General features: G+C 64.3%; 57 protein-coding genes (2 of these 57 running past the window's edge). 22 read left to right on the top strand and 35 right to left on the bottom strand.

Annotated elements, in window-relative coordinates:
* Nucleotides 1–480 carry the 5' portion of an SURF1 family protein gene (locus ACFW0H_RS17805; RefSeq protein ID WP_422915190.1) on the bottom strand. Its footprint begins 246 nt before the window's first position, so the window shows 480 of its 726 coding nt (coding positions 1–480); its start codon is at nt 478–480; the stop codon falls past the left edge of the window.
* Nucleotides 481–549: 69 nt separating this feature from the next.
* Between ACFW0H_RS17805 and ACFW0H_RS17800 the strand changes: the two genes are divergently transcribed.
* Nucleotides 550–753, top strand: a complete 204-nt coding sequence (locus ACFW0H_RS17800; protein WP_069081401.1) for a twin transmembrane helix small protein — start codon at nt 550–552, stop codon at nt 751–753.
* Between the two features lie 30 nt (nt 754–783).
* Here the strand turns inward: ACFW0H_RS17800 and ACFW0H_RS17795 are convergent, their stop codons facing one another.
* The 4 genes from ACFW0H_RS17795 to coxB are packed head-to-tail and all read right to left on the bottom strand — an operon-like array spanning nt 784 to nt 4,996.
* On the bottom strand, nt 784–1,671 hold the full coding sequence (locus ACFW0H_RS17795) for a cytochrome c oxidase subunit 3 (protein WP_422915189.1): 888 nt from the start codon (nt 1,669–1,671) through the stop codon (nt 784–786).
* Between the two features lie 25 nt (nt 1,672–1,696).
* Nucleotides 1,697–2,248 carry a cytochrome c oxidase assembly protein gene (locus ACFW0H_RS17790; RefSeq protein ID WP_422915188.1) on the bottom strand — a complete coding sequence of 184 codons (552 nt, stop codon included), beginning with the start codon at nt 2,246–2,248 and terminating at the stop codon, nt 1,697–1,699.
* 1 nt (nt 2,249) lies between these two features.
* Complete coding sequence (gene ctaD, locus ACFW0H_RS17785; protein WP_422915187.1) at nt 2,250–3,839, bottom strand: cytochrome c oxidase subunit I; 1,590 nt, start codon at nt 3,837–3,839, stop codon at nt 2,250–2,252.
* Nucleotides 3,840–3,868: 29 nt separating this feature from the next.
* Entirely contained in the window at nt 3,869–4,996 is a 1,128-nt protein-coding gene (coxB, locus tag ACFW0H_RS17780) for a cytochrome c oxidase subunit II (RefSeq protein WP_422915186.1), read from the bottom strand.
* Nucleotides 4,997–5,382: 386 nt separating this feature from the next.
* Between coxB and ACFW0H_RS17775 the strand changes: the two genes are divergently transcribed.
* Nucleotides 5,383–6,042 carry a hypothetical protein gene (locus ACFW0H_RS17775; protein WP_422915185.1) on the top strand — a complete coding sequence of 220 codons (660 nt, stop codon included), beginning with the start codon at nt 5,383–5,385 and terminating at the stop codon, nt 6,040–6,042.
* Nucleotides 6,043–6,195: 153 nt separating this feature from the next.
* Here the strand turns inward: ACFW0H_RS17775 and ACFW0H_RS17770 are convergent, their stop codons facing one another.
* From ACFW0H_RS17770 to ACFW0H_RS17745, 6 genes are all read right to left on the bottom strand, one after another.
* A complete protein-coding gene (locus tag ACFW0H_RS17770; protein ID WP_422915184.1) occupies nt 6,196–6,903 on the bottom strand; it encodes a carbonic anhydrase in 708 nt (235 codons plus the stop codon).
* 110 nt (nt 6,904–7,013) lie between these two features.
* Nucleotides 7,014–8,072: a PA0069 family radical SAM protein gene (locus ACFW0H_RS17765; RefSeq protein ID WP_422915183.1), complete on the bottom strand. Its 1,059-nt coding sequence runs from the start codon at nt 8,070–8,072 to the stop codon at nt 7,014–7,016.
* A gap of 239 nt (nt 8,073–8,311) precedes the next feature.
* Nucleotides 8,312–9,088 carry a DUF1835 domain-containing protein gene (locus tag ACFW0H_RS17760; RefSeq protein WP_422915182.1) on the bottom strand — a complete coding sequence of 259 codons (777 nt, stop codon included), beginning with the start codon at nt 9,086–9,088 and terminating at the stop codon, nt 8,312–8,314.
* A gap of 21 nt (nt 9,089–9,109) precedes the next feature.
* Nucleotides 9,110–9,376, bottom strand: coding sequence for a YheV family putative zinc ribbon protein (locus ACFW0H_RS17755; RefSeq protein WP_422915181.1), 267 nt, complete (start codon nt 9,374–9,376; stop codon nt 9,110–9,112).
* On the bottom strand, nt 9,373–11,421 hold the full coding sequence (prlC, locus tag ACFW0H_RS17750) for an oligopeptidase A (protein ID WP_422915180.1): 2,049 nt from the start codon (nt 11,419–11,421) through the stop codon (nt 9,373–9,375). Before prlC ends, ACFW0H_RS17755 begins: the two co-directional genes overlap by 4 nt.
* A 77-nt stretch (nt 11,422–11,498) precedes the next feature.
* Nucleotides 11,499–11,693 (bottom strand): hypothetical protein, encoded by a 195-nt coding sequence (locus ACFW0H_RS17745; protein ID WP_422915179.1) that lies wholly within the window; start codon nt 11,691–11,693, stop codon nt 11,499–11,501.
* 160 nt (nt 11,694–11,853) lie between these two features.
* On the opposite strand from ACFW0H_RS17745, the gene ACFW0H_RS17740 reads away from it, so the two are divergent.
* Together ACFW0H_RS17740 and ACFW0H_RS17735 are read left to right on the top strand one after the other, a co-directional pair.
* A complete protein-coding gene (locus ACFW0H_RS17740; RefSeq protein WP_422915178.1) occupies nt 11,854–12,408 on the top strand; it encodes a gamma carbonic anhydrase family protein in 555 nt (184 codons plus the stop codon).
* A 5-nt stretch (nt 12,409–12,413) separates the two neighbouring features.
* A complete protein-coding gene (locus tag ACFW0H_RS17735) occupies nt 12,414–13,058 on the top strand; it encodes an HAD family hydrolase (protein WP_422915248.1) in 645 nt (214 codons plus the stop codon).
* A 142-nt stretch (nt 13,059–13,200) separates the two neighbouring features.
* Here the strand turns inward: ACFW0H_RS17735 and ACFW0H_RS17730 are convergent, their stop codons facing one another.
* Together ACFW0H_RS17730 and ACFW0H_RS17725 are read right to left on the bottom strand one after the other, a co-directional pair.
* Entirely contained in the window at nt 13,201–13,434 is a 234-nt protein-coding gene (locus ACFW0H_RS17730; protein WP_422915177.1) for a DUF1161 domain-containing protein, read from the bottom strand.
* Between the two features lie 58 nt (nt 13,435–13,492).
* Complete coding sequence (locus ACFW0H_RS17725) at nt 13,493–14,569, bottom strand: aminopeptidase (protein WP_422915176.1); 1,077 nt, start codon at nt 14,567–14,569, stop codon at nt 13,493–13,495.
* 52 nt (nt 14,570–14,621) lie between these two features.
* Between ACFW0H_RS17725 and ACFW0H_RS17720 the strand changes: the two genes are divergently transcribed.
* Both ACFW0H_RS17720 and ACFW0H_RS17715 read left to right on the top strand, forming a co-directional pair.
* A complete protein-coding gene (locus ACFW0H_RS17720) occupies nt 14,622–15,035 on the top strand; it encodes a PA0061/PA0062 family lipoprotein (protein ID WP_422915175.1) in 414 nt (137 codons plus the stop codon).
* Between the two features lie 53 nt (nt 15,036–15,088).
* A complete protein-coding gene (locus ACFW0H_RS17715) occupies nt 15,089–15,514 on the top strand; it encodes a PA0061/PA0062 family lipoprotein (protein WP_422915174.1) in 426 nt (141 codons plus the stop codon).
* Between the two features lie 21 nt (nt 15,515–15,535).
* On the opposite strand, the gene ACFW0H_RS17710 is transcribed toward ACFW0H_RS17715, so the two are convergent.
* The 4 genes from ACFW0H_RS17710 to ACFW0H_RS17695 all read right to left on the bottom strand — a co-directional run bounded on the left by ACFW0H_RS17710 (nt 15,536) and on the right by ACFW0H_RS17695 (nt 18,251).
* Nucleotides 15,536–16,534 (bottom strand): LLM class flavin-dependent oxidoreductase, encoded by a 999-nt coding sequence (locus tag ACFW0H_RS17710; RefSeq protein ID WP_422915173.1) that lies wholly within the window; start codon nt 16,532–16,534, stop codon nt 15,536–15,538.
* A gap of 171 nt (nt 16,535–16,705) precedes the next feature.
* The gene (locus tag ACFW0H_RS17705; protein WP_422915172.1) at nt 16,706–16,930 is read right to left on the bottom strand and encodes a DUF1161 domain-containing protein; all 225 of its coding nucleotides are present in this window, start codon (nt 16,928–16,930) and stop codon (nt 16,706–16,708) included.
* A gap of 156 nt (nt 16,931–17,086) precedes the next feature.
* Nucleotides 17,087–17,302 (bottom strand): dodecin, encoded by a 216-nt coding sequence (locus tag ACFW0H_RS17700; protein ID WP_422915171.1) that lies wholly within the window; start codon nt 17,300–17,302, stop codon nt 17,087–17,089.
* A gap of 58 nt (nt 17,303–17,360) precedes the next feature.
* Nucleotides 17,361–18,251 carry a LysR family transcriptional regulator gene (locus ACFW0H_RS17695; RefSeq protein ID WP_422915170.1) on the bottom strand — a complete coding sequence of 297 codons (891 nt, stop codon included), beginning with the start codon at nt 18,249–18,251 and terminating at the stop codon, nt 17,361–17,363.
* Nucleotides 18,252–18,358: 107 nt separating this feature from the next.
* On the opposite strand from ACFW0H_RS17695, the gene trpB reads away from it, so the two are divergent.
* Together trpB and trpA are read left to right on the top strand one after the other, a co-directional pair.
* Nucleotides 18,359–19,567 carry a tryptophan synthase subunit beta gene (gene trpB / locus ACFW0H_RS17690; RefSeq protein WP_422915169.1) on the top strand — a complete coding sequence of 403 codons (1,209 nt, stop codon included), beginning with the start codon at nt 18,359–18,361 and terminating at the stop codon, nt 19,565–19,567.
* Entirely contained in the window at nt 19,564–20,373 is an 810-nt protein-coding gene (gene trpA, locus ACFW0H_RS17685) for a tryptophan synthase subunit alpha (protein ID WP_422915168.1), read from the top strand. Before trpB ends, trpA begins: the two co-directional genes overlap by 4 nt.
* Nucleotides 20,374–20,451: 78 nt before the next feature.
* Here trpA and ACFW0H_RS17680 read toward each other — a convergent pair whose 3' ends face one another.
* Nucleotides 20,452–20,820 (bottom strand): DOPA 4,5-dioxygenase family protein, encoded by a 369-nt coding sequence (locus ACFW0H_RS17680; RefSeq protein ID WP_422915167.1) that lies wholly within the window; start codon nt 20,818–20,820, stop codon nt 20,452–20,454.
* On the bottom strand, nt 20,817–21,770 hold the full coding sequence (locus ACFW0H_RS17675; protein ID WP_422915166.1) for a choline sulfate utilization transcriptional regulator: 954 nt from the start codon (nt 21,768–21,770) through the stop codon (nt 20,817–20,819). The genes ACFW0H_RS17680 and ACFW0H_RS17675 overlap by 4 nt, the downstream gene beginning before the upstream one ends.
* Nucleotides 21,771–21,881: 111 nt before the next feature.
* Here ACFW0H_RS17675 and betC point away from each other — a divergent pair, with 111 nt between their 5' ends.
* From betC to ACFW0H_RS17660, 3 genes are all read left to right on the top strand, one after another.
* Nucleotides 21,882–23,387 (top strand): choline-sulfatase, encoded by a 1,506-nt coding sequence (gene betC / locus ACFW0H_RS17670; protein WP_422915165.1) that lies wholly within the window; start codon nt 21,882–21,884, stop codon nt 23,385–23,387.
* Between the two features lie 24 nt (nt 23,388–23,411).
* Nucleotides 23,412–24,338: a choline ABC transporter substrate-binding protein gene (gene choX / locus ACFW0H_RS17665; RefSeq protein ID WP_422915164.1), complete on the top strand. Its 927-nt coding sequence runs from the start codon at nt 23,412–23,414 to the stop codon at nt 24,336–24,338.
* A gap of 137 nt (nt 24,339–24,475) precedes the next feature.
* A complete protein-coding gene (locus tag ACFW0H_RS17660; protein ID WP_422915163.1) occupies nt 24,476–26,035 on the top strand; it encodes a SulP family inorganic anion transporter in 1,560 nt (519 codons plus the stop codon).
* 41 nt (nt 26,036–26,076) lie between these two features.
* Here the strand turns inward: ACFW0H_RS17660 and aroE are convergent, their stop codons facing one another.
* Both aroE and hemF read right to left on the bottom strand, forming a co-directional pair.
* The gene (gene aroE / locus ACFW0H_RS17655; RefSeq protein WP_422915162.1) at nt 26,077–26,901 is read right to left on the bottom strand and encodes a shikimate dehydrogenase; all 825 of its coding nucleotides are present in this window, start codon (nt 26,899–26,901) and stop codon (nt 26,077–26,079) included.
* Nucleotides 26,901–27,821, bottom strand: a complete 921-nt coding sequence (gene hemF, locus ACFW0H_RS17650; RefSeq protein WP_422915161.1) for an oxygen-dependent coproporphyrinogen oxidase — start codon at nt 27,819–27,821, stop codon at nt 26,901–26,903. Before hemF ends, aroE begins: the two co-directional genes overlap by 1 nt.
* A 136-nt stretch (nt 27,822–27,957) precedes the next feature.
* Here hemF and ACFW0H_RS17645 point away from each other — a divergent pair, with 136 nt between their 5' ends.
* A complete protein-coding gene (locus tag ACFW0H_RS17645; protein ID WP_422915160.1) occupies nt 27,958–28,935 on the top strand; it encodes an NADPH:quinone reductase in 978 nt (325 codons plus the stop codon).
* Here the strand turns inward: ACFW0H_RS17645 and ACFW0H_RS17640 are convergent.
* The 3 genes from ACFW0H_RS17640 to ACFW0H_RS17630 form a co-directional block, all read right to left on the bottom strand.
* Nucleotides 28,925–29,479 carry an L-threonylcarbamoyladenylate synthase gene (locus tag ACFW0H_RS17640; RefSeq protein ID WP_422915159.1) on the bottom strand — a complete coding sequence of 185 codons (555 nt, stop codon included), beginning with the start codon at nt 29,477–29,479 and terminating at the stop codon, nt 28,925–28,927. The genes ACFW0H_RS17645 and ACFW0H_RS17640 overlap by 11 nt on opposite strands.
* A 41-nt stretch (nt 29,480–29,520) precedes the next feature.
* The gene (dprA, locus tag ACFW0H_RS17635) at nt 29,521–30,615 is read right to left on the bottom strand and encodes a DNA-processing protein DprA (protein WP_422915158.1); all 1,095 of its coding nucleotides are present in this window, start codon (nt 30,613–30,615) and stop codon (nt 29,521–29,523) included.
* 84 nt (nt 30,616–30,699) lie between these two features.
* The gene (locus ACFW0H_RS17630) at nt 30,700–31,725 is read right to left on the bottom strand and encodes a LysM peptidoglycan-binding domain-containing protein (RefSeq protein WP_422915157.1); all 1,026 of its coding nucleotides are present in this window, start codon (nt 31,723–31,725) and stop codon (nt 30,700–30,702) included.
* A gap of 141 nt (nt 31,726–31,866) precedes the next feature.
* Here ACFW0H_RS17630 and def point away from each other — a divergent pair, with 141 nt between their 5' ends.
* The 6 genes from def (at nt 31,867) to ACFW0H_RS17600 (ending at nt 38,072) form a co-directional block, all read left to right on the top strand.
* Nucleotides 31,867–32,373 (top strand): peptide deformylase, encoded by a 507-nt coding sequence (gene def, locus ACFW0H_RS17625; RefSeq protein ID WP_422915156.1) that lies wholly within the window; start codon nt 31,867–31,869, stop codon nt 32,371–32,373.
* Between the two features lie 54 nt (nt 32,374–32,427).
* On the top strand, nt 32,428–33,372 hold the full coding sequence (fmt, locus tag ACFW0H_RS17620) for a methionyl-tRNA formyltransferase (protein ID WP_422915155.1): 945 nt from the start codon (nt 32,428–32,430) through the stop codon (nt 33,370–33,372).
* A complete protein-coding gene (gene rsmB / locus ACFW0H_RS17615; RefSeq protein ID WP_422915154.1) occupies nt 33,369–34,682 on the top strand; it encodes a 16S rRNA (cytosine(967)-C(5))-methyltransferase RsmB in 1,314 nt (437 codons plus the stop codon). Before fmt ends, rsmB begins: the two co-directional genes overlap by 4 nt.
* Before the next feature lie 11 nt (nt 34,683–34,693).
* Complete coding sequence (gene trkA, locus ACFW0H_RS17610; protein WP_422915153.1) at nt 34,694–36,067, top strand: Trk system potassium transporter TrkA; 1,374 nt, start codon at nt 34,694–34,696, stop codon at nt 36,065–36,067.
* A gap of 130 nt (nt 36,068–36,197) precedes the next feature.
* A complete protein-coding gene (locus ACFW0H_RS17605) occupies nt 36,198–37,712 on the top strand; it encodes a TrkH family potassium uptake protein (protein WP_422915152.1) in 1,515 nt (504 codons plus the stop codon).
* A 36-nt stretch (nt 37,713–37,748) separates the two neighbouring features.
* The gene (locus ACFW0H_RS17600; RefSeq protein WP_422915151.1) at nt 37,749–38,072 is read left to right on the top strand and encodes a tetratricopeptide repeat protein; all 324 of its coding nucleotides are present in this window, start codon (nt 37,749–37,751) and stop codon (nt 38,070–38,072) included.
* Between the two features lie 64 nt (nt 38,073–38,136).
* Here ACFW0H_RS17600 and ACFW0H_RS17595 read toward each other — a convergent pair whose 3' ends face one another.
* The 3 genes from ACFW0H_RS17595 to ACFW0H_RS17585 all read right to left on the bottom strand — a co-directional run bounded on the left by ACFW0H_RS17595 (nt 38,137) and on the right by ACFW0H_RS17585 (nt 40,012).
* Nucleotides 38,137–38,400, bottom strand: coding sequence for a PilZ domain-containing protein (locus ACFW0H_RS17595; protein ID WP_422915150.1), 264 nt, complete (start codon nt 38,398–38,400; stop codon nt 38,137–38,139).
* Between the two features lie 112 nt (nt 38,401–38,512).
* Nucleotides 38,513–39,400, bottom strand: coding sequence for a lysophospholipid acyltransferase (locus tag ACFW0H_RS17590; protein ID WP_422915149.1), 888 nt, complete (start codon nt 39,398–39,400; stop codon nt 38,513–38,515).
* A 60-nt stretch (nt 39,401–39,460) separates the two neighbouring features.
* Complete coding sequence (locus ACFW0H_RS17585) at nt 39,461–40,012, bottom strand: DNA-3-methyladenine glycosylase I (RefSeq protein ID WP_422915148.1); 552 nt, start codon at nt 40,010–40,012, stop codon at nt 39,461–39,463.
* An 81-nt stretch (nt 40,013–40,093) separates the two neighbouring features.
* On the opposite strand from ACFW0H_RS17585, the gene glyQ reads away from it, so the two are divergent.
* From glyQ to ACFW0H_RS17565, 4 genes are all read left to right on the top strand, one after another.
* Nucleotides 40,094–41,041 carry a glycine--tRNA ligase subunit alpha gene (gene glyQ / locus ACFW0H_RS17580; protein ID WP_422915147.1) on the top strand — a complete coding sequence of 316 codons (948 nt, stop codon included), beginning with the start codon at nt 40,094–40,096 and terminating at the stop codon, nt 41,039–41,041.
* Nucleotides 41,038–43,083 carry a glycine--tRNA ligase subunit beta gene (gene glyS, locus ACFW0H_RS17575; protein WP_422915146.1) on the top strand — a complete coding sequence of 682 codons (2,046 nt, stop codon included), beginning with the start codon at nt 41,038–41,040 and terminating at the stop codon, nt 43,081–43,083. The genes glyQ and glyS overlap by 4 nt, the downstream gene beginning before the upstream one ends.
* An 88-nt stretch (nt 43,084–43,171) precedes the next feature.
* On the top strand, nt 43,172–43,702 hold the full coding sequence (gmhB, locus tag ACFW0H_RS17570) for a D-glycero-beta-D-manno-heptose 1,7-bisphosphate 7-phosphatase (protein WP_422915145.1): 531 nt from the start codon (nt 43,172–43,174) through the stop codon (nt 43,700–43,702).
* 18 nt (nt 43,703–43,720) lie between these two features.
* Nucleotides 43,721–44,485: a lysophospholipid acyltransferase family protein gene (locus tag ACFW0H_RS17565; RefSeq protein WP_422915144.1), complete on the top strand. Its 765-nt coding sequence runs from the start codon at nt 43,721–43,723 to the stop codon at nt 44,483–44,485.
* A 133-nt stretch (nt 44,486–44,618) separates the two neighbouring features.
* Here the strand turns inward: ACFW0H_RS17565 and ACFW0H_RS17560 are convergent, their stop codons facing one another.
* The 8 genes from ACFW0H_RS17560 to dnaN all read right to left on the bottom strand — a co-directional run.
* Nucleotides 44,619–44,801 (bottom strand): hypothetical protein, encoded by a 183-nt coding sequence (locus tag ACFW0H_RS17560; protein WP_377692519.1) that lies wholly within the window; start codon nt 44,799–44,801, stop codon nt 44,619–44,621.
* A gap of 745 nt (nt 44,802–45,546) precedes the next feature.
* Nucleotides 45,547–46,398, bottom strand: a complete 852-nt coding sequence (locus tag ACFW0H_RS17555; RefSeq protein WP_422915143.1) for an Nmad3 family putative nucleotide modification protein — start codon at nt 46,396–46,398, stop codon at nt 45,547–45,549.
* A gap of 552 nt (nt 46,399–46,950) precedes the next feature.
* Nucleotides 46,951–47,454 carry a type II toxin-antitoxin system YhaV family toxin gene (locus ACFW0H_RS17550; protein ID WP_422915142.1) on the bottom strand — a complete coding sequence of 168 codons (504 nt, stop codon included), beginning with the start codon at nt 47,452–47,454 and terminating at the stop codon, nt 46,951–46,953.
* Entirely contained in the window at nt 47,451–47,777 is a 327-nt protein-coding gene (locus ACFW0H_RS17545; RefSeq protein ID WP_422915141.1) for a type II toxin-antitoxin system PrlF family antitoxin, read from the bottom strand. The genes ACFW0H_RS17550 and ACFW0H_RS17545 overlap by 4 nt, the downstream gene beginning before the upstream one ends.
* 168 nt (nt 47,778–47,945) lie before the next feature.
* Entirely contained in the window at nt 47,946–50,333 is a 2,388-nt protein-coding gene (locus tag ACFW0H_RS17540) for a TOTE conflict system archaeo-eukaryotic primase domain-containing protein (protein ID WP_422915140.1), read from the bottom strand.
* Nucleotides 50,334–50,664: 331 nt separating this feature from the next.
* Nucleotides 50,665–53,085 carry a DNA topoisomerase (ATP-hydrolyzing) subunit B gene (gene gyrB / locus ACFW0H_RS17535; RefSeq protein ID WP_422915139.1) on the bottom strand — a complete coding sequence of 807 codons (2,421 nt, stop codon included), beginning with the start codon at nt 53,083–53,085 and terminating at the stop codon, nt 50,665–50,667.
* Nucleotides 53,082–54,188 carry a DNA replication/repair protein RecF gene (gene recF / locus ACFW0H_RS17530; RefSeq protein WP_422915138.1) on the bottom strand — a complete coding sequence of 369 codons (1,107 nt, stop codon included), beginning with the start codon at nt 54,186–54,188 and terminating at the stop codon, nt 53,082–53,084. The genes gyrB and recF overlap by 4 nt, the downstream gene beginning before the upstream one ends.
* A gap of 7 nt (nt 54,189–54,195) precedes the next feature.
* A protein-coding gene (dnaN, locus tag ACFW0H_RS17525) for a DNA polymerase III subunit beta (protein ID WP_422915137.1) crosses the window boundary here: on the bottom strand, nt 54,196–54,266 show its 3' end. 1,033 nt of this gene lie beyond the right edge of the window; only the last 71 of its 1,104 coding nucleotides appear in the window; the start codon falls outside the window, past its right edge; its stop codon occupies nt 54,196–54,198.

Below are 54,266 nucleotides of genomic sequence, written 5' to 3'. Positions count from 1 at the left end.
GTTGACCAGTTGGGGCCAGCCCGAGGTTTCCAGGTGCTTGAGTTCAAATGCGGCGCCCGGCGGCACATAGACCCACGCGATCAGATCCAGGGCGCCGGCTGGGGTGTCGAAGGCCGGCGGGATGCGGCGGTCCGGCCAAGGCAGCCAGCCACGGTTGATCAGGACCCATTGGCCGCCAGCGTCCTGGAAGGGTTGCAGCAGTTCGACGCCGGCCTTGCCGTCGCGGATGCGGCTGTCCAGCAGCAGGCTGTGGTCGGCATCGAAATGACCGTGCAGGCGCAGGCGCAGCCAGGCGGGATCGGGACGCGAGGCCAGGGATGCGAGGCCGATGGGATCAGCGATGCGCAGTGCCTCGGCCGCAGCCAGCAGCTGGTGTTTTTCCTCGGCGCGGGACAGCTGCCAGAACCCCAGGCCCAGCAGCAGGGGCAGCAGCGCCAGCACCACCAGCGTGGGCGCGAGTCCCGGCCGGAAAACGCTCATGGGCGCCTTCCGTGAGGCTGAACAGGGCTGGCTATACTGCACAACATCCCCCTTCCACCGGAGTCACGCATGCTCAAGGCTGCGATCGTCCTCATGCTGCTCGCCACCGTGGTGAGCCTGTTCAGCGGCCTTTTCTTCCTGGTCAAGGACGAAGGCCGCAGCTCCCGCGTGGTCAATGCGCTAACGGTTCGTGTGATTCTGGCCGCCCTGACCCTGGCGCTCATCGCCTGGGGTTTCTACAGCGGCCAGTTCGTTTCTCATGTCACCTGGTAAGCCAGAGACCCCCGCCTCCAGCCACCGCCTTCACAGCACGTAGACGAAGGTAAAGAGGCCGATCCACACCACGTCCACGAAGTGCCAGTACCAGGCTGCCGCCTCGAAGCCGAAGTGGTGCTCGCTGTCGAAATGGCCGCGCAGGATGCGCACCAGCATCACCGTCAGGATCAGCGCCCCCATCGTCACGTGGGCACCGTGGAAACCGGTGAGCATGAAGAAGGTGGCGCCGTAGATGCCCGACCCCAGGGTCAGCCCCAGTTCCTTGTAGGCGTGAATGTACTCCTCGGCCTGGAAGCCCAGGAAAGTCGCGCCCAGCAGGATGGTCAGCGCCAGCCAGGCCTTGAGCGGACCGCGCTTGTTCTTGCGCAGGGCGTGGTGGGCGAAGGTCACGGTGAAGCTGGAGGACACCAGCAGGATGGTGTTGATCAGCGGCAGGTGCCAGGGATCGATGATCGCCTTCGGCGGCGGGAACAGCTTCGCGTCGGGGTTGTTCATCGCCGGCCAGGCGAACTCGAAGTTCGGCCAGAGCATGTTGGCCACGCCCTTGGCCCCTTCACCACCGAGCCAGGGCCCGGCGAAGTGGCGCACATAGAAGAGGGCCCCGAAGAACGCGGCGAAGAACATCACCTCGGAGAAGATGAACCAGCTCATGCCCCAGCGGAAGGAACGGTCCATCTGCCCGCTGTAGAGGCCCGAGCGGCTCTCGCGGATCACATTGCCGAACCAGCCGAACATCATGTAGGCGATCAGCAGGCCGCCGACGAAGAAAATGATCGGCCCGTTGGACTCGGGGCGACCGTACTTCATGTCGTTGAACCAGGTCCCCAGCCCATACACCGTGGTCAGCAGGGCGACGGTGGCGATGATCGGCCACTTGCTCTGGGCCGGAACGTAATAGTGCTCGTGACTAGCCATCGTTGTTGTTCTCCTTATCGGCCCGTCAGCCGTCATTCCTGGCGACTGGTGGCTTGCGGGCGGTGATATCGAACAGCGTGTAAGCGAGGGTCAGGTGATGCACATCGGCCGGCAGGTCGCGGTCGACGATGAAGCGCACCGGCATCTCGATGCGCTGGCCGGGCTGCAGGACCTGCTGGGTGAAACAGAAGCATTCGGTCTTGTGGAAGAAGGCCGCCGCCTTGGACGGCGCCACGCTGGGAATGGCCTGGGCCGTCATCGGCTTGTCGGTGGGGTTGAAGGCGATGAACAGCATCTCGTTGCTCGCCCCCGGGTGCACCACCAGGTCGTCCGCCTTGGGGCGGAATTCCCAGCTCATCCCCGCCGCGTTGGTGGCGAGGAACTGCACGCGCACCTGCCGCTGCTGGTCTTCGCTCTGCGCCCCTTCGTAGGCCGACCCGGTGGTCTTGCCGTTGATGCCGAAGGCCTGGCACATCACGTCATAGATCGGCACCAGAGCGAAACCGAAGGCGAACATCGCCACCACCAGCACCAGAAGGCGCGGGATCAGGCGGCGAGTGCTCATTTCCCCGTTCATCTCACTTCACTTCCGGCGGTGTGGTGAAGGTGTGGTAGGGCGCCGGCGAAGGCACCGTCCACTCCAGACCCTCGGCACCGTCCCAGGGCTTGGCCGGGGCTTTCTTGCCGCCACGGATGCACTTGATGACGATGAACAGGAAGAGGAACTGGGTGGCCCCGAAGGTGAACGCACCGATGGACGAGATCATGTTGAAGTCGGCGAACTGCAGGTTGTAGTCCGGAATCCGCCGCGGCATGCCCGCCAGCCCCACGAAGTGCATGGGGAAGAACGCCATGTTCATGCCGATGAAGCTCATCCAGAAGTGCAGCTTGCCGAGGGTCTCGTCGTACATGTGTCCGGTCCACTTCGGCAGCCAGTAGTAGGCCGAGGCGAAGATGCCGAAGATGGCGCCGGGCACCAGCACGTAGTGGAAGTGCGCCACCACGAAGTAGGTGTCGTGGTACTGGAAGTCCGCCGGGGCGATGGCCAGCATCAGCCCGGAGAAACCGCCGATGGTGAACAGGATGACGAAGGCCACGGCGAACAGCATGGGGGTCTCGAAAGTCAGCGAGCCTTCCCACATGGTGGTCACCCAGTTGAACACCTTCACCCCGGTGGGCACGGCGATCAGCATGGTGGCGAACATGAAGAACAGCTCACCGGTCAGCGGGATGCCCACGGTGAACATGTGGTGCGCCCAGACGATGAAGGACAGGAAGGCGATCGACGCGGTGGCGTAGACCATCGAGGTGTAGCCGAACAGCGGCTTGCGCGAGAAGGCCGGGATGATCGAGCTGACCGCGCCGAAGGCGGGCAGGATCATGATGTACACCTCGGGGTGGCCGAAGAACCAGAACACGTGCTGGAACAGCACCGGGTCGCCGCCACCGGCCGCGCTGAAGAAGCTGGTGCCGAAGTGGATGTCCATCAGCATCATGGTCACGCAGCCGGCCAGCACCGGCATCACCGCGATCAGCAGGAAGGCGGTGATCAGCCAGGTCCAGACGAACAGCGGCATCTTCATCAGGGTCATGCCCGGGGCGCGCAGGTTGAGGATGGTGGCGATCACGTTGATCGCGCCCATGATCGAGCTGATGCCCATCAGGTGGATGGCGAAGATGAAGTAGGTGACGCTTTCCGGCGCATAGGTGGTCGACAGCGGCGCGTAGAAGGTCCAGCCGAAGTTCGGCCCGCCGCCGGCGGTGAACAGGGTGCTGACCAGGAGGCCGAAGGCAGCCGGCAGCAGCCAGAAGCTGAAGTTGTTCATCCGCGGCAGGGCCATGTCCGGCGCGCCGATCATCAGCGGGATCATCCAGTTGGCCAGGCCGACGAAGGCCGGCATAACGGCGCCGAACACCATGATCAGGCCGTGCATCGTGGTCATCTGGTTGAAGAACTCCGGCTGGACGATCTGCAGGCCCGGCTGGAACAGCTCGGCGCGGATCACCATCGCCATGGAGCCGCCCAGCAGGAACATGCAGAAGCTGAACCACAGGTACATCGTGCCGATGTCCTTGTGGTTGGTGGTCAGCACCCAGCGCATCAGGCCCCTTGCCGGGCCGTGGTGGTGATCATGCCCGGCATGATCGTGGTCGATCACTGCACTCATGTCAGTCTCCATATAGGCCGGTGTCTTCTTCATTGGCCTTCCCCCTGTTTCAGGGCCAGCACTTCCTTCGGAGTCACCATGTCGCCCATGTTGTTGCCCCAGGCGTTGCGCTCGTAGGTAATGACGGCGGCAATGTCGACTTCGGACAGCTGCTTGCCGAAGGCGGCCATGGCAGTGCCCTGCTTGCCGTGGAAGACGATGTTCAGGTGATCGGCCTTGGGACCGGTGGCGATCTTCGAGCCCTTGAGTGCCGGGAACATGGGCGGCAGGCCCTGACCTTCAGGCTGGTGACAGGCTGCGCAGGTGGTGTGGTAGATCTTGTCGCCGCGCGCCACCAGCTCCTCGCGGGTCCATTCCTTGTCGGTCAGCTCCTTGAGCTTGGCCGTTTCCTCCTTGCGCGCGGCCAGCCACTTGGCGAAGTCTTCCTTGGACTTGGCCTCGACCACGATGGGCATGAAGCCGTGGTCCTTGCCGCACAGCTCGGTGCACTGGCCACGGTAGATGCCGGGCTTCTCGATGCGGGTCCAGGACTCGTTGACGAAGCCGGGAATGGCGTCCTTCTTCACTGCCAGCGCCGGCACCCACCAGGAGTGGATCACGTCGGCGGCGGTGATCAGGAAGCGCACCTTGGTGCCGACCGGGACCACCAGCGGCTGGTCGACCTCCAGCAGGTAGTGCTCGTCCTTGGGCGCCTTGTTATGGATCTGCTCGGCGGGCGTGGCCAGGTTGCTGAAGAACTCCACGTCCTGGCCCAGGTACTTGTAGTGCCATTTCCACTGGTAACCGGTGACCTGCACATCCAGACCGGATTCGGAGGTGTCGTAGATGTCGATCAGGGTCTTGGTCGCCGGCACCGCCATCAGCACGAGGATGACGAAGGGCACGACGGTCCAGAGGATTTCCACCGTGGTGCTCTCGTGGAAATGCGCCGGCTGCTGGCCGGTGGAACGACGATGGATGATCATCGACCAGAACATGGCACCGAAGACCAGTACGCCGATGACGACGCAGATCCAGAAGATGGTCATGTGCAGATCGAAAACGGTACGGCTGACCTCGGTGGCCCCGGGCGCCATGTTGATCGTCCAGGCAGCCTCCGCCTGGCTGAGAACAGACAACAGCAGGAGTCCCATCCAGACTCGTGGATGTCGCATCATTGCGGGTTCCCCTTCTCGTTCTTGTTATCCCGCCGGCTGGGCCAACGGCTTGGGGACGGCTGTCCAGACTACCAAAACCGGACCGCCGACCTCGGCACGCAGGTGCACAGTCGGGTTCCATCAGGTAATGCCTTTCGAGTCGGAGTATAGACAGGGACTTCAGGTGCGCAACGCGACGAAAAAAATGGCTCAAGGCGCGCAAGCCTTGTCCTAAACGCCGCGGCTGGCGTGGGCTGGAAGTCAGTGGCAAAGTGCCGTTATAGCTTGCCTGAATAACCCCGAAGGAATTATGACAATCCGGTCTTAGCCGTTGCCCAAGGCGAGCTAAGGTCTTCTCTTCACCTTGCGTTCACCCCTAACCCGCCATGTCCTTTCCAGGAGCAGTCATGAACACCGCCGCACTGCGCGAAGTCATCCAGCGCGCCCTCCAGCACGAAGCCGCCTCCGCCCAACTGACCCGGATTCTGGAAACCCAGGTCGCCAGTCTGCACCCCGCCATTCGCCTGCCGGCAGAGGATGCCCAGGGCGTGCTCGCCCGCTTCATCGCCGCCTATGTGGAACAAGTCCCGGACGTGCTGGATGCCGCCGCCAACGTCGCCCGCGAAGCCGGTATCGAGTCGCGTATCAAGCCAGTGCTGAGGGTGGCCGAGCAGTTCTTCCTGCAGCCGCCGGCACTGATGGTCGGCCACAACGGCCTGGAAGGCCTGCTCGACGAAGCCTACCTGGCCCATCGCCTGGTGGAGGAAGTCAACGACCGCTACATCGTGCATTTCGGCCAGCCGCTGATCCCGCTGGACACCACGGTGGCCAACCTGATCGCCCACCATCTGATCGGCGAGCCCTTTGCCAACCAGTTGGACGAAGCCGTACACCACGCCGTGGACGGCCTGCTGGACGAGGAGGTGTTCAGCCTGCCCTCGGCCCAGGCCTATCGCCAGCAGCTGCACGACCCCAAGGTCGAGGAGGCGTGGAAGCGCTGGCCCTGCATGTCCGGGCAGCTTGGCGTCGAGCTGCAACTGAACCAGGGCCAGCGCGAGGCGGGCTGAAGTTCGCCCCCGAAACCACCTGGCAGGAGCGAATTCATTCGCGAAAAGGTTGGCCTCACCCCCGGCCCCTCTCCCAATGGGAGGGGGGTGAGTGTAGGCCGCCGCCCATCCGCGAAAAGAAAAAGGGGCTGCAGCGGCAGCCCCTTTTCTTCGTCACTCGGACTGGTAACGCGGCCGTGGCGTGGCCATCGGCAGCGGGCCGTCACCGATGACACGGAAGCGGCCCAGCTCGGCGTCGTAAGCCTTGATCACCGAAGTCTCGATGTCATAGACCCAGCCGTGGATGAACAGCTGGCCGCTGGCCAGGCGCGCCGCCACCGAGGGATGGGTGCGCAGGTGGTCGAGTTGCGCCACCACGTTCTCCTCAGTCAGCACTTCCAGGGTTTCGTGGGTGGCACAGCCGCAGTTCTCCTGGACGACCACCTTCGCCACTTCGGCATGGCGCAGCCAGGCCTTCACCGTGGGCATGCGCTCCAGGGTCTGCGGGTCCAGCACCGCCTTCATGGCGCCGCAGTCGGAGTGGCCGCAGATGATGATGTGGTGCACACCGAGGGCCATCACCGCGAACTCGATGGCGGTGGAGACGCCGCCGTTCATCTGGCCGTAGGGCGGCACCACGTTGCCGACGTTGCGGGTGACGAAGAGGTCGCCGGGGGAGCTCTGGGTGATCAGTTCAGGGACGATGCGCGAATCGGCGCAGGTGATGAACATGGCGCGGGGCTTCTGTTCATGGGCGAGCTTCTTGAACAGCTCTTCCTGCTGCGGGAAGACCTCGTCGCGGAACCGCTGGAAGCCCTCGACTATGTTCCGCAGGGCCTCTTCCGCACTCTCACCACGTTGCTTGTCGTGCTCGTTGCTCATGCTGCCAACCTCGGTCATCGTAGGAATTGTCTGTTATGCCGCCTATTATCCACTGATTGCCGGCATTTGAATTCCTACAGGACTGTTGTTACAGCCCGCCAAGTCACACCTTAAAGTAACGCCATCTGTCTTCCTGGCGGGCAGAAGCGCGAACAGTCCAGTCCGTAATCGCGCCGCTGGTTCAGCCCCAGCCTGCGGATGGCCACGGCGAAACGCTGGGCGAGCAACTCGGCAAAAGGCCCCTGACCCTTGAAACGGTGGCCGAAACGGCTGTCGTAGATTTCCCCTCCCCGGCACTGACGGATGATGCTCATCACGTGAGCGGCACGCTGTGGGTAGTGCGCTTGCAGCCACTCCTCGAACAACGGCCCCACTTCCCGCGGCAATCGCAGCAGCATGTAGGAAGCTTGTTGCGCACCGGCGTCGCGCGCTGCTTCCAGCAGGCTTTCCAGCTCCATGTCGTTGATCATCGGGATCATCGGCGAACAGAGCACGCCCACCGGAATGCGGTTCTCGCGCAGCACGCGGATGGCCCGCAGGCGCGCCGAAGGGGCCGCGGCACGGGGTTCGAGAACGCGCTTGAGCTCATCGTCCAGCGTGGTGAGGCTGATCATCACCGCCGCGAGGTTCTGCTCCGCCAGCTCGGTGAGCAGATCGAGGTCGCGCAGCACCAGCGAACCCTTGGTGACGATGGTCACCGGGTGACGGTAGCGCAGCAGCACCTCGAGGGTCTGCCGGGTCAGGCGGTGTTCACGCTCGATGGGCTGGTAGGGGTCGGTGTTGGAGCCCAGGTTGATCGGCGCGCACTGGTAGCCCGGTTTCGACAACTGCTGTTCGAGCAGCGAAACGGCGTTGGTCTTGGCAATCAGGCGCGTCTCGAAGTCCAGCCCTGGCGACATGTCCCAATAGGCGTGGCTGGGCCGCGCATAGCAGTAGATACAGCCATGCTCGCAACCGCGATAGGGGTTCACCGAGCGGTCGAAGGGCAGGTCCGGCGACTGGTTGCGGGTGATGATGCTCTTGGCGGTTTCCAAGCGCACCTCGGTGGCACGACTGGGCGGAACCTCCTGGTACCAGCCATCGTCCATCGCCACCGACGTGGTCGGCGCAAAACGGTTGAAAGGATTGCTGGCCGTGCCACGGCCACGGGGCGGGAGGGGGGCAGGCATGGGGAAGACTCCGCATAAATACTGTATATTCATACAGTATACGCAGACCTTTCCGACGCCTAGCCCTGTCTGCCGAGCGGCACAAGCCGATCCCGGCCCGCTTCGCTTCCCCATCGCGAATGAATTCGCTCCCACGAGAGCAGGCTTCCCGTAGGTTGGGCCGAGCTCCGCGAGGCCCAACAGTGCACGGTCTCGGCGTTGGGTGTTGGGTGTTGGGCTTCGCTACGCTCAGCGCCAACCTACGCGAGACGGACCGTCAGTCCACCGTAGCCGTGCTGGCCGGCGTCACCAACCAGTTCGATGCACCCCTTGGCGGCCAGTTCACGGGCGCGCCATAAGGTGAAGAAATCCGTGGCGAAGAAGCCGTCGTTGTGTCCCATCAGGTCAGCCATCACGCGAGACAGCGGTTGCCAGTCAGGGGTACAGGCGGCAAGCAGCAGTGCATCCACCAAGCGGTGGTCCTCTCCATGGAAAGCATCGTCGCGCCAGCGACGGATATCCGCGTTGGCCGCCACGGCAGCATGCCACTGTGCGGCCAACCGGGACCGGCGCCCGGCATCGACATGCCGTGGCAGGTAGTAATCACTCAGAACCGAAGGGTCGATCATGCCCACCGCGCGGCGCCGCTGGACACGGCTATCGCCGGTGCCACAAGCCACCTCCCAGAGCGGTAGGTCACTGCCGTCCAGAGCTGCAGCTACACGGGCCAGCATCAATTGCTCGGCACAGCTGTCGCCATGCCAGACGGTGACCGGCTGCGCCTGCCGCGCCAGACCGGCGAGCCAGTCGGCATCGGCGCTGAGATCGGGACCGAAGTCCGGCCGGGGCGTCACCGCACTTGGCCAGACCGCCAGCCAATACTGCGCGCGAGCGGCGCAGGGGGGCTGGTCGATGTCCGCCAGCGGGCCCACGGCCAGGTCATCACGCAGCACGCGAAGATGTACGTCGGCCGCGGCATCGCCAATCACCCGGCGAACACCGACCGCCGCCACATCGCCGCACACCAGATGCCACATAAGCCCTCCTTGGCTTTCGGGTTACTCGCTGGGTTTCTTCAGCTTGGGATTGGGGAAGAACTGCACCCCATGCACCTTCGGATCGGCCGGCTTGGGCGCCACCTGGTTGACCCGCGTACCCAGTTCCTTCGGCACCGACAGGCCCTGGGCATTGAGGGTGTCGGCATAGCCACAGGCCACGCATTCGCGGTGTGGCACGCCGTCCTCGTCCCACATCTGGATCTTGTCCATTTCGCTGCACGCCGGGCAGACGGCCCCGGCGATGAAGCGTTTCTTGGTCGTTGTCATGCCGCGTCCTCCGTCAGGCCACTATGGCGCAGCAGGGCGTCGATGGAGGGCTCGCGACCACGGAAGTCGACGAACAGCACCATGGGCTCCTGGGAACCGCCGCGGGCCAGGATGGCCTCGCGGAAGGCGCGGCCGGTAGCCGGGTTGAGCACGCCTTCCTCCTCGAATCGGGAGAAGGCGTCGGCGGACAGTACTTCCGCCCATTTGTAGCTGTAGTAACCGGCCGCGTAACCGCCGGCGAAGATGTGGGCGAAGCTGTTGGCGAAGCGGTTGAACACCGGCGGACGCATCACCGCCACCTCGTCGCGGATCGCCTCCAGCACCTGCAGGACGCCACGACCGTCGCCGTGGGTGGCATGCAGTTCGAAGTCGAACAGGGAGAATTCCAGCTGGCGCACCATCATCAGGCCGGACTGGAAGTTCTTCGCCGCCAGCATCTTGTCCAGGAGGTCCTGGGGCAGGGGCTCGCCGCTCTGGTAATGGCCGGAGATCAGCGCCAGGCCCTCGGGCTCCCAGCACCAGTTCTCCATGAACTGGCTAGGCAGCTCCACGGCGTCCCAGGCCACGCCGTTGATGCCGGAAGCGCCGGCGTGCTCGACACGGGTCAACAGGTGGTGCAAGCCGTGGCCGAACTCGTGGAACAGGGTAGTGACTTCGTCGTGGGTAAGCAGGGCCGGCTTGTCGCCCACCGCCGGGGTGAAGTTGCAGACCAGGTTGGCCACCGGGCTGACCAGATCGCCATGGGCATTGCGGCGCTTGTCGCGGGCACCGTCCATCCAGGCGCCGCCGCGCTTGTTGGCGCGGGCATAGAGGTCGAAGAAGAAGCGGCCGACGTGCTGACCGTTCTCGCTGATCTCGAACAGGCGCACATCCGGGTGCCAGGTGTCGAAGCCGGACAGCTCGCGAATCTCGATGCCATAGAGCTTCTGCACGATGGCGAAGAGGCCCGACAGCACCTTGTCGACAGGGAAGTAGGCGCGCAGGGTTTCCTGGGAAATGCTGTAGCGCTGCTCACGCAGCTTCTCGCTGAAGTAGCCCACGTCCCAGCTCTGCAGGTCGGCCACGCCACGTTCGGCGGCGAAGGCCTTGAGTTCTTCCAGGTCCTTGGCGGCGTAGGGCTTGCTGCGCTTGGCCAGGTCACGCAGGAATCCGAGCACCTGCGGGGTGGACTCGGCCATCTTGGTGGCCAGGCTCAGGTCGGAGAAGTGCTCGAAGCCCAGCAGGTGGGCCAACTCCCGGCGCAGATCGAGGATCTCGGCCATCACCGGGCCGTTGTCGTTCTGCCCGGCATTCGGGCCCTGGTCGGAGGCGCGGGTGCTGTATGCGGTGTAGACCTCTTCGCGCAGGGCGCGGTCGTCGGCGTAGGTCATCACCGCGTAGTAGCTGGGGAACTCCAGGGTGATCAGCCAGCCGGCGATACCCTTGGCCTCGGCGGCCTGCTTCATCTGCGCCTTGGCCGAGTCGGTGAGGCCGGCCAGGGCCGCTTCGTCGTCAACCTGTTTGGTCCAGGCCTGGGTGGCGTCGAGCAACTGGTTGGAGAAGCGGCTGCCGAGCTCCGACAGCTTCATCTGGATTTCACCGTAGCGCTGCTGCTTGTCGGCCGGCAGGTCGATGCCCGACAGGCGGAAATCGCGCAGGGCGTGGTCGAGGATGGTCGTCTGCGCCACATCGAAACCGGCGGATTCGGGACTCGCGGCCAGGGCCTCGTAGGCCTGGAACAGGGCGCGGTTCTGGCCGATCTCGGTCCAGTACTCGGACAGCTTGGGCAGGCAGGCCTCATAGGCGTTGCGCAGTTCGGCGTTATTGCACACGGCGTTCAGGTGGCTCACCGGGCTCCAGGCACGGCCCAGGCGCTCGCCCAGCTCGTCCAGCGCCAGCACCAGCCCGCTCCAGGTCGGCGTGCCGTCCTGCTGCTCCAACAACGCGGCGATGGCGGCGCGGTTGTCGGCGAGCACCGTCTCGATGGCGGGCTGGACATGTTCGGGGCGGATCGAGGAGTAGGGTGGCAGGTCGAAGTCCTGCAGAAGGGGATTGCTGGAGCTCACGGCATTCACCTGTTACGTCTGGGTGGGGTTGATAGAGCAGCAGGAACGAGAGAGGGGGCGCAAGGCCCCCTCGACAATCATTTTCTTCTTCTGGTTCGGGACAAATGCCAGGAACCGTTCGTTGGCAGACCGCTGACGCCCCTGGCGATCTTCTGAATCTCTCCGCCCCGACGCAGATAGGCTGCGACATGAGCTGCGAGGGATTCACGGGTTTCCGTTGCCGCTTGAGGTTTGGCCCTGCTTGCAGATGATCTGATATGCAAGGTAGTCATAAACGCTCTCCTTTTCCAAAGGCGGCCAGGCATTATGCCAGATTATTGACACTCGTGCCGGAAAGGGGATGCAGCCAGGGACAACCGTCGCCAAGGTCAGCTGGGTCGACGGCGCCCATCTTAATTACAATCGCCTGCTGATGCAGCCTCAGGAATCGCTATGAACCCGATCAGAACCTATCAGGGCCTCACCCCACAATTCGGCGAACGGGTCTTCGTCGACGCCTCTGCCGTGGTCATCGGCGACGTGCAACTGGGCGATGACAGCTCGGTCTGGCCCCTGGTGACCATCCGCGGCGACATGCACCGCATCCGTATCGGTGCGCGCACCAGCGTGCAGGACGGCAGCGTGCTGCACATCACCCACGCCGGCCCCTTCAACCCGGACGGCTATCCGCTGGAAATCGGCAACGACGTGACCATCGGCCACAAGGCCCTGCTGCACGGCTGCACCGTGGGCAGCCGGGTGCTGATCGGCATGGGCAGCATCGTCATGGACGGCGCGGTGATCGAGGACGACGTGGTGCTCGGGGCCGGCAGCCTGGTGCCGCCGGGCAAGCGCCTGGAGAGCGGCCACCTCTACGTTGGCAGCCCGGTGAAGCAGGCCAGGCCGCTCACCGACAAGGAAAAGGCCTTCTTCACCTACAGCGCCGCGAACTACGTGAAGCTGAAGGACCTGCATATCGCAGAAGGCTACGACGCACGGAGCGAATGAGCAGCATGCATTACCGGAACATCCTCTTCGACCTGGACGGCACGCTCACTGACCCGCGCGAGGGCATCACCCGCTCGGTGCAGTACGCGCTGGCCAAACTGGATATCCACGAGCCGGACCTGGCGAATCTGGAGCACTTCATCGGCCCGCCGCTCTTGCAGTGTTTCATGCAGAGCTATGAGCTCAGCGAGGAGCGCGCCTGGGAGGCGGTGAACCACTACCGCGACCGCTTCAAGGTCACCGGCCTATACGAGAACCGCGTATTCGATGGCATCGACGCGCTGCTCGGACGCCTGCGCGAGCAGGGCCGCACGCTCTATATCGCCACCAGCAAGCCAACCGTCTTCGCCCGGGAGATCGCCCGCCACTTCGGCTTCGACCGGCACTTCCGGCACATCTACGGCAGCGAACTGGACGGCACCCGCACCAACAAGGTGGAGCTGATCGCCCATCTGCTGGAAGAGGAAGGCCTGGACCGTACCGACACCCTGATGATCGGCGACCGCAAGCACGACCTGATCGGTGCCAACCGCAATGGCCTGCACGGGGCAGGGGTGGGCTATGGCTTCGGCAGCCGCGAGGAACTGCTGGGAGAAGCGCCGGCCTATTTCTTCGCCAGTCTGGATGAGCTGGGCCGGGCGTTTGGTTGAAGGGGAGCGATGTCACATTCTGTGGGAGCGATTTCAATCGCGATGCAGGTCGAAGGCCTGCCCTGCGGTATTCCCAGGGGGCCGCTGCGCGGCCTTTCGCGAATGAATTCGCTCCTACAAAGGCCCCCTGCCATCCGGGGGATCAGTCGTCATTGCGCTGGTAGATGATCTTCTTGGTGCCGTTCTCGCAGGAGCCGACCACCATGTTCTGGTCCTTCACTTCGTCATTCGGCACGATTTCCAGGGTGTAGCTGGTCACCCCGGCGGCCTGGATCTTCACCTCGATCTCCTGCTTCAGCTCCTCGCAGGGTTTGGGTTCCGCCAAGGCGGTTCCCGCCAGCGCGCCCAACATCAGGATTACAGCAACTCTCTTCATCGCCTACTCCATTTCCTGGATTTCCTGGCCGTTGGACTGACGACCAGCCAGGCAAGTTCTAGCGGTTCGCCATCAGGCTTTCCAGTGCCTGAGTGCGCTTTTGCTGAGACAGCTCGCCCAACTCACGTGCGCGCTGATAGAAGGCGGGCCAACTTCCGCCTGCCGCACGGAACAGCGCGGAAAACGCCGGCACCCACTGGTCGTAGAGGCCGAAAGGCAGCAGCTTGGCGTTGTTCATGGGCCCCTCCACCCAGGCGTCGTAGCGATTGAAGCCCCCCCAATCGCGGTCTCGCATGGCACGGTAGTCGCGGCGCAGGCGCTCGAACTCCTCGGCCTTGGCCTGACGCATGCTCTCGATGGGCAGGCCGCTGGCGTAAAGACGCTCCAGGCGCTCACGGGTATCCAGCACCAGGCGGGTCAGGCGGTCACGGCGCTCGCTCTCTGCATCGTCACCAGACGCCAGGCCGCGGCTGGCGCGCCACTGCCTCAAGCCCTCGCGCTCGACGAAGCTGGCGAAGGACTCGTTGAAGGCGGTATCTCCCGGCACGTAGAGGCGCTGGTGGGCGAGCTCGTGGAAGATCAGCGCGGCGAGGCGATCGTCGTCCCAGCGCAGCATGGTGTTGAGCAGGGGGTCATCGAACCAGCCCAGGGTGGAATAGGCCTCGACGCCACCGACCCAGGTGTCCAGCCCCTCCTGCCCGAGCAACGCCGCGGCGCCGCGCGCCCGGCCCAGTTCGTAGTAGCCGCGATAGGCGACGCAACCGGCTACAGGGAAGCAATGGGTCTGCGGCTGCAGGGAAAATTCGGGGGTGGCGAACAGGTTCCAGACCACATAGGGCCGCTGGATGTCGGCATAGACCCGGTAGCTGCCGTTGTCCGGCAGTCCCAGTCTGGCACTGGCGAAGGCCCGCGCCTCCTGGGTGCGGGCCAGTCGCTGGCGCAATTCCGGTGCCTGCGCGGGGTCGTCGATCAGCTTCTGGACCGGCTGGCGGGCATACAGCAGCGCCAGCTGCCCGCGGGCCAGTTGGCCGTAGTAATCCAGAGTGGAACAACCGCTCAGCAGCCAGGCGCCCAGCAGGGGAACCGAAAGGCGGCGGACGCGGTCAAGCATTTCGATAAGAAGGGTGGTCGGCATGCCGCGACACTAGCGCATCAGAACCGCCCACTGCCATCGACCGGAGTCTTTCATGCGCCTTCTGCTGATTGTCCTGCTGCTGAATCTCGGCGGCTGTGCCCTGCTCATGCCTCGCCACGATCCGAACCAGGCCTGGATCGACCTCGATCAACAGGGTGGCCAACAACTCCAGGCGAGCAAGGTGGACAACCAGACCCTGTCCGACACGCGCTTCTTCCAGGTCAGCCCCGGCCGCCACGAACTGGAGATGCGCCTGGAGTTCGAGGTCGGGGGCCACGACATCGGCCAGGGCACCACCAGCTACCGCCGTACCTGCCTGCTGAAGCTGGCCTATGGGGACTTCGCTGCTGGCGCGCGCTACCAGCTGGAAGCCGGCGGCATTGGCTTCCGCCCATGGGCGCGGCTCTACGACGAAAGCAACCGGGAAGTGGCCAAGGCACAGGAAAGTCGCTGCGGCGACGTCTGAAATTTCCGACATGGGGTTATGCTGGAAGGGTCCACCCCGTGAGGAGATCCGTCATGCGCACGCTGTTGGCCCTGATGCTGCTGGCCAGCCTCACCGCCTGCGCCAGCAAGCTGCCGGAACCCAATCCACGAATGGCCTGGATCGACATCGCTCCCGATCCCAGCGACACCCTCATGGCCGACCGCCTGGACGGCAAGCGCTGGGATGACGGCCGCTACTACCAGGTGATGCCCGGCAGGCATGAACTGGAGCTGCGCTACCGGTTCGAAGCCGGGGGCGGGGGCGGCGGCTTCAAGATGGACTCCGGCCCCACCATCATCACCTGCTACATGGAGCTGCATTACGACAGCTTCCAGCCCGGCCGGCGCTACCGGGTGGAAGCACGCAATGCCGCGAACCAGCCCATGGCCTGGCTCTACGACTCGCAGCGCAACGTCCTCGCCCGCCACGAGATATTCCCCCGCTGCGGGCCTTTCTGAGTAAGGAACTCGCTGCGTATTTCACCCACGCAGGTCCGCGAGGATCTCGAATGCGCGCAGCCTGTGTTCGTGCTGGTAGAGGTCGCAGGTGAAGATCAGCTCATCGGCATCGGTCTGCTCCAGCAGCACCTGGAGGCGCGCGCGAATCTTCTCCGGCCCGCCTACCATGGCCATGGCGAGGAAACTGCCCACGGCATCCTTCTCATGGGGCAGCCAGCGACCCGCCATGCTCTCCACCGGCGGGCGCAATACCAGGCTTTCGCCACGAATCAGGGCAAGCACCCGCTGGTACACGGTGGTGGCGAGAAACTCCGCCTCTTCGTCGGTGGGCGCCGCCACGAGGGGAACGCCCAGCATCACGTAGGGCTTTTCCAGCACCGCCGACGGACGGAAGTGATTGCGATAGACGCGAATCGCCTCGTGCATGTAGCGCGGCGCGAAGTGCGAGGCGAAGGCATAGGGCAGGCCCTTCTGTCCGGCCAGCTGAGCGCTGAACAGGCTGGAGCCGAGCAGCCAGATGGGCACCCTGGTGTCCACCCCCGGCATGGCGATCACCTTCTGCCCCGGTTGACGCGGACCGAGGAGCATCTCCAGCTCGTCGACGTCCTGCGGGAAGTCGTCGGCGTTGCCCAGGCGGTCGCGGCGCAGGGCGCGGGCGGTGAGATGGTCGGCGCCCGGAGCCCGGCCCAGGCCCAGCTCGATGCGCCCCGGATAGAGGCTGGCCAGGGTGCCGAACTGCTCGGCCACCACCAGCGGCGCGTGGTTGGGCAACATGATGCCCCCCGAACCCAATCGGATGCTGGACGTGCCACCGGCGAGGTAAGCGAGCAGCACGGCAGTGGCGGAGCTGGCGATGCCATCCATGTTGTGGTGCTCGGCCACCCAGAAGCGCGAGAAGCCAAGATGCTCGACATGACGGGCGAGCTCCAGGGAGTTGTGCAGGGCCTGGGTGGCGCCGCCGTGGTCACGGACCGGCGCCAGGTCGAGGACGGAGAGGGGCAGCTTGGATAGGGCGGGCATGGCATAAGACCTTGGCAGGGGACAGGCGCGGAGCCAAATCCGAGTGAATCAGTGGGTCTTACTCTAGGGATTGCCGCCCAAGGCCGCTAGAAGGCACTTTTCGGTAACCAGGGCACCGCGAGGTAAGGAATGGGCCGGCAATGGCGGCCGGCCCGGGGCGACCATACGCAATCAATTGCGCTGGTAGACGATCTCCTTGCTGCCACCGTCGCAGGTGCCCACCACCTGCTTGCCGGCGGAGCTGCCCTTGTCGACGATTTCCAGGCTGTAGGAGGTGACGCCCTTGGCCTTGAGCTTGGCGTCGATCTCCGCCTTGAGTTCCTCGCAGGGCTTCACGGCGGCGAAGGCCGAACCGGCCAGGCTGAACAGGCCGATGGCCAACAGCAGTTTCTTCATGGGTAACGCTCCCTCGTGATAGTTGAAGGCTCGCAAGAGCCATCCACGCCCCGCCTTGTTCCACAAAGGCCGGGGGCGGACGGTCAGAGCCTAACCGAATTCAGGCCGGAGAGGACGTGCGTCACCCCACGCTCCCGCTGGGCGCGGGCGAAGCCTTCAGCTGTCACTGATCCGGAAGCCGATCTTCAGGGTCACCTGGTAGTGGCCGACCCGACCGTTCTCGATATGCCCACGGGTTTCCACGACCTCGAACCAATCCATGTTGCGTATCGTCCTCGCCGCTTCGACGACGGCGTTGTTGATCGCCTCATCGATGCTGTTGCGCGAGGACCCGACGATCTCGATCTTTTTGTAGGTGTGGTGATCAGACATGGCGCATCTCCTGTGGGGGCGCGGATGGGTTCCCCAGCAAGGCTAGCCAAGATTGCCGCTATCGGCCCGCCAGTTCCTGACGCAACCAGTGGGCCAGCCGCTCGGCGCGACGGTCCAGCTGCCTTGCCGGCACCCAGAGCGCCAGGCGCGCCGGGGTCTCGACGAAGCCCCAGGGCGCCACCAGCCGACCGGAGGCCAGTTCGTCGGCCACCAGCTGCTGCGGGGCGATGGCCACGCCCAGACCCGCTACGGCGGCCTCCAGCAGGTAGTAGAGATGCTCGAAACCCTGGCCCAGTTGCAGCCCGGCGGCGTCGAGGCCCTGGGCGACCGCCCACTGCGGCCAGGCCTGGGGCCGCGACACGGTATGCAGCAGGGCTTCTCCCAGCAGGTTTTCCGGTGTGGCGGAGGCGAGTGCGGCATAACGGGCGTAGCGCGGGCTCAGCACCGGGCCGATGGATTCGCCGGCCAGCTCGAAGACCCGCATGTCCGCGGGCCAGGGCGGCTCGGCGAAGCAGAGGGTGGCGTCGACACCGGGGCGACGCGGGTCGAGTTCGCCCTCGCTGGCGGAAAGCTGCAGGCGCAGTTCAGGAAGTTCGCGATTGAGCCGGTCCAGCCGCGGGATGAACCAGCGCGCCAGCAGGCTGCCCGGACAGCCGAGGACGAAGGGCGAATCCTCGCTGCGTTTCTGCAGGTCGGCACAGACGCCGCGCAGGCGCTCGAAGGCTTCACCGGCGGCGTCCCGCAGGCGCTGCCCGGCATCCGTGAGTTTTACACCACGGCCATCCTTGCTGAACAAGGCCACCCCAAGCTCCTCCTCCAACAAGCGCACCTGCCGGCTCACCGCGCCGTGGGTGACGTGGAGTTCTTCCGCAGCGCGGCTGATGCTCTGCAGCCGGGCGGCAGCTTCGAAGGTGCGCAGGGCGTTCAGCGGGGGCAAGTCTCGGCTCATGGCAATCTGTGAGTTTTGCTGACAGATGAAAGCAATCTAATCGCTTTTCCGGCGCCCGGCCAGCGGTAGAATGGCCCCCATCGGATACCACTCCCAGGAGTTCCACCATGACTTCACTGCGCAACGGCCCCGACGCCAAGGGCCTGTTCGGTGCCTTCGGCGGCCAGTACGTCGCCGAGACCCTGATGCCGCTGATCCACGACCTGGCCCGCGAATACGAGAAGGCCAAGGATGATCCGGAATTCCAGAAGGAGCTGGCCTACTTCCAGCGCGACTACGTCGGCCGCCCGAGCCCGCTGTATTTCGCCGAGCGCCTGACCGAGCACTGCGGCGGCGCGAAGATCTACTTGAAGCGCGAAGAGCTGAACCACACCGGCGCGCACAAGATCAACAACTGCATCGGCCAGATCCTCCTGGCCCGCCGCATGGGCAAGAAGCGCATCATCGCCGAGACCGGCGCCGGCATGCACGGCGTGGCGACCGCCACCGTGGCCGCCCGCTTCGGCCTGCAGTGCGTGATCTACATGGGCACCACCGACATCGACCGCCAGCAGGCCAACGTCTTCCGCATGAAGCTGCTGGGCGCCGAGGTGATCCCGGTCACCGCCGGTACCGGCACCCTGAAGGACGCGATGAACGAAGCCCTGCGCGACTGGGTGACCAACGTCGACACCACCTTCTACCTGATCGGCACCGTCGCCGGCCCGCACCCCTATCCGGCCATGGTCCGCGACTTCCAGGCCGTGATCGGCAAGGAAACCCGTGAGCAGCTCGCCGAACAGGAAGGCCGCCTGCCCGACAGCCTGGTCGCCTGCATCGGCGGCGGCTCCAACGCCATGGGCCTGTTCCACCCCTTCCTCGATGACGACAGCGTCAAGATCGTCGGCGTCGAGGCCGCCGGCCACGGCATCGAGACCGGCAAGCACGCCGCCAGCCTGAACGGCGGCGTACCGGGCGTGCTGCACGGCAACCGCACCTTCCTGCTGCAGGACGAGGACGGCCAGATCATCGACGCCCACTCCATTTCCGCCGGCCTGGACTACCCGGGCATCGGCCCGGAACACGCCTGGCTGCACGATATCGGCCGCGTCGAGTACACCTCGATCACCGATGACGAAGCCCTGGCCGCCTTCCACACCTGCTGCCGCCTGGAAGGCATCATCCCGGCCCTGGAGAGCTCCCACGCCCTGGCCGAAGTGTTCAAGCGTGCGCCGAACCTGCCGAAGGACCACATCATGGTCGTCAACCTCTCCGGCCGTGGCGACAAGGACATGCAGACCGTGATGCATCACATGCAACAGGAGCAGAAGGCATGAGCCGCTTGCAGACCCGCTTTGCCGAGCTGAAAGAACAGAACCGCGCCGCCCTGGTGACCTTCGTCACCGCCGGCGACCCGGACTACGACGCCTCCCTGGCCATCCTCAAGGGCCTGCCGGAGGCCGGCGCCGACGTCATCGAACTGGGCATGCCCTTTACCGACCCGATGGCTGACGGCCCCTCCATCCAGCTGGCAAACATCCGCGCCCTGGCCGGCAAGCAGAACCTGGCCAAGACCCTGCAGATGGTTCGCGAATTCCGCGCCGGCAACCAGGCCACTCCGCTGGTGCTGATGGGCTACTTCAACCCCATCCACTACTACGGCGTCGACCGCTTCATCAGCGATGCCAAGGAAGCCGGCGTGGACGGTCTGATCGTGGTCGACCTGCCGCCGGAACATAACGAAGACCTCTGCCACCCGGCCCAGGCCGCCGGCATCGACTTCATCCGCCTGACCACCCCGACCACCGACGACAACCGCCTGCCCACCGTGCTCGAAGGCAGCTCCGGCTTCGTCTACTACGTCTCGGTGGCCGGCGTCACCGGCGCCGGCTCCGCCACCCTGGAACACGTGCAGGAAGCCGTCACCCGCCTGCGTCGCCACACCCAGCTGCCGGTGTGCATCGGCTTCGGCATCCGCACCGCCGAACACGCCGCTAACGTCGCCCGACTGGCCGACGGCGTGGTGGTGGGCTCCGCCCTGGTGGACCAGATCGCCAAGGCCGAATCCCCGGAACAGGCCGTGAACGGCGTCCTCAGCCTCTGCAAGACCCTCGCCGAAGGCGTCCGCGGCGCCCGCGCCTGACGTATCGGCCCGGAATGAAGCCCACCCTACGGCGAGGATCAACCTTGTAGGGTGGGCTTCAACCCACCGATTCCGGCGCTACAGGTCGTACTCGATCGCGCCATCTTCCAGATCGCTCAGGTCCAGCGGCCGCATCGCGCCCATCCACATGGGGTAATCGCGGTGATCGCGCAGGTCGCTGCCGGTGATGGGGTGCACCAGCACGGTGAGGCCGTTGCGGTTCAGCGCCAGCCAGGGGATCACCTCACCGAACAGCTCGGGCTTGAAGGCAAGCTGGCAGCTCCAGTCGGGGTGTGGGCCGACGGGCCTTTCGTGGACGCGCCCCATCTTCAGCGTAAAGCGGCGGGCGGCCTCTTCGCAGAGGGCGCGGGCCTGGTCGATGCTGGTGGCGTCGAAGTAGACGTGGGCGTGGTAGCCCTTGATCCGAGGGGTGGGCGTCTGGGTCATATGGCGATTCCTTCCCGATGCTTGATGAGCGGGGCCTGGCGGGCCTCGTCGCCCAGTTCCTGCTGCAACCAGTCGACGAAGCATTTCATCAGCCGCGCGCGGCGCTTGCGCTCGGGCTGCACCAGGTAATAACCGAAATCCGAACTGATGCGAGTGTCCAGCAGGGGCACCAGCAGGCCCTGGTCGAGCAGTTCGTCCACCAGGTAGCGCCAGCCGATGGCCACGCCCTGGCCGGCGATGGCGGCCTGGATCAGCAGGGTGTAGTTGTCGAAACGCAACATGCCCGAACCTGGCGGCTGGACGATGCCCAGTTCGCGGAACAGCGCGTTCCAGTCGAACCAGCGGGTGCGCACCTCGGGCTTCAGATGCAGCAGCGGCAGTTCCGCCAGGGCCGCCACCGGCAGCGGCCAGGCGCGCCCGGCCAGCAGGCGCGGGCTGCAGATGGGGAAGACTTCCTCACGGAACAGCAGCATGGCCTCGCCATGCTTGAAGCGGCCGTCGCCGAAGGCGATGGCGATGTCCACCTCCGAACGCAGCATGTTCATGGTGCGATCGCTGGTGACGATGCTGACGTCGATCTCCGGGTTCGCTTCGTGGAAGCGATGCAGGCGCGGCATCAGCCAGTAGGCGGCGAAGGCGAAGTCGGTGGCCACCTGCAGCACCTCGTGCTGCGGCCGCGAGCCAATGGCCTCGAGCCCGGCGCTGATGGCCTGCAGCCCCTCCTGGACATGCAGGAACAGCAGGCGGCCGGCGTCGGTCAGCTCGATGCCACGGTAGACACGGTCGAACAGGCGGGTCGCCAGCTGCTTTTCCAGGCGCTGGATCTGCTGGCTCACCGCCGGCTGGGTGGTGCCAAGCTCCACCGCCGCGGCGGTGAAGCTCAGGTGACGGGCAGCGGATTCGAAGACCCGCAGCAGGTCCAGGGAGAGTTCAGCTTGTAGTTCTGCCATAACGTTTGCTTATCCGAGTCATGTCCCGCCGTGCGGTTTACCGGGAGATTGTCCGGCGCAATCATCGTTCTCAGCACTTTCGCATAATTCGACAGTATGGATAAGCGAACGATGAAACGCCCCAATATCCTCTTCATCATGGCCGACCAGATGGCCGCGCCGCTGCTGCCCTTCTACGCGTCCTCGCCGATCAAGGTGCCGAACCTGTCGCGGCTCGCCGCCGAGGGTGTGGTCTTCGATTCGGCCTACTGCAACAGCCCGCTCTGCGCACCCTCGCGCTTCACCCTGGTGAGCGGCCAGTTGCCCTCGAAGATCGGTGCCTACGACAACGCTGCCGACTTCCCGGCCGATGTGCCCACCTACGCCCACCACCTGCGCCGCCTGGGCTACCGCACGGCGCTGTCAGGCAAGATGCACTTCTGCGGCCCGGACCAGTTGCACGGTTACGAGGAGCGCCTGACCAGCGACATCTACCCGGCCGACTATGGCTGGGCGGTGAACTGGGACGAGCCGGATGTGCGCCCGAGTTGGTACCACAACATGTCCTCGGTGCTGCAGGCCGGGCCCTGCGTGCGCACCAACCAACTGGATTTCGACGAGGAGGTGGTGTTCAAGGCGCGCCAGTACCTCTACGACCACGTGCGCGAACACGCCGATCAACCCTTCTGCCTGACGGTGTCACTGACCCACCCGCATGACCCATACACCATCCCCGAGGAATACTGGGACCTGTACCGTGAGGAGCAGATCGAGCTGCCCCGCGTGCACTTCACCGACGGGGAGCAGGACCCGCATTCCCAGCGCCTGCTCAAGGTCATCGACCTCTGGGGCAAGCCGCTGCCCGAGCACAAGGTTCGCGATGCCCGACGTGCCTACTACGGCGCCTGCAGCTACGTCGACGAACAGGTCGGCCGCCTGCGCAAGACCCTGGCCGACTGCGGCCTGGACCAGGACACCATCATCGTGTTCTCCGGCGACCATGGCGATATGCTTGGCGAGCGCGGCCTCTGGTACAAGATGCACTGGTTCGAGATGGCCGCGCGGGTTCCGCTGCTGGTCCACGCCCCCGGCCGCTTCCAGGCAAGGCGGGTGAGCCGGTCGGTGTCCACCGTCGACCTGCTGCCCACCCTGGTGGAACTGGCCGGCGGCACGCTGGAGCCAGGCCTGCCACTGGACGGCCGCTCCCTGTTGCCGCACATCAGGGGCGAAGACGGCCATGACGAGGTGCTGGGCGAGTACATGGCCGAGGGCACCACCAGCCCGCTGATGATGATCCGTCGGGGGCCGTACAAGTTCATCTATTCGGAACAGGACCCCTGCCTGCTGTTCGACCTCACCAACGACCCGCAGGAGCTGGAGAACCTCGCCGCTTCCCGCGACCACCAGGCCCTGCTGGAGACTTTCCTGGCCGAAGCCCGGACGCGCTGGGACATCCCCGCCATCCACCAGGCCACCCTGGCCAGCCAGCGCCGCCGCCGGTTCGTCGCCGAGGCCCTGACCCACGGCAGGCTGAAGAGCTGGGACCACCAACCCTTCGTCGACGCCAGCCAGCAGTACATGCGCAATCACATCGACCTGGACGACCTGGAACGCCGCGCGCGCTTTCCCCAACCCTGACCCACTCTTGCGAGGAACCAAGGCATGAAGACGATCAATGCAGTGCTTGCCGGCGGCGTGCTGCTGACCGGCTTGGCGTTCAACGCCCAGGCGGAGGACGCCAGTTGCGCGACAGTGAAATTGGGGGATCCGGGCTGGAGCGACATTGCCGTGACCAACGGCGTGGCACGCTTCCTCCTGGATGGGCTGGGCTACCGCACCGAAGCCCCGACCCTGGCGGTGCCCATCATCTTTGCCGGCCTGCACAAGGGGCAGATCGACGCTTTCCTCGGCAACTGGATGCCGGCCCAGCAGAGCAACTACGACAAGTTCGTCGCCGCCGGCAGCGTCGACAAGGTGGCGCAAAACCTCAGCGGCACCGAGTACACCCTGGCGGTGCCGCGCTACGTCCATGACGCGGGCGTGAAGACCTTCGCCGACCTGGACAGGTTCGCCGACAAGTTCGACAGGAAGCTCTATGGCATCGCCTCCGGCTCACCGGCCAACGAGTCGATCCGCCAGATGATCGCCAAGGACGAATTCGGCCTGGGCGACTGGACGCTGGTGGAGTCCAGCGAGCAGGCGATGCTGGTGCAGGTGGGCAGGGCGGTGAAGCGCGAGCAGTTCGTGGTGTTCCTCGGCTGGACGCCGCACCCGATGAACGTGCAGTACGACATGACCTACCTCAAGGGTGGCGAGAAGTATTTCGGCGAGAGCGGTAGCGTGAACACCCTGGCGCGCAAGGGCTACGCCGCGCAGTGCCCGAACGTCGGCAAGCTGCTGACTAACCTGCAGTTCACCCAGGAGATGGAGAACTCGATCATGAACCAGGTGCTCAATGGCAATACCAACAACGACACGGCGGTGAAGGCCTGGCTCAAGGCCAATCCCACGGCGATCGAAGGCTGGTTGCAGGGCGTGACCACACGCGATGGCGGCAATGCCGTAGCGGCGGTGCAGGCGAAGCTCTGAACCCGGTGGGGGCGGACCCTGCCTGTAGGGGCGAATTCATTCGCCAAGGGCAGAGCAGCTGCCCCTTGCCGCTCCCGAACGGCAGACCTTCGGCCTGCTTGGCGAATGAATTCGCCCCTACAAGAGCCTCGCCCAACGTGAAACTCGCCACCCTGTTCCCCTTCCTCACCTGGCTGCCTTCTGCCCGCCCGCGCAGCCTCGGCCAGGACGCCCTGGTAGGGCTGACCGGGGCCATCCTCGCGCTGCCGCAGTCCATCGCCTACGCGCTGATCGCCGGACTGCCGGCGGAGTACGGGCTCTATGCGGCGGTGGTGCCGGTGATAGTCGCCTGCCTCTGGGGTTCGTCGCAGCACCTGATCTGCGGGCCGACGGCGGCCATTTCGGTGGTGCTCTTCGCCAGCGTCAGCCCGCTGGCATTGCCAGGCAGTCAGGACTACATCGGCCTGGTACTGCTGCTGACCTTTCTCGCCGGCGCCTTCCAGTGGCTGATCGGGGCATTGCGCTTCGGCTCCCTGGCCAACTTCGTGTCGCAGTCCGTGGTGCTCGGTTTCACCCTGGGTGCCGCGCTGGTGATCGCCCTCGGCCAGGTGCCCAATCTGTTGGGCCTGTCGAACCTGGAAGGGCGCGCCACTGCCTGGCAGAGCGCCCTGGCGCTGGCCGATCACGCCCGCGAGGTGCACTGGCCTTCGTTGCTGGTAGCGGCCTTGACCCTGGGCCTGTCGATTCTGGTGCGCAGCCTGTGGCCGCGTCTGCCGGCGCTGCTGATAGGGATCATCGGCGGCAGCCTGCTGGTGCTGGCGCTGCCAGGCAGCTTTGCCGGCGTCGCCCTCGTGCAGCCCTTCAGCGGCAGCCTGCCACCGCTGGCCTCGATCCGCTTCGATGCCGAGGACCTGCTGCGCCTGCTACCGTCCGCAGTGGCGTGTGGCCTGCTCGGGCTGGTCACCAGCCTGTCCATCGCCCGTGCCCTGGCCGGTCAGTCGCGACAGGTGCTGGACGCCAACCAGGAAACCCGTGGCCAGGGCCTGTCCAACCTGATCGGCGCATGGTTCTCCGGCTACCTCTCGGCAGGCTCCTTCACCCGCTCCGCGCTGAATCTGCAGGCCGGTGCCCAGTCCCCCCTGGCCGGGGTGTTCTCGGCGCTCTGGGTGGCGCTCTTCGCCCTGTTGGGGGCGCGGCTGATCGCCCACATCCCGCTGCCGGCCATGGCGGCGAGCATCCTGCTGATCTGCTGGGGGCTGCTGGACGGCGGTGCCGTGCGCCAGCTCTGGCGTGTGAGCCGGGCGGAGTTCGCCGTGATGGCACTGACCTGCGCCGCGACCTTGCTGCTGGAACTGCAGACGGCCATCTACGCCGGGGTGCTGGCATCGCTGTTCTTCTACCTCAAGCGCACCTCCCAGCCCCGTGTGCTGCAAGGCAGGGAAGGGGACACCGAGGTACTGCGCATCGAGGGTTCGATCTTCTTCGGCGCCTGCCCCTACCTGCAGAAGCTGATACAACGCAGCCGCGCCGATCGCCTGGTGCTGGACGCCCACCATGTGAACTTCATCGACTACGCCGGGGTGAGCATGCTCCACGAGGAGGCCCGGCGCCTGGGTGAGGAAGGGCGCAGCCTGGTGCTGCGCCGTGCCCGCCCGCAAGTGGAGCAGGAGCTGCGCAAGCTGGAGGGCGAGGGCAGTGGCCTGTTGATCGAGGGGTGACCCATCCTACAAAGGCGAAGCCCACCGAGTTGCGCCGCAGACTAGCCCTGCGCCAGCTGGCGACGCAGTTCGGCCAATACCGGCGCGCTATCGGGCAGCACGCCGCGCCAGAGCAGGAAGGCTTCGGCGGCCTGCTCCACCAGCATGCCCAGGCCGTCGAGGGTGCGCGCGGCGCCCTGCTCGGCGGCCCAGCGGTTGAAGGCGGTCAGGTCCTTGCCATACATCATGTCGTAGCAGACCGTGTGGCCCGGCTTGATCAGGCTCGGCGAGATGGCCGGCAGGTCGCCGGCGAGGCTGGCCGAGGTGCCGTTGATGATCAGGTCCACCGGCTCTTCCAGCCAGTCGAAGCCGGCGGCGGACACCGGCCCGAGGTCAGCGAAGAGCTGGGCCAGGGCCTCGGCCTTCTCCACGGTGCGGTTGGCGATCACCAGGGCCGCCGGCCGTTCCGCCAGCAATGGCTCGATCACGCCCCGCGCGGCGCCACCGGCGCCCAGCAGCAGGATGCGTTTGCCGGCCAGGGACAGCCCGGCATTGCGGGTGAGATCGCGGACCAGGCCGGCGCCATCGGTGTTGTCGCCGAGCAGGCTGCCGTCATCCAGCTTCTTCAGGGTGTTCACCGCGCCGGCGCGCTGCGCGCGGGCGCTCAGGCTATCGGCCAGCTGGTAGGCCTGCTCCTTGAAGGGCACGGTGACGTTGCCGCCACGACCGGTGGCGAAGAACTGCCGGGCACAACCGCTGAAGTCATCCAGGGGCGCCAGCATCGCCTCGTAGGTGAGCGGTTGGCCGGTCTGTTCGGCGAACAGGCGATGGATCAGCGGCGACTTGCTGTGGCCGATGGGGTTGCCGAATACGCAGTAGCTGTCCATCAGAGGCCCGCCTCTTTCAACCAGTCTCGGTCCTTGAGGAAGTACTCGGTGAGGCGCGCCTCTTCGCTGCCCGGCGCAGGCTTCCAGTCATAGCCCCAGCGCACCTGCGGCGGCAGGGACATGAGGATGGACTCGGTACGCCCGCCCGACTGCAGACCGAACAGGGTGCCACGGTCGAACACCAGGTTGAACTCGACGTAGCGGCCACGGCGGAAGGCCTGGAACTCGCGCTGCTGCTCGGTGAAAGGGGTGTCCTTGCGCTTCTTCAGGATCGGCAGGTAGGCCTCCAGGTAGGCGTCACCAATGGCGCGCATGAAGGCGAAGCTGGTATCGAAGTCCCACTGGTTCAGGTCGTCGAAGAACAGGCCGCCGATGCCACGCGGCTCATTGCGGTGCTTGAGGTGGAAGTAGCGGTCGCACCATTCCTTGTAGCGCGGGTAGACATCCGCGCCGAAGGGCGTGCAGGCGTCTCGGGCCACCCTGTGCCAGTGCACGCAGTCTTCTTCCACGGCGTAGTAAGGGGTCAGGTCGAAGCCACCGCCGAACCACCAGACCGGCTCCTCACCTTCCTTCTCGGCACAGAAGAAACGCACGTTGGCGTGGGAGGTGGGTACATGGGGATTCTCCGGGTGGATCACCAGGGACACGCCGAGGGCCTGGAAGCCGCGCCCGGCCAGTTCAGGGCGATGGGCGCTGGCTGACGGCGGCAGGTTGGCGCCGAAGACGTGGGAGAAGTTCACGCCACCCTTTTCGATCAGCGCACCGTTCTCGATCACCCGGGTGCGGCCGCCGCCGCCGGCAGGGCGGGTCCAGGCGTCTTCGAAGAAGTCGGCCTTGCCGTCCTCGGCCGCCAGGACGGTGCAGATGCGGTCTTGCAGATCGAGCAGGTAGGCCTTCACGGCCTCGATACGGTCAGTCACGTGGTCAACCTTGGAAGCGGGTGGGGTGGCGGAAAAATGAGCAGGCAAGCATACCACCGCCAAAGGCGGCTGGTGGCTTGACGGGAGTCAAGGCGAGGCGTTGGATGGGAGCTTTTCCGACCAGGAGGTTGCAAGCATGGCCAAACGCATCCAGTTCTCCGCCTACGGCGGTCCGGAGGTCCTCGAGTACGCGGACTACCAACCGGCGGATCCGGGGCCGCAGGAAGTGCGGGTGCGCAACCGCGCCATCGGCCTGAACTTCATCGATACCTATTACCGCAGCGGCCTCTATCCGGCACCGAACTTTCCCACCAGCCTTGGCACCGAAGGAGCGGGCGAGGTGGAGGCGGTGGGTAGCGCCGTGACCCAGTTCAAGGTGGGCGATCGCGTCGCCTACGCCACCGGGCCGCTGGGCGCCTACAGTGAGCTGCACGTGCTGCCGGCGGACAAGCTGGTGCGCCTGCCCGTCAGCATCAGCTTCGAACAGGCCGCGGCGGTGATGCTCAAGGGCCTGACGGTGCAGTACCTGCTGCGCCAGACCTTCCCGCTCGCGGGCGGTGAAACCATCCTCTTCCATGCCGCCGCCGGCGGTGTGGGCCTGATCGCCTGCCAGTGGGCCCGCGCCCTCGGGGTGAAGCTGATCGGTACCGTCAGCTCTGCCGAAAAGGCCGCGCTGGCCAAGGCCAATGGCGCCTGGGCGACCATCGACTACAGCCATGAGAATGTGGCGCAGCGGGTGCTGGAACTCACCGATGGCAGCAAATGCCCGGTGGTCTACGACTCGGTAGGCAAGGACACCTGGGAAACCTCCCTGGATTGCGTGGCGCCGCGCGGCCTGCTGGTGAGCTTCGGCAATGCCTCGGGCCCGGTGACCGGGGTCAACCTGGGGATCCTGGCGCAGAAGGGGTCGCTCTACGTCACCCGGCCGACCCTGTTCGGCTATGCAAGTACGCCGGAACGCCTGCAGACCATGGCGGACGAGCTGTTCGCGCTGATCGCCGATGGCCGCATCAAGGTGGAGATCAATCAGCGCTTCGCCCTGGCCGATGCCGCCAAGGCCCACAGCGCCCTGTCGGCGCGCCAGACCACCGGTTCGACCGTGCTTATCCCCTGAGCACCCGTCCGCTGACCAGGTCGCGGATCACGCTGGGGTTACGGCGCCCGCCGAGGGCGCCGCCCAGCACCGCGTCGAGCGTGTCGCCGAAGTACTGCTGCACGCGCAGGCGCGAGTAGGCGGCGGGGCGGCCGGTAGGGTTGGCGGAGGTGGACACCAGCGGGCCCACGAGGGCGCAGAGGTCGCGCACCAGGGGGTGGTCGCTGACCCGCAGGGCAACGCTGTCGTGCCGGCCGGTGATCCACTCCGGCAGCAGGTCCTGGTGCGGCACCAGCCAGGTGTTGGGGCCCGGCCAGGAGCTGGCGAGCTGGTCGATCCAGGCGTCCGGCAGGCCTTCGAGGAGGAAGTCGAACTGGCGGATGTTGTCGGCCACCAGGATCAGCCCCTTCTCCACCGGACGCTCCTTGAGGGCCAGCAGGCGATACACCGCATCCTCGTTCCAGGGATCGCAGCCCAGCCCCCAGACCGCCTCGGTGGGATACGCGATCACCCCGCCCTCACGCACAACCCGCGCCACTTGCTGCACTCGCCAACTGCTGACCATCACCCGCTCCCGCATGTCCTGATCGGCAAAGTGTACAAGGCTCAACCTCGGCGATGCACCCAGCAACCCGCCTCGCGGGCTATGTGGCCCTGCAGTTCGAGATCGGTGAGTTCGGCGAGCAGGCGTGGCAACTCCCAGCCACAGGCGAGGGCCAGCGCCTCGCTGCTGTAGGGCGCCGCACGCAGCAACTCGAGCAGCGGATGGTCCACCTGCACCGCGACCTCGGCCTCTGAATCGGGAACCACGGCCTGCCACCCGCGGAGAGCTTCGAGGATGTCTTCCACCGTCTCCACCAGGGTCGCGCCCTCGCGGATCAGTTGGTGGCAGCCGCGGGCACCGGGATGGTGGATGGAGCCGGGAATGGCGTAGACCTCGCGGCCCTGTTCGACAGCGAGGCGGGCGGTGATCAGCGAACCGCTGGAAGGGCTGGCCTCCACCACTAGCACGCCAAGGGACAGGCCGCTGATGATGCGGTTGCGCCGGGGGAAGTTGGCCGGGTGGGGCGGACAGTCCAACGGCAGTTCGGACACCAGCGCACCGCCTTCGGCGACGATTCGCGCGAACAGGCCGCGATGGCGGTTCGGATAGACCCGTTCGAGGCCGGTACCGAGCACCGCCACGGTGGCGCCACCGGACTCCAGCGCGCCGAGATGGGCGGCACCGTCAATGCCCAGGGCCAGGCCGCTGGTGATGACGAAGCCGCCGCCGGCCAGGCTGCGGGCGAAGGAGCGGGCGGTGTCCAGCCCGGCCGCCGAGGCGCGCCGGCTGCCCACCATCGCCAGTTGCGGGCGCTCCAGCAACGCGGCATCGCCGGCGACGAAAAGCAGCGGCGGCGCGTTGGCCAGCTCGCCGAGCAGCGCGGGGTAGGCGGGATCGTCCCAACACAGCAGCCGGTGGCCGGGCATTTCCAGCCAGGCGAGGGCGTGGGCGGCGGCATCACGGATTTCCGGGCTGCGCCGCGGGTCGGCGGAGGCTTCCGGCAAGCCCAGGGAGCGCCAGGCGGAAGCGGGCGCACTGAGGGCGGCGGAGGCGCTGCCAAAAGCCTGGATCAGACGGCGGAAGCGGGCGGAGCCGAGTTCGGGGAGGCGGTGCAGACGCAGGCGAGCCTCCAGCTCGGCGGGGGAGATTGATGGCATGTCGATCGGTCCTTGATCGCGCCGCCGATGCGGCAGAACCGCCACCAATACAACAAGCCCCCGCAGAGCGGGGGCTTGGAGGTGTTACGGGTTGTGTACCTTGTCCATCACCGAGAGCTGGCGGGTGGCGGCAAGGATCAGGCCGTAGCTGAGCTTGTCGTAGGTACGGAACACCATCAGCAAGCCGGCGCGCTCGTCCGGGATCTTGATGAATTCGTCGGTCACGCGGTCACGCACGGTTTCGCCGGTCTTGTAGACCGCCAGCACGTTGCCTTCCACCAGGCCGTCGCGCCGGCCCTTGTTGATGGTGACCACGTCGAACTGGCCGATCTGGGTCACGCCACGCGGCACGTCCAGGATGATGCCGCTGACATCGCGCTCCGGCGCGCTGGGCATGAAGGTGGAATTGATCGCGCGTTCCTCGGTGGGAAACAGGCGATCGCCCAGGCGCACTTCCTGGGTGGAGCGAGTCAGTTGCAGGGTGCCGATATCACCTTCGTCGGCCACCATCTCGCCGCCACCGATGTCGTCGGCGTTGATGCCGAGGAACTCCTGGGTATCCGGATCGAGGTAGGTCTTGCCCTGGCGGAAGATGCCGTAGACAGGCTGTTCGTGGGAGAAGTTGCCGCGCGCATAGACGCGGTCTCCGGCACCGCTGACAACACGCTCGGCATTGCCGGCGACGATATAGGGCGCAGCCTCGAATTCCTTGGGATCGTCAATGATGCGGTTGGTCAGCAGGAAGGCGTTGATGGCTTCCAGCGGGATGGTCGGGATGGCTTCGGCCATCGGCGTGCTGCGCACCTGTGGCGAGAGCTTGATGGTGCCGCGGGATGCACCGCGATTGAGCATCAGGCGTGGCTGGCCGTCGACGTAGACCAGGCTGAGCACATCGCCCGGGTAGATCAGGTGCGGGTTATCGATCTGCGGGTTGGCGTGCCAGATTTCCGGCCATTTCCAGGGCTGGCGGAGGAATTTGCCGGAGATGTCCCAGAGCGTGTCGCCCCGGACCACGGTATAGCGCTCCGGATGCCCTTCCTTGAGTTCCACCGCAGCCTGGGTCAGGCCACTGGCGGCCAGGAGCAGCAGGGCGAGTAGTGATTTCCTCATGCGGTGAATCCCTTTATTATGTTCATTCACATGAAACGCCCTGAGAGCCGCCCCAACCGGGCTCTGCAGCCGTTTTTCGATGCTGCGCACCATCTTAGCAGCGGATTTTCAACTTATTCCACAAGTGCATCACAAACGCATATGGCGATTCTGAACATTCTCGAATTCCCCGATCCGCGCCTGCGCACCATCGCCAAACCGGTGGCGGTGGTGGACGACTCCATCCGCACGCTGATCGACGACATGTTCGAAACCATGTACGCCGCTCCGGGTATCGGCCTGGCCGCCACCCAGGTGAACGTGCACAAGCGCGTGGTGGTGATGGACCTGTCGGAAGACAAGTCCGAACCGCGGGTCTTCATCAACCCGGAGTTCGAATCCCTGACCGAGCAGATGGACCAGTACCAGGAAGGCTGCCTCTCGGTACCGGGTTTCTACGAGAACGTCGACCGCCCGCAGAAGGTGAAGATCAAGGCCCTGGACCGCGATGGCCAGCCCTATGAGCTGATCGCCGAAGGCCTGCTCGCCGTGTGCATCCAGCACGAGTGCGACCACCTCAACGGCAAGCTCTTCGTCGACTACCTGTCGTCCTTGAAGCGCGACCGCATCAAGAAGAAGCTGGAAAAGCAGCACCGCCTCCAGGCGTGATTCCCCCGATCCCAAAGGCTTGCCCCGGCAAGCCTTTTTCTTTAGCGAGTACCCATGACTGAGCCACTGCGCCTCGTCTTCGCCGGCACCCCGGAGTTCGCCGCCGAGCACCTCAAAGCCCTGCTGGGCTCCCGCCACCAGATCGTCGCCGTCTATACCCAACCCGACCGTCCCGCCGGCCGTGGCCAGAAGCTGATGCCCAGCCCGGTCAAGCAGCTGGCGGTGGAGCACGGCATTCCGGTGCTGCAGCCGCCGACCCTGCGCGACGCAACCGCCCAGGCCGAGCTCAAGGCCCTGGATGCCGACCTCATGGTGGTGGTCGCCTACGGCCTGATCCTGCCCCAGGTGGTGCTGGACACCCCGCGCCTCGGCTGCATCAACAGTCACGCCTCGCTGCTGCCACGCTGGCGTGGTGCGGCGCCGATCCAGCGCGCGGTACAGGCCGGCGATGCGGAAAGTGGCGTCACGGTGATGCAGATGGAAGCCGGCCTGGACACCGGGCCGATGCTGCTCAAGGTCACGACTCCGATCTCGGCCGCCGACACCGGCGGCAGCCTGCACGATCGCCTGGCCCAGCTGGGCCCGCAGGCCGTGCTGCAGGCCATCGACGGCCTGGCTGCCGGCACCCTGGAGGGTGAAGTCCAGGACGACGCCCTGGCCAACTACGCCCACAAGCTGAACAAGGAAGAGGCACGCCTGGACTGGAGCCGCCCGGCCGTCGAGCTGGAGCGCCTGGTGCGCGCGTTCAACCCCTGGCCGATCTGCCACAGCAGCCTCGATGGCGAGCCGTTGAAGGTCCTGGCCGCTGACCTCGGCGAAGGCAAGGGCCAGCCCGGGCAGATCCTCGCCGCCAGCAAGGACGGCCTCATCGTGGCTTGCGGCGAAGGCGCCCTGCTGCTCACCCGCCTGCAACTGCCCGGTGGCAAGCCGCTGAACTTCGCCGATCTCTACAACAGCCGTCGCGAGCAGTTCGCCGTGGGCAAGGTGCTGGGCGCATGAACCCGCGTCTCGCCGCCGCCCGCGCCCTGGCCGCGGTCCTCTCCGGCAAGGCATCCCTGGGCAGCAGCCTGCCGCCGGTGCTGGACAAGGTGGAGCCTCGCGACCGCGCCCTGGCCCAGGACCTCGCCTTCGGCGCCGCCCGTTGGCAGCCGCGCCTCGCCGCCCTGGCCGAGCGCCTGCTGCAGAAGCCTTTCAAGGCAGCCGACAAGGACGTGGAAGCCCTGCTGCTGGTGGGCCTCTACCAGCTCTTCTACACCCGTATTCCCGCCCATGCCGCCATCGGCGAAACCGTCGGCTGCTCAGACAAGCTGAAGAAGCCCTGGGCCAAGGGCCTGCTCAACGCCGTGCTGCGCAACGCCCAGCGCCAGGGCGAGGCGATCTTCGCCGAGCTGGAACGCGACCCGGCAGCACGCACCGCCCACCCGCGCTGGCTGCAGAAGGCCCTGAAGGCTGCCTGGCCGGAGCACTGGGAGGCGGTCTGCGCGGCGAACAACGCCCATCCGCCGCTGATCCTGCGGGTCAATCGCCGCCATGGCAGCCGCGACGCCTACCTGGCCGAACTGGTGCAGGCCGGAATCGCCGCCGAGCCCTGTGCCTTCAGCCGCGACGGCATACGCCTGGCCGAGGCTCGCGATGTGAAGACCCTGCCGGGCTTCGCCGAAGGCCGCGTCAGCGTGCAGGACGAAGCCGCACAATTGGCCGCCGACCTGCTGGAACTGGCGCCCGGCCAGCGTGTCCTGGACGCCTGCTGCGCGCCCGGCGGCAAGACCTGCCACGTCCTCGAGGCCGAACCCGGCCTCTCCGAAGTAGTGGCAGTCGACCTGGAAGAAAGCCGCCTGGTGCGCGTACGCGAGAACCTCGAGCGCCTCGGCCTCAGCGCCCGGCTGATCGCTGCCGATGGCCGCGACACCGCCGGCTGGTGGGACGGCAAGCCGTTTCAGCGCATCCTGCTGGACGCGCCCTGTTCGGCCACCGGCGTGATCCGCCGCCACCCGGACATCAAGCTGACCCGCAAGGAAGAAGACATCGCCGCCCTGGCGCAGCTCCAGGGCGAGTTGCTGGACGCCCTCTGGCCGACCCTGGAAGTGGGCGGCGTGCTGCTCTACGCCACCTGCTCGACCCTGCCCCGGGAAAACAGCGACAACATCGCCGCCTTCCTCGCCCGAACCCCTGGTGCCCGCGAGCTGGACATCCCCGGCCCCTACGGATTGAAGCGACCCCATGGCCGTCAGTTGCTGGCGCAGGACAACGGCCATGACGGGTTCTACTATGCCAAGCTGATCAAGATCGCCGCTTCAGGGCGCGGCTAACGGAGCTAGCAGTGAAGATCATCATTCTTGGCGCGGGCCAGGTGGGCGGCACGCTTGCCGAACACCTTTCGGGCGAGGCCAACGACATCACCGTGGTCGACACCGACGGCGACCGCCTGCGCGACCTCGGCGACCGCCTCGACATCCGTACCGTGCAGGGCCGCGGCTCCTTCCCCACGGTGTTGCGCCAGGCCGGTGCCGACGATGCCGACATGCTGGTGGCGGTGACCAACAGCGACGAGGTGAACATGGTCGCCTGCCAGGTGGCCTACACCTTCTTCCACACCCCCACCAAGATCGCCCGGGTGCGCGAAGCGGCCTACCTGACCCGTGCCGGCCTGTTCGACAACGAAGCGATTCCGGTGGACGTGCTGATCAGCCCGGAACAGGTGGTGACCAATTACATCAAGCGCCTGATCGAATACCCCGGCGCCCTGCAGGTGATCGACTTCGCCGAGGGCAAGGCGCAGCTGGTGGGGGTCAAGGCCTACTACGGCGGGCCGCTGGTGGGCCAGGAGCTGCGCCAGATCCGCGAGCACATGCCCAACGTGGATACCCGCGTGGCGGCCATCTTCCGCCGCAACCGGCCGATCCTGCCCAAGGGCGACACCGTGATCGAGGCCGACGACGAAGTCTTCTTCATCGCCGCCAAGGCCCATATCCGCGCAGTGATGAGCGAGCTGCGCCGCCTGGAAGACAACTACAAGCGCGTGGTGATCGCCGGCGGCGGCCATATCGGCGAGCGCCTGGCCGAGGCCATCGAAAGCCGCTACCAGGTGAAGATCATCGAGATGAATCCGGCGCGCTGCCGGCACCTCTCGGAAGTCCTGGACAGCACCATCGTGCTCCAGGGCAGCGCCTCCGACCGCGACCTGCTGGTGGAAGAGAACATCAACGACGCGGACATCTTCCTCGCCCTGACCAACGACGACGAGGCCAACATCATGTCCTCGCTGCTGGCCAAGCGCCTGGGCGCGCGCAAGGTGATGACCATCATCAACAACCCGGCCTACGTGGACCTGGTGCAGGGCGGCGACATCGATATCGCGATCAGTCCGCAGCTGGCCACCATCGGCACCCTGCTGACCCACGTGCGCCGTGGCGACATCGTCAGCGTGCACTCCCTGCGCCGCGGCGCGGCCGAGGCCATCGAAGCCATCGCCCACGGCGACGCCAAGTCGAGCAAGGTGGTGGGCAAGATGATCGAGGAGATCGCCCTGCCGCCGGGCACCACCATCGGCGCCATCATCCGTGACGAGGAAGTGCTGATCGCCCACGACGACACCGTGATCGAGTCCGGCGACCACGTGATCCTGTTCCTCGTGGACAAGAAGTACATCCGCGATGCCGAGCGCCTGTTCCAGGTTGGCCTGACCTTCTTCTGAGCTCCACCTTAGCCGGATGCCGACATGGCTTGCAGATGATTCCCAAGCCATTTCGGCCCAGGCCTAACGCCACTTCCTGGGCCCCGGGGTTAGGGTTCGGCCCCTCTGCATCGCCGAACCCAGCCGCGCCATGTCCAGCCTCCGCTCCCACCACACGACCCGTCTCAGGCCAACGCCGGCGCCGTCCCGCGCCAGCCGTCGCGCCGCGATCCTGCGCATCCTCGGCGTGCTGCTGATGCTGTTCAGCTGCACCCAGTTGCCGCCGCTGCTGATCGACCTCTACTACGCCGAGGGCGCCTGGCGCGGATTCCTCCTCGCCCTGCTGATCACCCTGGCCTGCGGCCTGCTGGCGTGGCTGCCGGTGCGCGGCGCCCGTGAGGAGCTGCAGATTCGCGATGGTTACCTGATCACCGCGCTGTTCTGGATCGTGCTCGGCAGCTTCGGCAGCATCCCCTTCCTGCTCATCGACACCCCGAGCATGACGCCGGTGGATGCCCTGTTCGAATCCGTCTCCGGCATCAGCACCACCGGCGCCACCGTGCTCACCGGACTCGACCAGTTGCCCCGCGCAGTCCTCTACTACCGCCAGCAGCTGCAATGGTTCGGCGGCATGGGCATCATCGTGCTGGCGGTGGCCATCATGCCGATGCTCGGCATCGGCGGCATGCAGCTGTACCGCGCGGAAATGCCCGGCCCGCTGAAGGAGCAGAAACTCTCGCCGCGCATCGCCGAAACCGCCAAGACCCTCTGGTTGCTCTACTGCGGGCTGACCCTGGCTTGCGCCCTGGCGTACTGGGTCGCCGGCATGAGCCTGTTCGACGCCATCGGTCACAGCTTCTCGACCATCGCCATCGGCGGCTTCTCCACCCATGACGCCAGCATCGGCTACTTCGACAGCCCGCTGATCGAGCTGATCTGCATGTTTTTCCTGGTCATCTCCGGGATCAATTTCGGCCTGCATTTCCTCGCCTGGCGTCGGCGCAGCCTGAGCCACTACCTGCGTGACGCCGAATGCCGCAGCTACCTGCTTCTGCTGAGCGCGGTGTTCCTCGTCTGCGCGGTTACTCTGATCCTCCACCAGTACTATGAGACGCCGGCCCAATCGCTGCGCTACGCCGCCTTCATGGTGGTGTCCATCGCCACCACCACGGGCTTCGGCCTGGCCGACTTCAGCAGCTGGCCGACGCTGCTCCCCTACCTGCTGCTCTACACCACCTTCATCGGCGCCTGCGCCGGATCCACCGGCGGCGGCATGAAGGTGATGCGCATCCTGCTGGTGTTTCGCCAGGGGCTTCGCGAGTTCCAGAGGCTTCTGCACCCCAATGGCGTGTTCAGCGTCAAGCTGGGCCGCCGACACGTCCCGGACCGGGTGGTGGAGTCGGTTTGGGGTTTCTGTTCCATCTACCTGATGACCTTCGTTGCGCTCCTGCTGATCCTGCTCGCCCTGGGCCTCGACCAGCTGACCGCGTTTTCGGTGCTGGCCTCCTGCATGAACAACCTGGGTCCCGCCCTGGGCGAGGCGGCCCTGCACTATGCCAACCTGCCCGACGGTGCCAAGCTGGTGCTGAGCCTGGCCATGGTGCTTGGCCGGCTGGAAGTGTTTTCCCTGTTGATCCTCCTCAGCCCGGCCTTCTGGCGCTTCTAGCTGGCACAATGCAGGCCGCACAGAGGAGAGCGGGGCATGATCGAATCACTGGAAAAGATGCTGGCCAAGGGCGTGGACAATCCGCTGCTGCGCTTCGGCCTGGGTAAGGGCTACCTGGATCAGGGCGACTTCCCCAGGGCCGCGGAACACCTGCGCCGATGCGTGGACCAGGACCCGAAGTACTCAGCCGCCTGGAAGCTGCTGGGCAAGGCGCTGGAAGCCCAGGATGACTTTTCAGCCGCCCGTGATGCCTGGACCCAGGGGCTGGAAGCCGCCCGCGCCCATGGTGACAAGCAGGCGGAGAAGGAGATGACGGTGTTCCTCAAGCGCCTGGACAAGCGCGACCCCGCCTCGTCGTAAGTTGGTGCGGGCCACGCTGGTCTGAGCACAGCGAAGCCCAACCGAGGCCCTCTTCGCGCTCCGATCAGGACTCCAGAAAGCGCAACCCGGCCCCCTCGGCATCCACCCGTGTCACTTCCATTTGCAGGACGGGCGCCTCGATGGGCAGGTCCTGCACCTGGCCGCTGACCACACTGCCCACGGGCAGGGCGGCCAGGTCGGGATGCCGGACGTAGACGCCGCCATCGGACAGGTCGCGGGTCTGGGCGATCAGCTCACCGAAACTCGGGTGGCTGATCTTGATCCTGCATTTCATCGGAGTTCGGGGAAATTGCCGCTGGTTGGCCATTCGATCGCATCATCCTGAGCCGGTTCGTGGCGTCGTTAATACGGCTTATCGCGACCGTGCACAACCCTTCGGCAGTCGGGAATTAAAAAGGCGCCTTCCGGCGCCTTCTTCGTCAGTACCACTTCTTCTCACCCTCGGGGCGTTTCTTGAAGCGCTTCATGCTCCACATGTACTGGGTCGGATAGGCCCGCACGTACTTCTCCACCACACCGCTCATGGCGGCCACGGCTACTTCCACGTTCTCGCTGTACATGGCCTCGGGCGCCGCTTCCAGGATCACCTTGAAGCCGGAGCCATCGGGCAGTCGCAGGGCATGCAGGAACACGCCACGCGCCTTGCCGCCGGCGAGCATGCCGGGGACGAACTTGCTGGTCAGGGCCTGGGTGCCGAGGAAGGGCACGAAGAGGCCGGCCGAGAGGCTTGGTTCCGGATCGGCGGGAATACCGACGGCACCGCCCTTGCGCACTTCCTTGATGACGCTGAGGATGCCTTCCTTGGTGGACGGCGCCACGCGGTTACCCAGCTGCACACGCTGTTTCTGCAGCAGCTCGTCCACCGCCTTCAGCTTCGGCGGGCGGTAGAAGATGATGGGTTTGCACTGGGCGCAGTAGAAGTGGTTGAGCACTTCCCAGTTGCCCAGGTGGCTGGTGATGCCGACCACGCCCTTGCCGCTGGCCAGGGCCTCGTGCAGTACCTCCAGGCCTTCGACCTCGCGCACCAGGCCAATGGATTTCTCCGCCGGCCAGATCCAGGCGCAGGCGCTTTCGGTGAGCGTCTTGCCAATGTCCTTCAGGCTCTGGCCCACACGCTGGTCCAACTCGGCGGGCGACCATTCGGGGAAGCACTTGGACAGGTTGATTCGCACCACATCACGGGAGCGGTTGGGCAGTTTCCACATCAGCCAGCCGATGGTGGCCCCGACGGCTTGCACGGCCCGCCAGGGCAACAGGGCGAAGAGGCGCAGGAAACCCACGACCAGCGCGCCTTTCAGCTTATCCACAGGCAACTCCAGAGATTTCAAAAGGGCGCATTCTACCCTCACCGCATGAACGATGCCGCCTCAGGCGGTCAGCTCTCGGTAGCGATCACAGTCCGTGGTGTGATCCATGACCATCCCGGCGGCCTGCATGAAGGCGTAGCAGATGGTCGGGCCGACGAAGGTGAAACCGGCCTTCTTCAGCGCGCGGCTCATCGCTTCGGCCTCGGGGGTGACCGCCGGCACATCGCCACGGCCGCTGAAGTGGTTGAGCTTGGGCTGGCCGCCGACAAAGGACCAGAGCAGCGCCACCGGGTCCTCCAGGCGCAACCAGGCTTGGGCGTTCTGGCGCGCGGCCTTGAGCTTGAGCAGGTTGCGGATGATGCCCGGGTCCTGCATCCGCTCTTCGATCTCCTCGTCACTCATCACCGCCAGGCGCTGCGGGTCGAAGCCGAACAGCACCTCGCGATAACGCTCGCGTTTCTTCAGCACGGTGATCCACGACAGGCCAGCCTGGAACCCCTCCAGCAACAGCAGTTCGAAGAGCGCCGCCGGATCCTTCAGCGGTACGCCCCATTCGGTGTCGTGATAGGCGATGTAGAGGGGGTCGTCATTGCACCAGAAGCAGCGTGGCATAAGGCTTTCCATGCAGTTGCGGCGGGTCGGATCGGGTATACTCCCGCGTTTTCAGTCGAAGACCCAGCACAGGTGAAATTCGTGAGCCAGACTACGCCCGCCGTGCGCACCTTCCAAGACCTGATCCTCGCCCTGCAGCAGTACTGGGCCGAGCAGGGCTGCGTGGTGCTCCAGCCCTACGACATGGAAGTGGGCGCCGGTACTTTCCACACCGCCACCTTCCTCCGCGCCATTGGTCCGGAGACCTGGAACGCCGCCTACGTGCAGCCGTCCCGCCGCCCGACCGACGGTCGCTACGGCGAGAACCCGAACCGCCTGCAGCACTACTACCAGTTCCAGGTGGTGCTGAAGCCCAATCCGGAAAACTTCCAGGAGCTGTACCTGGGTTCGCTGAAGGCCATCGGCATCGACCCGCTGGTGCACGACATCCGCTTCGTCGAAGACAACTGGGAATCGCCGACCCTCGGCGCCTGGGGCCTGGGCTGGGAAATCTGGCTGAACGGCATGGAAGTCACCCAATTCACCTACTTCCAGCAGGTCGGCGGCATCGAGTGCTACCCGGTCACCGGCGAGATCACCTACGGCCTGGAGCGCCTGGCCATGTACATCCAGGGCGTGGACTCGGTCTATGACCTGGTCTGGACCGACGGCCCCTTCGGCAAGGTCACCTACGGCGACGTGTTCCACCAGAACGAAGTGGAGCAATCCACCTTCAACTTCGAGCACGCCAACGTGCCGAAGCTGTTCGAACTCTTCGACTTCTACGAGAGCGAGGCCAACCGCCTGATCGAGCTGCAGCTGCCGCTGCCGACCTACGAGATGGTCCTCAAGGCCTCCCACACCTTCAACCTGCTGGACGCCCGCCGCGCCATCTCGGTGACCGAGCGCCAGCGCTACATCCTGCGCGTGCGCACCTTGGCCCGCGCCGTGGCGCAAAGCTACCTGCAGGCGCGTGCACGCCTGGGCTTCCCCATGGCCACCCCCGAACTGCGTGACGAAGTACTGGCCAAGCTGGAGGCTGCCGAATGAGTGCACAAGATTTCCTGGTAGAGCTGGGCACCGAAGAGCTGCCTCCCAAGGCCCTGAAATCCCTGGGTGATGCCTTCCTGTCCGGCATCGAGCAAGGCCTCAAGGCTGCCGGCCTGGGCTACGCCAAGGCCCAGGTATTCGCCGCCCCGCGTCGCCTGGCCGTCCTCGTTGAGCAGTTGGCCACCCAGCAGCCCGATCGCAGCGCCAATCTCGACGGCCCGCCGATCCAGGCCGCCTTCGACGCCGAAGGCAAGCCGACCCAGGCCGCCCTGGGCTTCGCCCGCAAGTGCGGCGTGGACCTGGAGCAGATCGACAGGAGCGGCCCGAAGCTGAAGTTCAGCCAGAACATTCCCGGCCAGCCTGCCGTGGGCCTGCTGCCCGGTATAGTCGAAGCCTCCCTGGCCGCCCTGCCGATTCCGAAGCGCATGCGCTGGGCCGCCCGCCGCGACGAGTTCGTGCGTCCGACCCAATGGCTGGTGATGCTGTTCGGTGAAGAGGTGGTCGACTGCGAGATCCTCGCCCAGAAAGCCGGCCGTGAATCCCGCGGCCATCGCTTCCACAATCCGGACAACATCCGCATCGGCAAGCCTTCCACCTACCTGGAAGACCTGCGCAGTGCCCACGTGCTGGTCGACTTTGCCGAGCGCCGCGAGATCATCGCCAAGCGCGTGGCCGAACTGGCCGCCGAGCAGAAAGGCACCGCGGTGGTTCCCGCCGACCTGCTGGACGAAGTGACTGCCCTGGTCGAATGGCCGGTGCCGCTGGTGTGCTCCTTCGAGGAGCGCTTCCTCGCCGTGCCCCAGGAAGCCCTGATCTCCACCATGCAGGACAATCAGAAGTACTTCTGCCTGCTGGACGCCAACGGCAAGCTGCTGCCGCGCTTCATCACCGTGGCCAACGTGGCCAGCAAGGACCCGGCGCAGATCATTTCCGGCAACGAGAAGGTGGTGCGCCCGCGCCTCACCGACGCCGAGTTCTTCTTCAAGCAGGACAAGAAGCAGAAGCTGGAAACCTTCAATGAGCGCCTGAAGAACGTGGTGTTCCAGGCCCAACTCGGCACTGTGTTCGAGAAGGCCGAGCGCGTGTCCCGACTGGCCGGCTTCATCGCCCGGCAGATCGGCGCCGATGCGGCTCGCGCCGAGCGCGCCGGCATCCTCGCCAAGTGCGACCTGGCCACCGAGATGGTCGGTGAATTCCCCGAGATGCAAGGCATCGCCGGTTACTACTACGCCAAGAACGACGGCGAGCCGGAAGACGTGGCCCAGGCGCTGAACGAGCAGTACATGCCGCGTGGCGCTGGCGCCGAGTTGCCGCAGACCCTCACCGGTGCCGCCCTGGCCGTGGCCGACAAGCTGGATACCCTGGTGGGCATCTTCGGTATCGGCATGCTGCCCACCGGCAGCAAGGACCCCTTCGCCCTGCGTCGCCAGGCCCTGGGTGTGCTGCGCATCCTGATCGAGAAGCAACTGAACCTCGACCTCGCCGCCGCCGTCGCCTTCGCCATCGACCTCTATGGCATCAAGGTGAAGGCCGACGGCCTCGCCGAGCAGGTGCTGGAGTTCGTCTTCGACCGCTTGCGTGCCCGCTATGAGGATGAAGGCGTGGACGTGGCCGTGTACCTCTCGGTTCGCGCCCTGCAGCCGTCCTCGGCACTGGACTTCGACCAGCGCGTACAGGCCGTACAGGCCTTCCGCAGACTGCCGGAAGCTGCCGCCCTGGCCGCCGCCAACAAGCGCGTGTCCAACCTGCTGAGCAAGGCCGACGGCAGCGTGCCGGCGACCGTCGACAGCGCCCTGTTGCAGGAAGGCGCCGAGCAGGCGCTGGCCAAGGCCGTCGCCGACGCCGAACAGGCCCTGGCGAACGCTGGCAGCTACCGCGAGACCCTGGAACGCCTGGCCAGCCTGCGCGAGCCCGTGGACAGCTTCTTCGAAGCGGTGCTGGTCAATGCCGAAGACGCCGCCGTGCGTGGCAACCGCTATGCACTGCTGGCCAAGCTGCGCGGCCTGTTCCTGGGCGTGGCAGACATTTCGGTATTGGGTTGAGGAAGGACAGCCACAAGCTGCAAGCTTCAAGCTGCAAGTCTCGACTGAGCACGCTTGGCGCTTGTGGCTTGCCGCTTGAGGCTCATTGATGAAGTTACTGATTCTCGACCGCGACGGAGTCATCAACCAGGACTCCGACGAGTACATCAAATCCCTCGAAGAGTGGATCCCGATACCCAGCGCCATCGAGGCCATCGCCCGCCTGAGCAAGGCCGGCTGGACAGTCGCCGTGGCCACCAACCAATCCGGCATTGCCCGCGGCTACTACGACCTCGCCACCCTGGACTCGATGCACGCGCGGCTGCGTGAACTGGTGGCGGAGCGGGGTGGCGAACTGGGCGTTATCCAGTATTGTCCCCACGGTCCGGACGAGGGCTGCGATTGCCGCAAGCCGCGCCCAGGCATGCTCAAGCGCATCGCCGAGCACTATGGCGTGGAGCTTGCTGGAACCTGGTTCGTCGGCGACAGCAGTGGTGACCTGGAAGCCGCGCTGGCCGTCGATTGTCAGCCCGTTCTGGTGAAGACCGGCAAGGGTGAACGGACCCTGGCCAAAGCCCTGCCAGCGGGAACCCTGGTATTCGACGATCTGGCGGCAGTCGCCGCACATCTCCTTCAATAAACAAGGTCAACAGCTCCCATGACGACAGTGCAGGCCATCAGAACTTTCCTCTTCTACCTGCTGCTGTCGTTGAGCGCCTTCATCTGGGGCACGCTGAGCCTATTTTTCGCACCTTTCATGCCCTTCCGCGCCAGGTACCGCTTCATCGTCTGGCGCTGGTGCCGCTTCGCCGTCTGGCTGACCAAGGTGATGGTGGGTATCCGCTACGAAGTGAAGGGCCTGGAGAACGTGCCTGAGCGCCCCTGTGTGATCCTCGCCAAGCACCAGAGCACCTGGGAAACCTTCTATCTCTCCGGCGCCTTCGAGCCCCTCAGCCAGGTGGTCAAGCGCGAGTTGCTGCGGGTGCCCTTCTTCGGTTGGGCCATGGCGCTGATGAAGCCCATCGCCATCGACCGCAGCAACCCGAAGGCGGCGCTCAAGCAACTCGCCGCGCAGGGCGACGAACGCCTGAAGCAGGGCGCCTGGGTGCTGATCTTCCCCGAGGGAACCCGCGTACCGGCCGGCCAGATGGGCAAGTTCTCCCGTGGCGGCGCAGCCCTGGCGGTCAACGCCGGGCTCCCGGTGCTGCCGGTGGCCCACAACGCCGGCAGCTTCTGGCCCAAGGAAGGCTGGGCCAAGTATCCCGGCACCATCCAAGTCGTCATCGGTCCGGTGATGTACGCGGAAGGGGAGGGCCCAAGGGCCATCGCCGAGCTGAACGACCGCGCGTTCGCCTGGGTGGAAGCGACCCAGCGCGAGATCGAAGGACCGCAGTCCGCTGCCGCGGTCGACCAACCCGCCTGATTTGTGGATAAGCTGTGGACAGAATTTTGGCGATTCGCCAAAATCGTCGCTCAAAGCGCTGATTTACAAAGCTTTACCATTCACACTAAAGCTTAGCGAGGAAGTGCATAACGCTTTCTCGCAACGCGCCGCGTTACCCTTTCAGGTATTTCGAATCCAGGGCGTTGAAGCAGTGGATGATCCGCTCACGCTTCACCCCTGGAAAGTTCTTCTCGGTGAGTACGACCAGCACCGCCGGCTTGACCCTCCCGGAACGCAGCTGCCGCATCATATAGGCGCTGATTTCTTCGTCAGTAACCGGTACCTGGTCTTCCATCATTGTGTTCCTCGCGCGATCCCCAAAGGCCCTGCAGAGGGCTCCAGACTACGATGCCCGTTCGCTGGCGACCAGCGCCAGAACACTCGGTAGCGCCATTGCAAGGGGGAAGGGGTTACGCCGGAAGGGGATTTTGCGGGAGCCGGAAAGCACTGAGGGGAGCCTAAGCTCCCCTCAAATGTTTCTTCGTTATTGTTGTTGTTCTTATCAAGTGCTCGTTGTTGTTCTTCGCTACTGGCTGCTAGCGAGCCAGAAATGGCTGGTCCCAACACGGACCTAGGGCAAACGGATTTTTTTGGACGCTGATCATGCCATCGTCATTTGAACCAACCAGAGCTGCCGCTACCTTGAGGTAGTTTTATTGTTCTGTTGCTCCAGTCACCGGGGTGCGGAATGGCACACCCTCTCCAAAAAAATCGGTTTGCTTCTTCTCTGGGCTGTTGTTTTTGTTTTGTCAGAGTCGAAAAATTTCTTCTTGAAGCTTTTTATTGTTGTTGTGCCATATATAGAGCACGAGTCGTGCCAAAAATAAAAAACACCTTATAAATCAATACATTATAAAAATTTCTGTTTCAGAAAGGCCTTTCCGAGCCCCAAAACTGTTCCCATACGACTCGTCCGGGTACCCTGGGCCAGGGCCATGGGTAACACTCCTCCCATCCTTTTGACACCCTCGTGTTACCGCCTGTTTCCGGCTTTCAACCCATTGTCCGGAAAGGAAAAACTCCTGATTCAGCAAGCGAGCTCAAGCGCTCATCAGCAGGTTTCTGAGCCAAGTCAGTACCTGATCGCGGCCCTGCGTGTCGAAGACGAACTCCTGCCCCCTGAATGCGCTGTTTAGCAGACAGCGATCTCCTACGGTGCTCCATCGGCTTCGGTTGCGATGGAAACTCAACCCGGCCTGGCCTTCGCCGGGTGCAAAGCAGGCCGGCAGCTGCCAGCAGGTCTGTAGCGCCGAACCAGGTGCGGTAAGCACCCGGCGTTCATTCAGATAACGGAAAGTGCCTGCTCCCGGAAGCCGTGGCGGCATCCCGCCCAGAGCCAGTTTTTCCGTGGCCAGGTACAGGGTATTGGTGGGGTCCTGTTCATAGGCGAAATGCGGGTGATAACGTGCCCAGGGAATCGCTTGCGCAGGAAGATCATCGACCTTGAGAATCTCCCCCACCTGCAGCCAACCCCAAATCGCATGTATGGACGCCTGATCCGGACAGAAACGCCAACTACCTGATACCTGCTCGATGGGACGAAAGGATCCGAAGAACAGGAACAGATCCCCCGCCGTAACGCCCTCATTGCGTAAATGCCCTTGAGCACTGCCACTCTGCCCCAGCATCGGTCGCCACCCGGGCATGCGGGGCAGGGCCTCGACACGCAGATCAGGGTCCAGGTGGGCACCTCGACCGCGCCACCCGGTTTTGCGGGTCAGCTGATCTACCAGTTCACCAAGGTCGATACCGTCGTAGTCGATTTCCCCATAGGTAATGGGCGAGGAATCATCCGGGATGGGCAGGGAGCAAAGACGACCATCCGGCAGGATTGCGCTGGGGCAGTCACCGGCGGACGAATCAAAGCCTTTGCGGCTCAGGATGATGCGCATCGACGATAACCCCTCCCAACGCCATGCGAGCTGATCAACGCATTCTGCCAGCGCGCCTCGGGGGTCTACCACGACCCACGCGATGCGGCTTACCGAGAGTGGGTCGATTCGCAGATTGCCGAGTCAGGCGATGGGGTCGGCATATTCTCTGGACAACAAAAAACCCGCCGAAGCGGGTCTTTTGTAACGAGCCGACATCCTGTCGACGCATCCTTGCGTTCGTCATCGTCCATGGTTCTGAGCGACTCCTTCGCTCAGTGGATGCTTGTAGGTTACGGATGACGAGCAATGCGCGATAGCAGCTATGACCGTCACCTGATGTAAGCCATTCGCCATGCCTGTCGAGGAACAGCCAATCACTGACACGGGGAAACTCGCCTGGGTGTCGCTACGAATGGATGCCCCTCTGGATCGCCTGTTGTCTGTTAACCGCCAGGACACTCATATGCAGGTTCTAAATTCCAAGCTGATGCAGCTCCTGGCGGGTAAGGCTTGTCAGTACGATTTCGGTGGTGTGGCAGGCCCAGCCCTCGCGTCAGAGCTGGATGAAGCTCACTTGGTCGACGCCATTGCCTTGCGCAGACGCGCCGCCTCCGACGTAGCCTCTTTCAGCGACCAATCCCAATCGTCGGGCGGATGACCGCTGGCCAACATCTTCCGGAAAACCCGATAAGCATCTTCACTGCTTTCATAGGCGCGCTTGGTGTCTTCATCGTTCACCCATGCCAACACAATCACCCGACTTGGCCCGTGATAACGGAAGAACAGTCGGTACTGCTGAAAGAACTTGGCACGAAACCAGTGCTTATGATCCTCGCCCAGCGCGCCGCCTTGGCGGTACTCGGGCTTGGTTGGATCTTGCGGGATGACGTCAAATGCGAGCTTGGCAATCGCGGCCAATCGTTTAGTTGCGTTCTTCTTGATGTAGCCCACCGGATCTTTCTGCTTCAACGCCTCGACCTGCTGGATCAGGGACTCGATCTGATCCAGAAACAGGGGGTGAGCAAAAACCGTCCAACCGTGTACAACTAGTGGCATGGGCTTGTCTTGGCTCATTCATCATCCGTCGACAACGGAGCATCAAGGTCAACCTCAACGCTTCCAACCAGCGCATGAATGCGCGCCACGAGGTTCGCATCGACGGCTTGCAAGCGCTCGGGATGGCTGGCGATGTCACGTGCCAGAAAGCCCAGGAACTGGCCGAGCACCGGATCATCTTCTGGTGCTTCCGCGCGGGTGAGCACCACCTCGCCGCTGGGACGGATCGTGTAATGGAGCTTATCGCGTTTGCTCAAACGGAGAGCACGACGCACTGTTTCCGGCACTGTGGTTTGGTATCGGTCAGTGAGAGTGGATTCGACTTCAAGTGTGGTAGCCATGCCGAACTCCGGATCAGCGAGGAGAACAGCCCCATGGTAATGCGCTTGCATTACCAAATCAATGCACATGCATGCCAGGGAATGGACCAACAACGGGGATTGGTGCGAATGGGCGACTTCGGCATGGACATCGTTACGAGGAGACGCAGCTCTGATACTAAAGGCTGGCTAATCCCCCGGTTCGAGCAACTCCATTGAGCTCGACGGATCTGCAATGCGATAGCCCATTGCCCTGTAACCGGCTTGACGCTTGTTCCACATCCGTAACAACGCCGGATGTCCGGTATCGACGAAGTCAACGATGCGTACGTCGGTTTTGCTCGTATGCTCCCGGTGCAGTCGCCCGGCATATTGCTGAGGATTGCCTTTCCAGGAAATCGGCATGGCCAGGATCAAGGTATCCAACGGCGGATGGTCGAAACCTTCGCCGACCAGCTTGCCCGTAGCCAGGAGTACTCGTGGGGCATCGGGTGGTAACGCCTCCAGTTCGCTAATCAGTACAGCCCGTTGCTTTTTGGATAACCGACCATGCAGCGCGAACAAGCTTTCCACCCGCCCAACCAGCAGCTCTTCGATAACACTCAAGTGGTCGGTACGCTCCGTCAGCACCAGGATCTTCCGACCTCGCCTGAATGCCACTTCAACCGCAGCAATGATTCTGTCAGTTCGCTCTCCATCTTCAGCGACCTGTCGAAAGACCTCCTGGATGCCAGCGTTCTCAGCCATCACCATCGGCTGACGCAACCACTGAGGCATGACCACCAGATCAACGGGAGCACTGGCCGGCCTCGACGCAGTGTGCCGAATGGGCCCGCATTGCATGAAGATGATCGGTTGCTGACCATCTCGGCGTATCGGCGTAGCGGTCAATCCGAGCACATATTTGGCGGCGGAGCTCTTCAGGATGGCTTCGAATGAAATAGCCGACAGGTGATGGCATTCATCGACGATGATCTGCCCGTACTGTTTCACCTGCCCACTGACTTCACCGTGGCGCGACAACGACTGCATCACCGCGACATCGATGAGCCGGCTCGGCTTGGCTTTACCTCCCCCGATGGTGCCGATCATTCCTTTCTCAACACTCAGGAAAGTCTGCAAGCGCTCCTTCCATTGTTGAAGCAGCTCGGTGCGATGCACTAGCACCAGTGTATTCACGCCTCGCCTGGCAATCAGCGCAGCAGCCGTCACGGTTTTGCCGAACGCCGTCGGCGCACACAGGATTCCGGTGTCATGCCCCAGCACGGCCTCGAGGGCAATCTCCTGATCCGGCCGCAACGTTCCCGCAAAGTGAATATCGATGGGCTCACCCAGGAAGCGCTCATCGTGAAGCACCAGGGCAATGCCGTTTTCCTCTAGCAATTCTTGGGCGGCATTCAGGCAGCCACGCGGCAACGCGATGTGCTTGGGAAAGTTCTCGGCACATCCAATCACGCGAGGCTTGTTCCACACCGGTAGGCGCATGACCTGAGCCTTGTAGAATTCCGGGTTCTGAAACGCCGCCAACCGGATGAGCTGGTTCGACAACGGCAGGGGCAGTTCGGATTTGTTGAAATAGATCTTATTGGCCAAGGTCACATTCAACACGGTGGGAAGCGGACAGGTCAGTTTCCGTGACTTGGGCGCCTGATGCTCCCAGGGCTGTCGCTCTTCAGTCTCGTCACCGATTACATCCAGGGGATGGCGATGCCCAATGGCCCTGACTATCGCGGGCTCGATGTCTTCGGCGTACATCGGCTGAAGGCTCGCGAGGAAAGCCCACTGATCGGGATAAGGAACCAGCTCTTCATCAACAAACACGCTGGCATTTCGAGCGCGCGCGCTCTTCTGTAATGGCAAGGCGATCAGATTTCCGAATCCGCCTTTCGGCATGCTGTCCTGGTTCGGAAAAAGTCGGTCATAGGAGGTAAGGGCCAACTGCCGGGTGCGTTCGCAGGTACGGCTGATGATCGCTGTACCCAGGCGTCTCGCCTCAGCTGCGGGTACATAGCTCGCGAAGAAGAGCCAAGCATGAGCACCGTTGCCGGAACGCGAAATTTCCACCGCCACCGGCACGCCCAACTCTCGGCATGACTGTGCAAAGGCCTGGACGTCTTCCCGCCAATCAGCCTCGTCAAAATCCACAGCCAGGAAATGGCAGGTGTCGTCTGGCATCAGTGGATAGACACCAATGACGATCTCACCGGCCAGATGCCGGTACAGCACCTGGTCGCTCAGGGGTATTAGTTGACGATGCGGGCACTCGCCGCATTTGATCCGGGGCTTCTCGCAAACGCCGACACGCCACTCATTGGCACAGGCAGGGGAGTAACCCGATTTACCCGCCTTGCTTTCCCAGCGCAGTGGAAAGACATCGGTTCTGCCCCGGAACAAGCGCCTGAACAACGCCAGCTTCGCATCAGTATCCAGCCTCGGGGCTACGGGTTCGGCGATCGGGCCATCAGCCTCCTTGCTAGACGCGACAGGTGCACGCCACTCGATACCGTTGGCTTCCAGTAGCGCAGTCAATCGGGCGTTTTCGGCTTGTAGTTGCTCCAGCAGATCAGCGTCGCTCATAGGTCAGCCAGTAACAGTCTGTGTACTACACGGGGTTATGCACCCGTCATGATGGAAGAATCAACACCATGGGTGTCACCTTGCAGCGGCACGCTGATCAACTATTTGAACCGTTTTGCGGCCTTGCGATAGGCCCGCTCAAGCTCGTGTCAGACAGCTGTCGAGGCAACGTGATCCTACAGGCAGTCCGCAGTGCAGATGATTACCTGCCTAATCGCTCGGTCGAACGGGCAGGGCGGTGCTGGTGGCTTGCTGGCTTAAAAGAAAAACCCCGGCACAGAGGCCGGGGCTTGAAGCTTGAACGCGACAATCAATATGCGCGTTCAGGTCGTTACACGTCGAGGTTGGCCACCGCCAGGGCGTTGCTCTCGATGAAGTCACGACGCGGTTCCACCGCATCACCCATGAGGGTGTTGAAGATCTGGTCCGCGGCGATGGCGTCTTCGATGGTGACCTTGAGCATGCGACGAACGCTGGGGTCCATGGTGGTTTCCCACAGCTGCTCCGGGTTCATCTCACCCAACCCCTTGTAGCGCTGGATTGTGTGACGCTTGGTGCTTTCGGTCATCAGCCAGGCCAGGGCTTCCTTGAAGCTGACCACCGGTTTCTTGCGCTCGCCGCGCTGGACGAATGCACCTTCTTCCAAGAGGTTGTTGAGCTGGTCGCCCAGTTCGGTCACCTGGCGGTAGTCGTTGCTGGCGAAGAAATCGCGGTTGAAGGTGATGTAGTGGGACAGGCCGTGGGCGGTTTGCTCCACTTCCGGCAGCCACAGGTGGCGCTCCCGGTCCTCGCGCAGGCTCGCAGCGTAGGTCAGGCCGGACTTCTCCGCCGACTTCAGACGCGCCTGGAAGCCTTCCAGCCAGGACTGCATGGCGGCCTGATCGGAGAGCTGGTCAACGCTGACGCGAGGCAGGTAGATCATGTGCTCGGTCAGATCCTGCGGGTACAGGCGCGACAGGCGCTTCAGGGTGCGCATCACATTGCGGTAACCATTCACCAGACGCTCGAGCGCTTCGCCAGAGAGGCCAGGGGCATTCTCGTTGACGTGCAGGCTGGCCTCTTCAAGGGCCGACTGGGTCATGTACTCGTCCATGGCCTCGTCGTCCTTGATGTACTGCTCCTGCTTGCCCTTCTTCACCTTGTACAGCGGCGGCTGGGCAATGTAGACGTAACCACGCTCGATCAGCTCAGGCATCTGCCGGAAGAAGAAGGTCAGCAGCAAGGTACGGATGTGCGAACCGTCGACGTCGGCGTCGGTCATGATGATGATGTTGTGGTAACGCAGTTTCTCGATGTTGTATTCCTCGCGTCCGATACCGCAGCCCAGTGCGGTAATCAGGGTGCCGACTTCCTGGGAAGACAACATCTTGTCGAAACGGGCTTTCTCCACGTTGAGGATCTTGCCCTTGAGCGGGAGGATCGCCTGGGTCTTGCGGTTACGGCCCTGCTTGGCCGAACCACCCGCGGAATCACCCTCCACTATGTAGAGTTCGGAAAGGGCAGGGTCCTTCTCCTGGCAGTCCGCCAACTTGCCCGGCAGGCCGGCGATATCCAGGGCGCCCTTGCGGCGGGTCATCTCGCGCGCTTTGCGCGCAGCCTCGCGGGCGCGGGCGGCATCGATCATCTTGCCGACCACAGCCTTGGCTTCGTTGGGGTTCTCCAACAGGAAGTCGGCAAAGTACTTGCCCATTTCCTGTTCGACTGCAGTCTTGACTTCGGAGGAGACCAGCTTGTCCTTGGTCTGGGAGCTGAACTTGGGATCCGGCACCTTGACCGAGATGATCGCCGTGAGGCCTTCACGGGCGTCATCGCCGGTGGTGGCGATCTTGTACTTCTTCGCCAGGCCTTCCTGCTCGATGTAGTTGTTCAGGTGGCGGGTAAGGGCCGAGCGGAAACCCGCCAGGTGAGTCCCCCCGTCACGCTGGGGAATGTTGTTGGTGAAGCAGAGGATGTTCTCGTTGAAACTGTCGTTCCATTGCAGGGCAACTTCCACGCCCACGCCATCCTCTTCACGCTGGATGTTGAAATGGAACACCTCGTTGACGATGGTCTTGTTGGTGTTGAGGTACTCGACGAAGGCCTTGAGACCACCCTCGTACTTGAACATCTCTTCCTTGCCACTGCGCTCGTCGCGCAGGACGATGCCCACACCGGAGTTCAGGAAAGACAGTTCGCGCAGGCGCTTGGCCAGGATGTCCCAGCTGAAGTGGATATTGCTGAAGGTCTGGGCCGATGCCTTGAAGTGGACCTCGGTGCCGGTTCCTTCGGTTTCGCCAACCGGTCGCAGCGGGAACTGCGGGACACCATGGTGGTAGACCTGTTCCCAAACCTGGCCAGCGCGACGTATGGTCAGGCGCAGTTCTTCGGACAGCGCGTTAACCACCGACACACCGACACCGTGCAGACCGCCGGAAACCTTGTAGGTGTTGTCGTCGAACTTACCGCCGGCATGTAGCACGGTCATGATGACCTCGGCGGCGGAAACCCCTTCTTCCTTATGGATATCCACCGGAATGCCACGACCGTTGTCGCGCACGGTGATGGATTCATCGGTATGGATAGTGATGCTGATCTCAGTGCAGAAACCGGCAAGGGCTTCGTCGATCGAGTTGTCGACGACCTCGAACACCATGTGGTGCAGGCCGGTCCCATCATCGGTGTCGCCGATGTACATACCGGGGCGTTTGCGTACGGCATCCAGCCCTTTCAGCACCTTGATGCTGGAAGAGTCGTACGTTTTGGTCTCGCTCATGCTTCACTCCCGATGATCGTGGGGCTGATACAACCATGTTCCACGTGGAACACGGCAACCGGCGTATCCTTGCGCCAGCAGTCCCTCAGAAATTCATGGTCAACGCAGGTGATGAACACCTGGCAATCCAAATCTTCCAGCAACCGGCAAAGTGCCTGTCGATGCTGTTCGTCCAACTCTGACGGTAAGTCGTCAACTAGGTAGATGCACTGGCCGCGTTTCGCCTGGTTCACCAGATGACCCTGGGCGATCCGCAGCGCGCAGACCACCAGCTTCTGCTGCCCGCGAGAAAGTATGTCTGCGGCGTTGTGTGCACCTGAACGCAATCGCAGGTCGGCGCGTTGCGGTCCCGCCTGGGTGTGCCCGATCTGTCGATCACGGAACAGGGAAGTGGTAAGCACTTCGGACAGCTCCCGATCCTTGTCCCAGCCCCGGTAGTAACTGAGCGTCAGACTGTCGAGTTCCACCAAGTCGGCAAGTGTACGTTCGAAGACCGGTTTCAATGCCTGGATATAGGCCCTTCGATACTCGTCGATTTCACCGCTGGCCAGGCATAGTTCCCGGTCCCAGGCCGCCTGCGAAGCGGCGTCCAGTGTACCATGCCGGAGCCATGAGTTCCGCTGCCGCAGGGCCTTCTGCAGCCGTTGCCAGGCTGGCAGGAAACGAGGTTCCACGTGGAACACGCCCCAGTCTAGAAACTGCCGACGAATTTTCGGCGATCCTTCGAGCAAGCGAAAACTGTCCGGGTTGATCAACTGCAAGGGCAACGCCTCGGCCAGTTGTGCGGTGCTCTTGGCACTTTGCCCGTCGATACGAATCTGGAATTCCCCCTGGCGATCCCGCGATATCCCCAGATTGCACTGGCCACCCTCGGTAAGGCTGACCTGGCCGAAAACAATGCAGGCAGGCTGGTCGTACTGGATTACCGGCTGCAGCCGCGTACTGCGAAAGGAACGAGCGAGGCCGAGAAGGTGAATGGCTTCCAGCAGGCTGGTTTTACCGCTGCCGTTGTCGCCGTGGAGGATATTGATGCGGGGGGAGGGGGAGAGGGTCACCGGGTGCAGGTTACGCACACCGGTGACCGAGATACGGCTGAGGGACATTGAGTCGTTACAGACGCATCGGCATTACGACGTAGGAGGAATCGTCGTTGTCAGCTTCCTGCAGCAGTGCACTGCTGT

Source organism: Metapseudomonas cellulosilytica (genome assembly GCF_049334135.1).
Lineage (GTDB): Bacteria > Pseudomonadota > Gammaproteobacteria > Pseudomonadales > Pseudomonadaceae > Metapseudomonas.
The sequence above is the reverse complement of the archived record's forward strand: the minus strand, read 5'-3'. Positions and strand labels throughout refer to the sequence as shown.

Coding starts and splice junctions, on each gene's coding strand:
- ACFW0H_RS17800 (WP_069081401.1), top strand. CDS start 550: ATGCTCAAGGCTGCGATCGTCCTCATGCTGCTCGCCACCGTGGTGAGC.
- ACFW0H_RS17795 (WP_422915189.1), bottom strand. CDS start 1,671: ATGGCTAGTCACGAGCACTATTACGTTCCGGCCCAGAGCAAGTGGCCG.
- ACFW0H_RS17790 (WP_422915188.1), bottom strand. CDS start 2,248: ATGAACGGGGAAATGAGCACTCGCCGCCTGATCCCGCGCCTTCTGGTG.
- ctaD (WP_422915187.1), bottom strand. CDS start 3,839: ATGAGTGCAGTGATCGACCACGATCATGCCGGGCATGATCACCACCAC.
- coxB (WP_422915186.1), bottom strand. CDS start 4,996: ATGATGCGACATCCACGAGTCTGGATGGGACTCCTGCTGTTGTCTGTT.
- ACFW0H_RS17775 (WP_422915185.1), top strand. CDS start 5,383: ATGAACACCGCCGCACTGCGCGAAGTCATCCAGCGCGCCCTCCAGCAC.
- ACFW0H_RS17770 (WP_422915184.1), bottom strand. CDS start 6,903: ATGAGCAACGAGCACGACAAGCAACGTGGTGAGAGTGCGGAAGAGGCC.
- ACFW0H_RS17765 (WP_422915183.1), bottom strand. CDS start 8,072: ATGCCTGCCCCCCTCCCGCCCCGTGGCCGTGGCACGGCCAGCAATCCT.
- ACFW0H_RS17760 (WP_422915182.1), bottom strand. CDS start 9,088: ATGTGGCATCTGGTGTGCGGCGATGTGGCGGCGGTCGGTGTTCGCCGG.
- ACFW0H_RS17755 (WP_422915181.1), bottom strand. CDS start 9,376: ATGACAACGACCAAGAAACGCTTCATCGCCGGGGCCGTCTGCCCGGCG.
- ACFW0H_RS17745 (WP_422915179.1), bottom strand. CDS start 11,693: ATGACTACCTTGCATATCAGATCATCTGCAAGCAGGGCCAAACCTCAA.
- ACFW0H_RS17740 (WP_422915178.1), top strand. CDS start 11,854: ATGAACCCGATCAGAACCTATCAGGGCCTCACCCCACAATTCGGCGAA.
- ACFW0H_RS17735 (WP_422915248.1), top strand. CDS start 12,414: ATGCATTACCGGAACATCCTCTTCGACCTGGACGGCACGCTCACTGAC.
- ACFW0H_RS17730 (WP_422915177.1), bottom strand. CDS start 13,434: ATGAAGAGAGTTGCTGTAATCCTGATGTTGGGCGCGCTGGCGGGAACC.
- ACFW0H_RS17725 (WP_422915176.1), bottom strand. CDS start 14,569: ATGCCGACCACCCTTCTTATCGAAATGCTTGACCGCGTCCGCCGCCTT.
- ACFW0H_RS17720 (WP_422915175.1), top strand. CDS start 14,622: ATGCGCCTTCTGCTGATTGTCCTGCTGCTGAATCTCGGCGGCTGTGCC.
- ACFW0H_RS17715 (WP_422915174.1), top strand. CDS start 15,089: ATGCGCACGCTGTTGGCCCTGATGCTGCTGGCCAGCCTCACCGCCTGC.
- ACFW0H_RS17710 (WP_422915173.1), bottom strand. CDS start 16,534: ATGCCCGCCCTATCCAAGCTGCCCCTCTCCGTCCTCGACCTGGCGCCG.
- ACFW0H_RS17705 (WP_422915172.1), bottom strand. CDS start 16,930: ATGAAGAAACTGCTGTTGGCCATCGGCCTGTTCAGCCTGGCCGGTTCG.
- ACFW0H_RS17700 (WP_422915171.1), bottom strand. CDS start 17,302: ATGTCTGATCACCACACCTACAAAAAGATCGAGATCGTCGGGTCCTCG.
- ACFW0H_RS17695 (WP_422915170.1), bottom strand. CDS start 18,251: ATGAGCCGAGACTTGCCCCCGCTGAACGCCCTGCGCACCTTCGAAGCT.
- trpB (WP_422915169.1), top strand. CDS start 18,359: ATGACTTCACTGCGCAACGGCCCCGACGCCAAGGGCCTGTTCGGTGCC.
- trpA (WP_422915168.1), top strand. CDS start 19,564: ATGAGCCGCTTGCAGACCCGCTTTGCCGAGCTGAAAGAACAGAACCGC.
- ACFW0H_RS17680 (WP_422915167.1), bottom strand. CDS start 20,820: ATGACCCAGACGCCCACCCCTCGGATCAAGGGCTACCACGCCCACGTC.
- ACFW0H_RS17675 (WP_422915166.1), bottom strand. CDS start 21,770: ATGGCAGAACTACAAGCTGAACTCTCCCTGGACCTGCTGCGGGTCTTC.
- betC (WP_422915165.1), top strand. CDS start 21,882: ATGAAACGCCCCAATATCCTCTTCATCATGGCCGACCAGATGGCCGCG.
- choX (WP_422915164.1), top strand. CDS start 23,412: ATGAAGACGATCAATGCAGTGCTTGCCGGCGGCGTGCTGCTGACCGGC.
- aroE (WP_422915162.1), bottom strand. CDS start 26,901: ATGGACAGCTACTGCGTATTCGGCAACCCCATCGGCCACAGCAAGTCG.
- ACFW0H_RS17645 (WP_422915160.1), top strand. CDS start 27,958: ATGGCCAAACGCATCCAGTTCTCCGCCTACGGCGGTCCGGAGGTCCTC.
- ACFW0H_RS17640 (WP_422915159.1), bottom strand. CDS start 29,479: ATGGTCAGCAGTTGGCGAGTGCAGCAAGTGGCGCGGGTTGTGCGTGAG.
- dprA (WP_422915158.1), bottom strand. CDS start 30,615: ATGCCATCAATCTCCCCCGCCGAGCTGGAGGCTCGCCTGCGTCTGCAC.
- ACFW0H_RS17630 (WP_422915157.1), bottom strand. CDS start 31,725: ATGAGGAAATCACTACTCGCCCTGCTGCTCCTGGCCGCCAGTGGCCTG.
- def (WP_422915156.1), top strand. CDS start 31,867: ATGGCGATTCTGAACATTCTCGAATTCCCCGATCCGCGCCTGCGCACC.
- fmt (WP_422915155.1), top strand. CDS start 32,428: ATGACTGAGCCACTGCGCCTCGTCTTCGCCGGCACCCCGGAGTTCGCC.
- rsmB (WP_422915154.1), top strand. CDS start 33,369: ATGAACCCGCGTCTCGCCGCCGCCCGCGCCCTGGCCGCGGTCCTCTCC.
- ACFW0H_RS17605 (WP_422915152.1), top strand. CDS start 36,198: ATGTCCAGCCTCCGCTCCCACCACACGACCCGTCTCAGGCCAACGCCG.
- ACFW0H_RS17600 (WP_422915151.1), top strand. CDS start 37,749: ATGATCGAATCACTGGAAAAGATGCTGGCCAAGGGCGTGGACAATCCG.
- ACFW0H_RS17595 (WP_422915150.1), bottom strand. CDS start 38,400: ATGGCCAACCAGCGGCAATTTCCCCGAACTCCGATGAAATGCAGGATC.
- ACFW0H_RS17585 (WP_422915148.1), bottom strand. CDS start 40,012: ATGCCACGCTGCTTCTGGTGCAATGACGACCCCCTCTACATCGCCTAT.
- glyS (WP_422915146.1), top strand. CDS start 41,038: ATGAGTGCACAAGATTTCCTGGTAGAGCTGGGCACCGAAGAGCTGCCT.
- gmhB (WP_422915145.1), top strand. CDS start 43,172: ATGAAGTTACTGATTCTCGACCGCGACGGAGTCATCAACCAGGACTCC.
- ACFW0H_RS17565 (WP_422915144.1), top strand. CDS start 43,721: ATGACGACAGTGCAGGCCATCAGAACTTTCCTCTTCTACCTGCTGCTG.
- ACFW0H_RS17560 (WP_377692519.1), bottom strand. CDS start 44,801: ATGGAAGACCAGGTACCGGTTACTGACGAAGAAATCAGCGCCTATATG.
- ACFW0H_RS17555 (WP_422915143.1), bottom strand. CDS start 46,398: ATGCGCATCATCCTGAGCCGCAAAGGCTTTGATTCGTCCGCCGGTGAC.
- ACFW0H_RS17550 (WP_422915142.1), bottom strand. CDS start 47,454: ATGAGCCAAGACAAGCCCATGCCACTAGTTGTACACGGTTGGACGGTT.
- ACFW0H_RS17545 (WP_422915141.1), bottom strand. CDS start 47,777: ATGGCTACCACACTTGAAGTCGAATCCACTCTCACTGACCGATACCAA.
- ACFW0H_RS17540 (WP_422915140.1), bottom strand. CDS start 50,333: ATGAGCGACGCTGATCTGCTGGAGCAACTACAAGCCGAAAACGCCCGA.
- gyrB (WP_422915139.1), bottom strand. CDS start 53,085: ATGAGCGAGACCAAAACGTACGACTCTTCCAGCATCAAGGTGCTGAAA.
- recF (WP_422915138.1), bottom strand. CDS start 54,188: ATGTCCCTCAGCCGTATCTCGGTCACCGGTGTGCGTAACCTGCACCCG.